This is a genomic window from Leptospira adleri (assembly GCF_002811985.1).
In the GTDB taxonomy this organism is placed as follows: Bacteria; Spirochaetota; Leptospiria; order Leptospirales; family Leptospiraceae; genus Leptospira; species Leptospira adleri.
This window is the reverse complement of record NZ_NPDU01000009.1, coordinates 1-45,061: the sequence shown is the minus strand read 5'-3', so window position 1 is coordinate 45,061 and position 45,061 is coordinate 1. Positions and strand designations below refer to the sequence as shown.

Sequence of the window (45,061 nt, the reverse complement as noted above, 5' to 3'; positions counted from 1 at the left end):
CAACGCTCTCTATGGATCGCGTGAACTCAACGCAACGCTCTCTATGGATCGCGTGAACTCAACGCAACGCTCTCTATGGATCGCGTGAACTCAACGCAACGCTCTCTATGGATCGCGTGAACTCAACGCAACGCTCTCTATGGATCGCGTGAACTCAACGCAACGCTCTCTATGGATCGCGTGAACTCAACGCAACGCTCTCTATGGATCGCGTGAACTCAACGCAACGCTCTCTATGGATCGCGTGAACTCAACGCAACGCTCTCTATGGATCGCGTTGCGGGGGAAAGCCTTCCCCTCGCTTCAGCCGCAAATCGCGGCTTTCGCTACCCCTTCTCCGGGGATTCAAATCCGGGGAAGGCCCGGACCCGATTCTTTTGGAATCTCGATACTTAGAGTCGGTTCTATTAAAGGGAATTTAGGTTTCAGGAATATTCAATAAATTGAATGTATATAAATGAATTTTTTAAATTTTAAAATCGAGATACGACTGGAGTATTCGAAATACAAACTCCTTAAGAAAAGACAACTTTTTTAAAGAACGCTTATTCGAGTTCCGAAAAGACTTCGCAAAAAAGGAAGTTTGAAAGAAGGAAAATCCTCGATATGGAAAGTTTGTTAATCTCTCATTAGTTTCTCCATGCGCAAGCGACTCAGTGAAGCCGTCGCTTCGCTTTCACAGGTTAGGTTCGAACGGAAAAGGAATACGGATTGCGGTAATTCAAACCGCTTCGTTTTGAAATTTCGGCGGATTCTCGGTCATTTTTCCCTCATCTTCCGAAGCCAAGGAAAGACAAATCAGGGAGGGTAAGAAGAAGTGGAAATGAATTCGATCGTATGCGGTTTCAAGGTGCCATTGCAAGTCTGCGTTCGTAATCACGAAAAACAGATCATAAAGTAACGAAAGCAGAAGGAGAAGAATTACACCGAACCGTACTTCTTTTTTTCCAAAAATAAAAGAATATGCGAAAATGAGAATATAAAATCCATGCGCCAACCGGAGCTGGAAACGAATTTTTTCCGCCATGACGATATTCCACCTATCGATCGAAGTAAGCCGGGTTCCTAATTTTAAAATCGAACTCAACACGTCTTCGTTTTGAATGAAGTCGTTCGGAAGAGCGGATGGCGAATTTAATTTTTGAAAAAGAACAAAGCAGACCGCGCTCAGAAATCCAAGAGCAAAGAACGAAAGTTTTCTATAACAATTTTTTCCTTCGATCTCGTATAACTGAATTGAAAACGCAGCAAACAAAACGAGCGCCAGAACGAAACCCTCGTTTTTCCAGAAGGAAAGCGCACCGAAAAAAAATCCGAAGGCAACTCTCTGAGTTCTGAATTTCAAACGATCGATTCCTATCCTTTCGATCAGGAAATAAAAACAAAATGAGAAGTAAACGGATAACGGAAGATCCGCACAGAGATCGGTGGAAAGCATGATCCATTTGAAAAACGTGCAATAGATCAAAAGAACGAGTGCGGAAATCCAAAGCGAACGTCTCATTCTTATGAAAAAATAAAATCCGAGGAAATAAAAATAGAAAGAAGCATACACTTGTATGATCGGGCTCCATTTGCCTGAAAGAATTCCAAAAAAAGATGCGAACAAAGGATATCCCAACGGGTAGTCCGGATGCGGCCATTCCCTCAGATCAAGATCAATTTTTTCTCCCGCAAAGAATTGTGAGACAAGGTATTTCGTTTTAGGAGACCACATTGCCCACGCATCCCACATACCCAGGGGTTCGATCGAAGTGCGAAGTTGGAAAAAATAAATGGAAAAACCCAAAAGGAATAATATACATACGGAATAAATTTTCGACGGAGAGGAGCGTTTCGAGACCGGAAATTCTAACTCGAATATCTTGAAAAATTTGAGAAAGAAAACTATGAGGGCGCTGACCAAAGGGACGATGGCCGAATGGTGGAGCGACTGAGAAACGGGTAGTGTAAGGACTAAAATTGGATAACAAACAACGGGAAAAAAAAGTAAGATGAGAAAAAGTATATTCATTAAATTGAAAGTTTCTTCTGAGCGGATTGTTCAACCCGAGTCGGTTACAGGCGGATGACTTGGGAGCTCGGGGGCGGGTTAAAATTTTTCTCTTTGCTGGAATATGCTAAACAATCGCAAGGGAATAATGCAAATTTAGAAAGGGAGGGGATGTTTACCGACGTCTCCGGATACTCGGCCGGATCGAAAAGGATGAGTGTCTTTTTGGAACAGTCAAACTTTTCGGAAAGGAATTTTCCCTGGATTTTGTTGTAAATTTTTTGCGGAAGATTGATTTCTAAGCCGCGCACCGTTTCCGCAAAATTCAATGCGGATCTCAGGTCCTTGTAGTTCTGAATCAATACGAAGCCGACAATCAGGACCAGAAAGAAATGTTTTATCGAAATGGAACGTCTCAAGCTTAAGTTTGAAAACAATGACATCGATTTCCTTCTTGACTCAGAATAACAAGGTAACTGCGAATCGGTCAAGCGGTTATTTTTAATACGACAAAGAGTCTTTCGCCGCGCCAAAAAAGATTCAATTTCTCTTTTTGCGTTTTATTGGATCTGGATCATGGAACGAACTTAGGAAGAGTTTAGGTTCTTCTCACGCTCAAAGCTTTGATGAATCATGAAATGGGAGTTTGATTTGCGGGAGAAAGATTCGGTTCGAGCGACGTCTCCCGAGCTTTCTTGACAATGTTTTCTTTCACAAAGGAAACCGGCTTTCTAAATTTAGTCTAACGTTGGTAGGATAGGCAACGATAGCGAATGGAATGGTGATGAAGAAACGTTTCTACTCAACTTTCCAAAACGGATTCATTTTCTTTTCAGGAAATCTTTGGATTTGATGGGGTCGGGACGTTTCTGCAAGGAATCGTTTCGAGAAATCTAAGGACAAGTCAGAGAAACTTGAACTTCCGAGCGAGGAGCGTTTTCAGGAACGGAAAACGTAGTTTCTCTCACAACGGTTTCCGGATAACCGTCCACACGCGCGATATCCCCCAGGCAACGAATTCTATAATCCCCGGAATGGATATATTTCATCCGGGTCTGAGCGCCTTGCACCGGTGACGATATCAAAGGTAATTTTGTCTCGATATTCGTTTCACTCAGACGGTAGATTCCGTAGTAGTGGGTAGTGGAAGCAGTACCACCTAACACGACTAAGTTGGAGGCGATCTCGGGACGGATGATTCTGGAACGAAGAAGAAGACCTCCTCCCATATTCGATTGTCCGTTGTGATCCGCGTCTCCTTTCCAGTCGCTTACCGCGACGATCGTTCTCACGCCTCCCAAGCCGGAAACATAAGAATGAACCATCAGATTTTCTTTCAGATTCATTCTTACTTCCAGAATATAAGGATCAAAGCCCGGATAAACGAGCATGTCCCGATCTCCGTCTTCGACCGTATAAAGAAGGGGAAACACAAGAGGCGGAAACAAAGTCTGAGTCGTCGCGTCCGCCGTAGGCTGATAACTCAAACGGGGAACGATATTGACTCCGGGAACTCTGTAGTTGTCGAAAAGCGTAAGATTGGAAAAAGTAAGACCCGGTTCCGTCGCCCAGGCGGTGACTAGGGAACGAAGATACATTCCAGTATAATAATATTGTACCGGACCGTTTCCAAAGGCGCCCCAATCCGTGGCGGACGTCGGATCGTTCGAAGGATAAGCGACTCCTTCACCGTTGAAAAATTGAATCGCTTTGAGTTCCCCGTCGTTCAAACGGCAGGAATTGGAATTGGTCGTATACGGGATCGTGCAAAATACCTGGCGATTCGGTGCGATCTCGTCCCAGAATTTTTTAGTATCTTTTACGTTCTTGATCAAACTCAGATTGAAAAGGCCTTCTTGGTATTTCGAAGACATTCGGATTTCGCCGATATCGATAAAGATAGGAAGACCGGACGCCGTGGGAATTCCTGTCGTATCAAAAACGGGATCGAGTCCGTCTCCGGTCGCGTCCCGATAGATCTGCCCCGTTCCGTTCGAATAGGATTCGAAACCGAGGGGGTTATCCGTTGCATAGGTTCCTTTGGCTAAAACAAGCATTCTTTGATTGAAGAGGGTGCTGATTACGGGATCGCTCGAACCTTTCCCGCTCCAATTTCCGACGCGGCAAAAAACAAGAAGACTGCTGCAGAGAACGAGAACGAATAAAAAAGAAGATCGGTTCATAGGAAGATACTCACCATCAATCCAAATTGGAAGAATTCAGCGTCTACGACCCTGTAATAGTTCGGGTTCGTCAGTCTTGAATCGCTGTAGGGACTCGCGTAATAGTATTTAGATTCCGCAGGAGCGTCCAATTGAGACTCGTAGATCTTATTGTAATCGATTCGAATTCCAATCCGAATTTTTTTACCCGCGACAAAACTAGTTTCCAGACCAATGAGCATCATCGGATCCCAACGGGAAGTGTTCGAAGGTCTTGCAACTACAAACGCTTCTCCGCCTCCCGCTCTCAAAATAAAAGAGATCGGAAGATCCAGAGGAATCTTATAACCTAACGCGAGATAAACGGGAATCGTAGTCAGAGCCCTTTCCGTAGCCGAAAGGTAGTTGGCGTAAAATGCGCCCATCTCCAGATAAAAAATCCAAGGCCAAGGAATTCTAAAAAAGAAACCTCCGCCGAGGGTCGTATCCAAATATTTCTGAGTTTCGGTGCCGGGCCAAGGATTGGAAGCTCCCATCCAAACTCCGATTTCCGGTTTTCGATTGTCGTAAAAAGTCCCCGCGTTTTTTTCCGCTTCTTCCTCCTCAGTTTCCGCTTCCTCGTCTTCTTTGGTGACGATTCCACTAGAAGGAAGGCTTCCTGATTGAGCGATCGGTTTCGGAATAAAATCTGTAAAGAATTTATTTTTAACGAAGTCGGGTTGATAACCGCCTAACAATTCGAATACGCCCGGCTTTTTCGGAGACGCGGAAAGAATTCCAGGAACGAGGGTCAAAAAAAGAAGAAGGGAGCGATTGGTTGAAATTCGGGAACGAAATGACATGATTATTTAAGCAAGTCCCGAACGGAATACATAGAATCGATCTCAGGATGAGAATCGTAATACGCCCTGATAAAATAAAGACCGTGCGGCGGAAGTGTGATGCCCGCGATCGTCCTATCTTTGGAAGAAAGAATCTGGAGAATGTTCGTGTCTTTTCGTTTGCCGTTTGCGATTTCCAGAAGGGTACCCGTAAGAATCCGAATCATATTGTGAAGAAAACCGTTCGCCCGGATCCTTACTTTGAAGAGACCGTCAAATTCCGTGCTTCGTTCCAGTCTCGCCTCTAAAATCGTCCGAACCGTGGACCGATTTTTCATGGAGACGGCCTTCGCTAAACTTCGAAAGTCGTGTTCTCCCTTTAATAGTTCCAGTTCAGCCTCCAAGCGTGGAACGTCAATCTTATGTTGATACCAGAAGGCCCGATTTTTCCAGGTCGGTCTCGGGAACTTCGTGTTGAGGAGAAGATATTCGTATTCCCTGGAATGACAGGAAAATCTGGAATCAAAATTCTCATGCACTTCATTCATGGAGAGAATGGAGAGACCCGGATCCGTTAGAGCGTTCATGCTCAGAAGAAATTTACCGAAATTCGGAACCACTTTTTTCGTTTTAAAATTGACCATCATTCCGCGGGCGTGAACACCCGTGTCCGTTCTTCCGGCTCCGGAGATATCGATTGGTTCTTTGAGAAGAATAGAGGCCGCTTTTTCCAGGTTCTCTTGAACGCTGGGCTGATCTTTTTGAGTTTGAAAGCCGTTAAAACAAAGTCCGTCGTATTCGACGAGGAGGGCGTAGTTTATTTTTCTCCTCCCATTTCTTCGATGATCTTGTTGTATTCGTCGTAGAGTTCTTTCGCCATGTCGATGATCACGGAAGGTTTGGACTTCGATCCCTTTCCGGAACCGTAGAGTCTGGAAAGAGTTCTTTTCGCTCTCACCAAAAGATTGAGTTTGGCCGCAGGGTCTTGCGCGAGCTCGTCCTTAAATTTCATCGTAAGATAAGCGGAGAGATAGATAACGCCGTCAAAAGCCCAATTCTTATCCGTATCCGGTCCCAAAAGATAAGAAGCCTGATCCACGGGTTCGGAACCGCTCTGCATGATGTCCATCGTATCCGTGTACCAGCTCGCGGACTTTTGGTAGAGAAGGTCTCGGACCTTATCAAACCCCATGTTCGGAAAATCGTTGTTCAAGTCGTCGAAATACCACGCGCCTCGAACCGCGCAGACCGCCTTTTTCGGAGTCGGGGCGACCGTGACCTTGCGATTTTGATAACATTCGATTGCGAGAAGATAGGAGGCGGCTCCCAGAACCAAATTTCGTTCCTGATAAAAATCCAAAGGGCCGAGAATCTTTTCGAGATTGGAACGGCGCGTATCGGACTGGGAACGAATCTTTTCGTTCTCTTCGGCGTCTAACGTGGACCAGTCCTTGGAAAATGCGGAATAAAGACAACGGGGACAGACGCTGATGACATAATCATTCGGGCTGACGCGTCCGAACTTTCGATTTTTTTCGTAGAGTCTTCTGAGTTCGATCGTGAGTTTTCCGGCAATCAAACGACCGCCGCCCTGGAACATGTTTTCCTTTTGGTGCACTTCGTGGCAGATCGGACATACCGTATCTTCCTTTGCGCGGAATGAGATCTTTTTTCCTTGTGCGATTGCAGTGGCTGTCATATTCTTATCTTTGAAAAACCCGAAAAAAACAAGCGTAGGCTGTCAATTCGGACACCATTCTAACCGATAGAGTAGGAAGAAAAGCACTAATTTCTGTGTTGCCCCGGCCTTGAAATCCGGAGAAACTTTGGAAAAGGTTAACCGATGAAACGACTGATTCTCATACTAATAGCAATCTCCATTCTTCCAGTTTCCGTATTTGGAGAGGCGGTCTCGAGCAAGGCCTACAAAAAAAGGGTGGAATTGCTGACTTATCTCCGTGCGATCGAACCGATCGTACGTAACTACAAAGGCGAAGTCGCCGGCGGGCAGAATCAGCAGAACGCGGGAACCCAACCCGCCGCAGGAAGCCAAGCGGGAACTACCGCTCCGGAGCCGGACGGCGACCGAGTTAAGAAATACAAGGAATTGAAGAGACTCTACCAAGAAGGTCTTCAGTATTTCTTTGAAAACAATCACGTTAACGCGTATCGTAGATTTTTGGAAGCGCAGCTTGGAACGGAAATGCTTCTGGAAGAACTTTCCCAGTATTACGTGGAAAGAAGCGACGAAATCTTAAAAGCCGCTATCGAGAAGAAGAATCAAAACAATCCGGAAGACAGAAACCTCGTCGACATCGCGATCGAGTTGAGTAAAAATTCTTATATCGTAAAAGATATGACCGCGGATCGGGAATCTCCTCTTACGAGAAGAATGTACAACCCGAGAGAATTCCATTACGTAACCAATAAATACGCGATCGAGAAGAATATGGAAACCGGTTACAAGTTTTTAGGTCTCGCGAAAGAAACCCGGAACAACGCCCTCAAGATCGAAAAACATCTCGAGAAACACCAGAAGTTACAACCGAGTCACAGAAAGCATAGAATCGAACACTACCTCGCTGCGATTCAACTCTGCAGAGATGCGAGAGCCAATGCGATCAATATCTTCAAACTGAAATATCCTTACGACAATTACTTCCTCTTCAAGAGCGATGCGAAGACCGAAGCGATTAAAGACGACGAAGGAAAAGCGGGTCCTTCCGATGTGGTGACCTTACAAGGCGCTACGTATGACTTTTCTCAGAACCCGACTCTGGAATACGATCACAGAATGAGTCCCGTTTTTGACAGAAGAATTCCGGAAGAATACCGGAGAGACGCGGTGGACGTTTTGGAAAAAATCTTCGACGATGAGGTTAAGAATAGAATCTTCCTCAAATGGGATCCCGAGAAGAGAAAGCAGTTGATGGGTGAGAAAAAATAAACCCAAAAACCAACGTGCATTTTAGAATTTCGATTCTAAAAAGTCGAATCCCGTTCGTGAAACGAAAGCCCGCCAACAAAAGCGGGCTTTTTCTTTTTGAAAACTAGCTTTTCTAAAAATGGAATCCTTCAAAAAATTGCTCTCGATGAACCCATTGAAATTTATGGAAAGCCGCTTAGGTCGCTTTCCGAAATCCTATCGAAGGATTGTCTTAAAAACGTATTTGATCACGCTTCCTCTTGTCTTCAGTTTGGCCTTTCCCAGTCTGATTGCGGGCCTATTCTTTGCGATCGTTCGCAACCAAGAAAAAAAGAATCTAGCCTTTCTCCGAGGTTCCGCCACCTGGGGAGGAGCGGTCCAGTGGATGACCGGGACGAAATTTTTAAAACTCGGAGAATTCAATATTCCCGAAAAAGGATACATGGTTTTTATCAACCACGTAAACGAACTCGATTTTCCTTACGATTGTCTCGTCGTCAACAAACCGTTTTTGGCAAACCAAGTGATCAAAAAAACTTTGATCGCTTATTGGTGGATGAAGGCGATGGGATCTCAGGTTTTCGAGTCTTCGAAAGCGACTACGATTGCTGTCTCGGTTCGAAATCTCATCAAAGGATTGCACAAGACTTCGTTTATCGTTTATCCGGAAGGCCATAATTCTTATACCGAAGAGATTCAGCCGATGCAAAAGGGAATGATCAAACTCGCATTCGAGAATAAAATTCCGGTAGTAGTCGTTTTGAAATCCGGAATTACGGGATATCAAATCAAAGAAAGAGGATTTGTGGTAGCTTACAAACAAATCGGAAATTACGATCCGACCAAATTCGGAACCTGGGAAGAATTCAGAGATTTTCTTTTCGAAACGATGAGCCGGGAAAAGAAGAATCTGGATGCTTCTTTGTCGTCGGAAGCTCGGATAGAATCGGTGTTAACCTCTTGATCTCGAAACTTCTGATCGCCAATCGCGGAGAGATTGCGGTTCGCGTGATACGTACTTGTAAAAAACTCGGGATCAAAACGGTAGCCGTTTATTCGGACGCCGACAAGGATTCTCCGCACGTAAAACTCGCCGACGAATCGGTGTACGTGGGCGAACCGAGTCCCGCTTCTTCTTATTTAAACATTTCGAATATACTGGAAGCGATCCGAAAGACGAAAGCCGAAGCCGTTCATCCGGGATACGGATTCTTATCCGAAAAACAGGAATTCGCAAAGGCCTTGGAAAAGGAAGGGATTCTTTTTTTAGGACCGACTCCTGAATCCATGGAACTCATGGGAGATAAGATCAATTCCAGGATTAAGATGGAATCGGCAGGGGTTCCGGTCGTTCCGGGATACAACGGACAAAATCAGGATCCGAAAAATTTGGAAAAAGAAGCCCAAAGAATCGGTTATCCTCTGATGATCAAGGCGACCGCGGGAGGCGGAGGAAAGGGAATGAAACGGGTTTACAAACCGGAAGAATTTCTTTCCTCGCTCGAGTCCGCGCAGAGAGAAGCGCAAAAAGCTTTCGGGGACGGAACCGTCTTTATCGAAAAATACATAGAAACCCCGAGACATATCGAAGTTCAGGTATTCGGCGACAAACACGGAAACGTTATGCACCTTTTCGAAAGGGAATGTTCGATCCAGAGAAGACACCAAAAGGTGATCGAAGAATCTCCGGCACCGAATCTTTCGGCTTCGCTGAGAGACGAGATCTGTCAAGTCGCCGTAAAAGCCGCTCAGTCGATCAACTACGTCGGAGCGGGAACCGTGGAATTCATTCTCGGAAAAGACGGAAAGTTTTACTTTTTGGAGATGAATACCCGATTGCAAGTGGAACATCCGGTCACAGAATACATCACCGGACAGGACCTCGTGGAATGGCAGATCCGGGTCGCGGAAGGCAAAAAACTGAACGAACTCACGCAAGGAAAGACGATCACTCAGAACGGACACGCGATCGAAGCGAGAATCTACGCCGAAGATCCGGAGAACAACTTTCTTCCGTCCACGGGTATATTAGAATATATTGAATTTCCGGATCGTGAATTCTTAAGAGTCGACACCGGAGTGGAGACCGGATCCGAGATCACCGTGTTCTACGATCCGATGATTGCAAAGATGATCTCTTGGGGGAAAACAAGAGAAGAGGCCGGGGCTCGATTGAAAGAATCCATCGACTCCACCGTGATCTTCGGGCCGGTGACGAACACCTTTTATCTTTCCGGAATACTATCCCACGAAGAATTCAAAAAAGGACTGACCCACACTCATTTTCTGGAGGAGCAGACGATCTCTTTTACTCCGGACCGTGAAGTTCAGGCCGACGCGTTTTCGTTTGCGGCGGCGGCCCTTTCGGAAAAGAAAAAGTCTTCCGGCATCTGGGAAGCGGTTGGATCGGGAGGTCTTTGGTGATCGAGGAAAATTTTCGTTTTAGACACAAGGAAGAAGAAATTCCGGTAAGAGTTCGTACGATTTCTCCGGGCGTCACCTCCGTATCGATTCTGCTAGACGGAGTTCTTCACGACTTTCAGATTTCCCGAAATTTTCAGAGCGAAGGAAACGGCCTTTTTTCCGGACCCGGAAATCATTGGAGAATTCTCCGAAGGGGAAATCAGATCTTCATCCACTACAAAGGATGGAATACTAAAATTCTTCTTTCCAATCGGGAAATCCATCTCGAAGAGGGAAGCGGCGGTCTGATCAAAAGTCCGATGCCCGGAAAAGTGATCAGGGTTTTGGTTTCTTCCGGATCTGCGGTCAAAAAGGGAAGCATACTCGCGATCGTAGAAGCGATGAAAATGGAAAACAACATCCTCGCACCCGGAGACGGAATCGTGGAAGAGGTCGCCGTATCGGAAGGAAGTATGGTATCCCAAGACGATCTGATTCTTAAATTGAACATGGATTCCCAAAAATCATAATTGAAAGCTTTTTTAAGGGGAGAATGTTTTAGGACATTCTTCCTTCTCTTACGAGGAGCATTCACCTCATTCATAAGGACTTTGTTTCTCTATGTGCAAGAGATACTCAAAAAGAACAGGCCCTCAATGATCCTTGAAGCCCTTTTTCAATCTTACTTTTTTCTAAGAATTTAGAATTCCTTCGGTAGAGAAGAGAACTGAATTGGAAAAGTGGAAAGTATTCCGGACTTATTTTTCGCAAAACATCAATTTTGCGGACGAATATAGTTCTATCAGGGGAATACTATTTACGCGGATAAAAACTCAAAGACCGCAAATCCAAATCAAGACACGGAATCCGTGTTCACTTCTTCTCCATTTTTCTTTTTTCACCTAATCTATATTAGGTGAACTTTGGAGCAATATAAGAACCTTTCCCAAAACTGGGACAGAACCTTGCAGCTTGATCTTTTGGACAAAATAAAACAAGGTTTTGGGACGCGCTGTAAAACTTTCCTTCTTTCCGGCGGTAACGGTCAGCCGTATACTTTCTTTCATCGGATTCCTTTTGATTCCCGAAAACATGTCGTTTGTTTCTTATTGGCTTGGGTTTTGTCCTCTTTTATATTTTTGATTGAATCGATTTCTAATTTCAAATGAATCTACAACAAGGAGAGGATAAAAGTCCGTTATTCTCTCGAATCGGTGCTTTGAATATGAGACACAATACTCTGTTCTTTTCGAATCTATTTTTTGTCGTATTCTGTTGTTTCGGATTGAATCCGGATGGCCCCGGCGCCGATTCCTCTAACCTCGTAGGACTCCTTTCTTCCACGCTTTCAGGAGAGAATGAGGAATCGATTCGAGCAAATCCCCCTCCGACAGGAGACGCTCCCTCAGCATCGGACGCGGGCTTCGGAGACAAGGTGGAGATAAAGTGGGAAGCCGTTAACAATGCTCAACAATACAAAGCAATGCGAAAGGCTTTGATCGAAACGGCCTTTGAACAATTAGCAATCGTCTCCGATATTTTTTTTCCGAACACGAATTTAGGTGCAGAAAGGACGTATCAGTACGTCGTACAGGCTCTAACGGATAAGAACAAAAATACTCCCCTGAGCTCGTTCGGCACGATTGGAAATATTTATTTCAGTGAGGTGAATCCTAATACTCTAAGCGATCGTATTTTTAAATTTGATTCGAACGGTAATATTTATATATTAAATTATTCTTATGTATCAAAGCTTAACTCAAAGGGCGCTCATCTCGGGGTGTTTTCGCTTCCGAATTTTGCAGGTTTACCAATTGTAGGATTGAATCTTGAATGGGGTCGGGGATTCTTATACGTATCCGCAAAGAATTTCAAATTTCAAAGAACCGTAATTCTGAAGATCAAAACCGATTTTTCAGCGAGTAGTTTTCGGGAACTTGATCATTCAAATGCGTTTCCTTCTCCTCAGATCGCCGTCTCCGAATCGAAAATTTATAGCGATTTTGTTTTCGGCGATCGATCGAGCGCTTCCATCAACTATCCACCTGTGGACGGAGGGGCGGTTTGATCCTACGAGAACGGGTTCGACAGTTTTTTTATCAGCGATATTTTTTCCTTGGAAACGAACAATGCCGGTCATTTTTACTATCGCCTAACGGACGTCGACGAGGAGTTCAATCGGTTGGGACGAATACTGCGATTCGATTTGGAGACACCGGGATGGAAGACGTTGGATTCCAATCCTTATTTTACCGATGTTCATTACCGAATCGGAACGGATTACTCGGGAAGTTTATATACTTTGGATTTTCTAACGGGCGGATTTAAAATCGTTAGAAGGGATTCGGAATTTATGGATCAAAAACGGATAACGCTTCCTCGGACCATGAATCCGACGACTATGTTTTTTTCGGATTCTGGCGAGACCGCGCTGGTCATCGATTTGAATACGATTCATCGTTATATTTTTACAAAGAAAGAATCCGTTACAAACTTTTACGAAGAAAAAATAGGATAAGAATTTTCATTTCGGTTTTTTTAAAACGATCTTCGAACGGAAAAATAAGATCGAGATGCGAATGAAAAAACCGAATCTACAAAAGGAAGAAGACCATGTCGAATTCATTCGGAAACACTTTAAAAACGCTTAGAAACGCCAAGAAAAAAAGCCAGTTGGATTTAGCGCTGGATGCAGAGATTTCTAGCAAACATCTCAGCTTTTTAGAATCGGGTCGTGCCTCGCCGGGAAGGGAAATCGTTAGGAAGTTGACGGAAGCTTTGGAAATATCCTATCCGTTTCAAAGTATCTTATTTCTTGCAGCCGGATTTTCTCCCGATTTCGACACGGTCGAAGACGAAGAAACGAATAGGATCGATCCGCTTTTGATTAAATATATCAACGGCTTGAATACGTCGCCTACGATGGTCGTGAGCTGGGAGAACAAAGTGGTGAAAATCAATCCCGTTTTGGAAAAGTTAATCGTGTCCTTGAAAGGCGATAATTTCAAAACGGAAGGTCTTTCCGTTTATGAGTTTATGCTAAGCGACGCCGGCCTCGGACCTTATCTTTTGGAAAATCAGGAACTCAGAGATAGAATCGTAACGTGCAGTTATTTGGAGAATTTCGTAAGTCCAGTAGATCGGTCTACGAATACGCCGGATCCGGAATCTGAACAGTTTAATAAGACCGGTTTTGTTCCGATGAAAGTTGGTATAAAACATAACGGAATTCTTATGTTTGACGTCCTTCCCACCGCAGGCGGACATCCTTACGAAGTTAATACTCGCTCGATCCGAATTTACACTTGGGTTCCCTCGGATCGTTTTACGGAAGACAGAATGAAAGATTTTCTTTTTGCCGAGACCAATATGTCGGAATTAGTCGCTTATTAAAGCCAATTAGAAGATAAAAAACGAATCTGCTTTTGTTCGGATGTTCTTTGCGATAGGAACGTGCATTCGATTCGAATTCGAGGATAAATTGTACAATGGGACCGATTCATTCCCGACGATCGATGACAAATCAAGTTAATCAATGATAAAACCGATTCTTTAAAAAACTTAAATCCGGCTGAATTACCTCTTGGTAATTGAAATCAAAATAAACAAGGGATATTATATTTCAAATCAGAATCGATCGAGATGAGATCGAAAATTTGGAGTAATAATTTGAAGAAGTTTTTTAAAGTGATCTCAATCGGGATGATCGTGCTCGTCGGGTATGTGCTCGTGGGAAATATTCTGCACCTTTATCTTTTCCCGGAACAGCAGGTTGTAAAAGAGGCATATCCGATTGTGGGCGATACGATGGTGAATCGATTCGCAAAGGAACGTTACATCGTCCTGAAAACGGATCGTGAAACGAACGGACGTTATGCGGAAGTGGAGTTGCATCTTGAACCGGGAGGAGCAATTCCCGAGGCCCACATTCATTCGAATTACGACGAGACCTTTATTGTACTGCAAGGGGAGTTGAATCTCGTAATCGACGGAACGGAATTGCATTTAGGTCCGGGAGAGGCTCATACTGTACCGAAAGGGACTCCACATCAACCGTTCAATCGAGGGAGTCGGGAATTCGTAGGAATCGTTCGAGTCAATCCACCGGCTCAGTGGGCTTTATTCATTACTCAGTTTCACGGATTCTTAACCGAGAAACAAGAACCTAGGAACGACTTTGAATTCTTCTTACAAGCGATGTTGGTTTCGGGTTTTTACGGAGACACCTATCTTGCTTCGCCTCCGATTTCCGTACAAAAGGCGTTAGCTTTTATAGTCGCGCCGACAGCCCGACTTTTAGGATATAAAAGTTGGAAGCTGGAAAATTCTCTCAAATGGAGGCGGTGATAACGATCGGTTCCGTTGAAGTCCTATTGAAACGAATTCCGGAAGGCTTTGGGAAATAAATTCATATCAAAATCGAATTCGAAACAAAATGCAAATAAGAAGAAGAATCTTGATTTCTAAAGATAGAATCCAATTTGTGTTCTTCGATGACGTTCTATTTTCAAAAATTTCCGAAAGTCCGTCTTGGAATCGTCGGCCGGGGAATTCTGTCGATTCTTCTTATTTCGATTCCTATTTTTGAAAATAAAAAAGAATCGCTTTTTGCGTCTCCATCGGAAGAAGAACTTTCCTTTCAATCCGTCGAAGAATTTTTTTCAAACCATTCCGATTTTATTTCCGACGGATTTGATTTTCCTGTCGGTGCCCCGAACGCGAAGGGTTACGTGGACAAACAACCTTTCGGAAAAAATTTCCATCTTGGAGAAGATTGGAACGCGATCGGTCGAAACGACTACGGGGATCCGGTGTATTCGGTTTCCAACGGGGTTGTCAAGTTCGCAAGAGAAGAGGGGCCCGGTTGGGGAAACGTGATCGTCGTTTCGCATCGACTTCCCGACGGAAGGTGGATCAATTCTTTGTATGCGCATCTTTCGAAAATGTCCGTACAAAAAGGGGATCGGGTTCGAAAAGGAGATCGTATCGGAAAGATCGGAGACGCAAATCGGCGTTACGGACCTCATCTTCATTTTGAACTTCGAGAAGATTTCTTTCTTCCCACCGGAGGCGGATACGGAAAGGAACTCGAAGGTTATCTCAATCCGAAAGAATTCATCCGAGCCAATCGAAGATTTCCAAAACGCGCAAAGCGCAAGCCCGTCTAACTTTTGTTAAACGTTTTTCTCCCGAGCCTTGCGGAATCCATCCACGGAGAATTTTCCGGGACCGGCTAGAAATAGAAAGATACAACTCAGAAGTTGGGAGAATTCGGACCTGATTTCATGAAGCACCGCCCAGATTCCGATTACGGGAGGCGAAGGCGGCGGCGCGAGAGGCGATGTTCCTAAATACAATGGAATTTTTGTGAGTATCATCGCGACGATCATTTCTACGATAAAAACGATCGACCATTGTTTTGTGGCTAATCCTAAAATCAAAGAAATGCCTCCTACGATTTCTATGGCTCCGATTCCTCCCGCGACGAGTTCCGAATTTGCAAATCCTAGTTTTGCAAATCTTCCGGCGCCTTGATTTACAAAGAGAAATTTGATGATTCCTTCCCAAAGAAAAACTCCGCCCGCTAGGATTCTTATCAAGATGTTCAAACGGTTATCCGTATCTTCGATTTTTAAAAAGGTTCTTATGAGATTCATTTTTGCTCCGCGGCTTTGCTTCTTTAGCGTGAAAGAAGAAATCGAATTCTTATCGCTTAGACCGTTGAAAAGAAAAGCGAGGTAAGAATGAACGCTCCGTCGGAATGAACGACAAAGAATCGACCGAATTCATTTCTTACGATTTTTTCTTTCGGATGGAACGTACTTTTTGTCTTTAAGAAAATGACCGGAAAGGTCGCGACCTCAAGTTCGCCGATCTTTTCTTTATTTTCTTTTTTTAAGAAGAATTCAGAATTGAGCGTTGTAGATTTGAGAAAGAGTTTTTTAAGAATTCGGTTTCGTCTCGGATCGGCTTGTATTTTTCATCCGAACGATCTAAGAAATCATTTGTTTTCTTGTTCTTCATTTGTAACCATCGATAAAGAAGCGCGTAAGAACATCGATTCTACAAAAAAATCTCTTACGGAATCAACGAATCTCTTATAAAAAATTCTTTGATCTTGGGAAGGCTCGATTCTTCCCGATTAAAATCGAGATACGATTGAAATCGAAACGTCATACGATCGCTTCCTATTCTATCAAAATATTATACCGAATGTTATAAAAAAGGGAGTTAAGACCTAAGATTTCCTAACGTATTTCCAAATTCTTGGAAAAATCCTATTGACAGTATGCGTGCAAACAGTTTCCGTTTTGATCTGAAATATAGAAACAGGAACTCCATGAAGAATTTTCTGAAAATCGTAAGCATTGCAGTATGTCTATTCATTCTGCCCGTAACCACGGGGACTGTGTTTGGACAAGACAAAGAGGATTGTTCCAAGCTGGCCTTTGTCGACTATAGTTCGAGGAAACCGAGAACGGATTTACCCTTTGAAATCTCGGAAATGAGACGTCTTAGACCCGAAGATATCTGTAAAAAAAAGGAAGGCTGGTTTCCAACGGGTCTTCCTCTTTTGAACTCCGATCCGAACGTCGGGGTCGGTTACGGGATTCGTGTCTTTTTGATCAACAACGGTAAGAAATCGGATCCGTTTTTCGAATATACCCCGTATCGTTTTAGAATGTTTGCGCAATATTTTAATACGACTAAGAACAGGCAGTATCAAGACGTCAGCTTTGACGCCCCTTACGTTTTCGATTCTCAGTGGAGATTGCGCGGGGATTTGATCTACGATACGAATCCGAACACACTTTATTACGGAATCGGAGAAAAATCCCTCCAGCCTCTTTCTTATCAGGAAAGAAATCAACCCGGCGGTGAAATCGTAAGAAACTCTACTTACCATTCTCGCGAACAGAACATTTATTTTACGAGACCGGGCGGCCCCGGAGATCCGGTGGAATTTCAAGGAAATAGTTATTCTGGATTGCCGGCGAACGACGCGTTTCGCGTAACGGATAGAATGTACAATCGTTACGATATCCGTTCTCCTCAGGCAAACATGAGCGGGGAACGAAACTTCTTCGGAGGTTTGGTCCGTATGGTGGCCGGTGTGAGAGTATCTCAAAACATCATCAAAACCTTCGACGGCCAATTCGTAAAGAGCACGGATCCTCTCACGGAAGGCACACCTTTCAGTAATTCGGGCATGGCTCCTACTGGAAAAACAAAAGTTACCGAAGACGCGGAAGCCGGAAAAATCATCGGAGCGAACGGAGGAAATGTAAACTCTGTACGTTTCGGTCTCGTTTTGGATACGAGAGACTTAGAACCCGATCCGAACAGAGGGATCTTTGTGGAAGCGACGTATGAAAAAGTGGCCAAGGCTCTCGGGTCCGATTTCCAATATTCCAAATACTTTACGCAGATGAAATTTTTCTACAGTCCTTTCCCGAAAGTTTTTGATAAACTTGTCATCGCCGGCCGAGGCGCTTTCGGAATGACGGACGGCGACGCTCCCTTTTTCGAATATAGAAACCTTTGGTCCACGGAGGGCGGTATCACCGGTCTCGGCGGACTTAGAACCCTGCGCGGTTACAAACAGGATCGTTTTTCCGGCAAGGCTATGGGTTGGGGAAACTTGGAATTACGTTGGAAGTTTTTCGATTTTAACGTAGCCGGTCAGCACTTTGCTTTGAACTTGGTTCCATTTGTGGACTTTGGTCGGGTTTGGGACGACGAACACAACGTCGGTTTAAAGGATTACAAATATTCCCGAGGTTTGGGATTTAGAATCGCTTGGAATCAGAGTACGATCCTGATGTTGGACTACGCGGTTTCCAAAGAAGACAAACAAATATTTATGAACTTTAACCACATATTCTGAGGAAATCATGAAAAAATATAAGAATATTCTAATACTCAGTATTGCACTTTCTTTCTTCGCCAATTGTGAAGAAAAACCGGACGATACGACTCTGGGCTTTATCAACGAAGACGCGAAAGTTTTGCTCGCGGGGATGTTATTTTTCAATCCGTATATCGCGGACCCTGCGTCGGGGACCGTAAGCAACTCGACGACCGGTCTCATGTGGAAGATCTGTTCTCAGGGGCAGGTCTTAAGAGTCGGCGCAAACGGCACCTATGACTGCGAAGGAATCAACAATACTTCTACGGTGATCGGAAGATTCGGAGCTACCTTGCTTCAATATTGTTCCCTCAACTTGAACGATTGTAACACGATCTCGCTTCCGTCCGTGCTCGTCGGGCAAACTCCCGGATTTACGGGAACCAGCGAGGCTTTCACCTCCTGCAATCAAGATCGCACGGGAGGACATTCCGATTGGAGAGTTCCTTCTTTTCCCGAGTTAAAGGCGCTAACCGCTTCCGGAAGTTTGAATTCTCTTCTGATTAAATTTCCGAATACGGTGGAAGATAACTACTGGAGTTCTTGGGCGAAAGAGAGCACGGTGGACACCGCTCGGGCCGTGAATTTTGCTGCTACCCATTTCGGCGACGAGACCGGTTTTACTAAGACGAGCAGATACTTTGTTCGTTGCGTAAGGAATCTTCCTTAATTTCCGCATTCTCCTTTCTCCCGAGAACAGACAAAAACTCGGGAGAAATTTCTCTTTCTTCTTATTTTTAAATGTGAGTATTATCTCATATTCAGTTTGACAGCCAAAAAGGGTTGGTTAGAAATTCGTAATCTTCTTGGTGTTATATGATGAAAATGAAAACCCTTCTATCGATTCCGATTCTTTTCACTCTGTTCTTTTTGGTTTCCGAGGTTTCTGCTCAGGAGAATTTCACGGGTTGTGATAAGCCGGAAGAACGAAAGGACCTTCCTTTCCGAATCGATCGGGTCAAGCAGATGTGCAAGAAGGACTTGGAAAATAAAAAAGAAGGTTGGTATCCGACCGGTCTTCCTCTCATCAACTCGGATCCGAACGAAGGGATCGGTTACGGGGTTCGTGTTTACGGTTATAACAACGGTAAGAAGACCGATCCTTTTTTCGAATATACTCCTTACAGGCTTCGGTTTTTTGCTCAATATTTTAATACGACAAAGAACGCTCAGTATCATCAGCTCAGTTTGGATATGCCTTATATCGCAAACACGCAGTGGAGATTGCGTGCGGACGCGCTCCTCACCATCACTCCGACGACGCTCTATTTCGGAGTGGGTGAATCCACTCTCAAACCACTTTCGTATCAGGAAAGAAATCAACCGGGGGCTCCTCAGACGAACAACGCTCAATACGGCGCGCAGGAATCCACTTTTATGTACCAAAGACCGGGCGGACCGGGGGATCCTATCGAACTCGGAGGAAGAATGTATTCGGGAGTTCCGGCGGGGCCCGCTTTTAACGTAACGGATCGTATGTACAACCGTTATACGATCCAAACTCCTCAATTGAATTTCAGTTCGGAGCGTTCTTACTTTCACGGGACGGTTCGTCTTGTCGCCGGTTTTCGTTTTTCGAATAATATCGTTCATTCGAACGACGGAAAATTCGTAAAAGCGGTCGATCCATTCTTCGACGGAACTCCTCTCAGTACTTCTGGAGAGGTTCCCAACGCTAAGACTCGTTTGACCGAAGACGCGGAAGCCGGGAAGATATTGGGATATAACGGCGGTTTTGTGAATACCGCGAAAGTCGGTCTTGTCTACGATACGAGGGATTTCGAACCGGATCCAAACTCGGGAGTATTCTTAGAAGCTACGTATGAAAAAGCGACGAAGACGATCGGCTCGAATTTTAATTTTCAGAAATATTTCGGTCACGCTAAATTCTTCTATAGCCCTTTTCCGAAGACGTTTGAAAAGTTAGTCTTAGCTTCCAGATTCGGTTTCGGAGTTTCGGACGGAGACGTTCCGTTTTTTGAATATAGAAATCTCTGGGGAACCGAAAACACCGTTTCCGGCTTAGGCGGTCTTCGAACGTTGCGCGGTTACAAACAGGATCGTTTCGTAGGACGTGCGATGGGATTTGGAACCGTCGAGGTTCGTTGGAAATTCTACGATTTTTCCGTGGGCGGCGAATACTTTGCTTTGAACTTGGTTCCTTTCTGGGATTTCGGTCGAGTCTGGAACGACGAACACAAAGCCGGTCTGCAAGATTATAAATATTCGCAAGGAATGGGATTGCGGATTGCCTGGAATCAAGCAACCATCATCATGATCGACTATGCCGTCTCGAGAGAAGATAAACAATTGTTCGTAAACTTCAGTCACGTATTCTGAGGACTTGAATTTTAGAATATTCTATTTTTAGAATATTTCTTTGATACGATTGCGGTCTCGCTTCGTGTTTGTTTGCGCTTTTTGCGAAATTAAGCCCTGAAAGTTTCTTATCTTCGTTTATTTTTTTGTCCAAAACGACCGGGAGCCGTTTTGTTTACAAAAAAAAATCATCTTTTTTTAAGATAAAGTTCGAAGTTCCGAATTTTTTTTCTTAAAATAAAAGTTGAATCTTCCTTATTCCGACAAACGAGTCGTTGGTGAAAATTGCCTGCAAACGGATTTGAATTTAGATTCTGACAAAAGGAAGGTTTGTAACAAGTCGAAAAGACTACTTGCAACACTGTGTCAATTGATAAGAAATGCTGCAGTTCCCACATTCCGCATTCGACGTTTCTGAATCGACTGATTGTCGCTCCGTTCGTATGGGAGTTCCTACATTTGGGAAATACTCAAAAGGGAAAGTTTCATTTTGGACCGGAGAAATCGACTTCACAAAATTCGATCCAGTGACAACTACAGAGGAACTTTATCGTTTCTGATTTCCGTATCGACTCGGGATGGATTTCTGTTTTCGGGATAATCCGTGGAAAAATGCAAACCTCGACTTTCTTTTCGGGAAAGAGCGGAACGAATGATGAGCTCCGCGACGATCACTAAATTTCTGAGTTCGATCAGAGGATTCGTGATTACGGTCCTATTGTAGTAATCCTTCACTTCTTCGTAGATCAGATCCATTCTTCTTTTTGCTCTTTCGAGCCGAAGATTGGAGCGAACGATTCCCACGTAATTGCTCATCGTACTTTTGATTTCGTTCAGATCGTGAGAGATCAAAACCCATTCTTCCGTATTGACCATTCCTTCCTTGTTCCAGGATGGGATCTGATCGTGAGCCGCGGTAAAGTCGGGCTTTGCCTTTCGAATTCTCTCCGCGATTCGATTTGAAAAAACGAGACATTCCAAAAGACTGTTGGACGCTAGACGGTTTCCTCCGTGAACACCGGTGCAGGCGGTTTCTCCAGCGGTCGAAAGATTCGCGATGGTGGTTCTTCCCTCCAAATCGGAAGCGACTCCTCCGCAAAGAAAGTGAGCCACGGGAACGACAGGGATGAGATCGGTTGTGATGTCGATTCCCAGTTCCTTACATTTTTCGTAGATCGAAGGAAAGGATTCTCGAATCTCAGTCGAAGGAAGATGTGTGATGTCCAGCCAAACGTGTTCTTCTCCGCGTTTTTTCATCTCCGAATCGATCGCTCGGGCGACGACGTCTCTCGGCGCCAAATCCGCCATAGGATGATAACGTTTCATAAACGGTTCCCGATCGAGTGAAAGAAGAATTCCGCCTTTTCCGCGGACCGCTTCCGAAATCAAAAAAGAATCCCCATCTTCGTGATAGAGGGCGGTCGGATGGAATTGATAGAATTCCATATTCTTAATCAAAGCCCCGGCTCTGTAAGCGGACGCGACTCCGTCTCCCGTTGCGATTTTCGGATTGGTCGTGTGAGAATAGACCTGTCCGGCTCCTCCGGTCGCGAGAATGGTTTCCTTTGCAAGAATAGGAAACACTTCTCCGCTTTGATTGGAAAGGACGTAGGCTCCGTAACAAACGAGCCCTTTTCGTTTCAGGTGATGAGGGGTGATGAGATCCACGAGGGTATGATATTCTAAAATTCGAATATTCGGATTTGATTTTACGACTTTGAGAAGGGTCTTTTCGATTTCTCTTCCGGTTCTGTCGTGCGCGTGTACGATCCGATTCTTACCGTGACCTCCTTCTCTGGAAAGATCGAACTTTCCGGAAGGTTCGAGATTGAACGGAACCCCGTAGTTTAAGAGTTCTCTTACGAGAGGAGGGCCTTCCTCTACGAGGACTTGGACCGCAGCGGGATCGCAGAGCCAGGCTCCCGCTTCCAAAGTGTCCGCAACGTGGTCTGAAAGTTTATCGCCTTCCGCAAAGACGGAAGCGATTCCGCCTTGCGCATAGTTTGTGTTGGATTCGTAATCCGATTTTTTGGTTACGATGAGGACGGAGCCGAAGGGAGCCAGTTTCAGCGCGGCGAAAAGGCCGGTGATTCCGCTCCCTAAGACTAAGAAGTCCGTTTTGATACGGGGCATACTATTTCTTTTTTTGTGTGTTGATCAGAGCTTCGATATAATCCAAAGATCGAATGAGTTGATAATCCGGTTTGATCGGGTCGTTCTTGTGCTCCGCGATAAACTTGGCGGCGGTCCCGTTCTTTTGGACCCAGGAATCCAATTTTTTCACGTCGAACGCGCTTCTTTCCTCGGTAGAGGCCGGCAGTTCGGAAAGGTGATTCCACATGTTTTCTTCTCTGAATCGGAACGGAAACGATCCGTCCTCTTCCGAGGAGATATCGATATCCGGTTTTACTCCGACGACTTGGATCGTGTTTCCGGATGGGGAATAGTAACGAGCCTGCGTGAGTTTGATCAGATAGTCGTTTCCGAGAGGCATCAGTTTTTGAACGGTCGCCTTTCCGAAAGTTCTTTCCCCGAGAATCAATCCCCTTCCGTGATGTTTGATCGCACTCGCGACGATTTCGGAAGCGGAAGCGGATTTGGCGTTGATCAGAACGGCTAACGGTAGATTGGTGATGTCCTTATTCTTCGCATATGCGTCTTCCGGACTTCTGTTCGGACTTTTTGTGGAAACGATCAGACCTTTTTCGATAAACATATCGGCGATGTCGATCGCAAGATCCAGATAACCTCCGGCGTTGCTTCGAAGATCGAGGATGACGGCTTTAAGTTTGGTTCCCTTGGCTTGAGCTTCTTTTTCGAGTTCCTTGTATTTATCCATCAACTCACGATCCACCGATGGACCGTCTTCCGATTTCACAAAACCGGTGAGTTTGATATAACCGATATGCTCGTGACCTTCGATCAACTTACTGCTTAGGTTTTTGATTTCGATCGTGTCTCTTACGACTTCGATGTTCAGAGTTCCCGGAACTCCTTTTCTCTGGATCGTAAGAGCGACCTTGGAACCTTTTTTCCCTTTGATCTTTTCCACGACCTTATCCAGAAGAATTCCCTTGATGGACTTTCCGTCGACCGCGAGGATCACGTCTCCGGAACGGATTCCGGCGTTGACCGCGGGTCTTCCTTCCAGAGGATTCTCCACTACAACTTCTCTGTTGCCGCCTCCGGAAAGAATGGCTCCGATTCCTTCAAAACTTCCGTCTTGAATTTTCGCCATCGATTCTTCCCAAGCGGAACGGAGGAAAACGTTACTATGAGGATCGAGGGATGAAAGATAACCGTTCGCAGCGGCGAGCAGGACGTCGTTCATCGTAAACGGTTCTTTGGATTTTTCTTCGGATTCTCCGAAAGGATCTTTGAGAGGAGAATCCTTGTATTTGTCAATGTTGGTTTCGATATAGGAGAGAATTCGATCAAAGTCTTTTTTGCTAAAACCGGTCTGTTCCCATTTTGCGGAAAGAACGTTCTTGCGAACCTTTTCTCTTTCGACGAGCTTTTTGACTTCGTCGTCGCTGACCTTGGTTTTGTTTGCGTCTTCTTTGAGTTTGCGGTCCCTGATTTTTTCAACTTCCGCGTAATCGGGATCGAAGAGAACAAAGGAATCGTCCGTGGAAATTTTGAACGTTTTTCCGGGAAAGGTTTCGTCTTTTTCTTCATACTTTTCTCTTTCCTTGAAATAACTTTCCGGGTAGAGATAAATGGAATGAGGAAGAGACAAGAGGGCGTAAATAGCGGCCTCTCGATAGGCACGGTTTTTATCGATATTCTTATCGATATAATACCGAGATACGGTGTTTACCACGTTATCAAAGTCTTTGAGGGTAAAGTCTGCCTTGACCGGGGACTTGCCGGATGTAGGCTCGCAGTACAGGATAAAAATGGTCAAAAGAGTGGAAAGTAATAACGAAAGCGCGGCAGATCCTTTTTTCAAACTCGTGTCCCTCGGATTTCAGGAAATTTTCGGTTCATTCTCTATTCAAATCTCAAAGTGTCAATCTCTTTGGGGCGCAAGATCGGTCTTCCTTCTCTTGATTTTACAAATCGTCGTCTCTTGTTCGACTGTTTCTTATCCCGGTTCGGGAAGATTCGCGCTCGAAATGATACAAGAACAGGCGATTTTAGAATTTTACGGAAACCCGGAAGAAAGAGAATCCGCGATCAAACTTTTAAAATCGAGTTGCCGTTCTCTGAGACCGGATCGAGCTCTTTCTTGTTACAATCTTTCCGTACTTTTTGCATCGACTAAAAAATATCCGGACGCTCTGGAATACGCTCTTCGAGCGAGAAAAGCGGACAAGGAAGATACGCTCTATCGGGATCAGGTATTTCAAGCGGCGTATTACTTAGAGTTGGAACAAGGCGAAGCGCTCGCGATCGACGAAGTCGAAAAAAGATATTTCCGAGCGATCAAGAACTGCAAGGAAGGAAAGAAGAATGAAACTCTCGCCGATTTGATGGTACTCGCCGAGATGAAAGAGATCGGAAAAGAATCCCTCAAAAAAGGAATCTTTTCCGAATGTGTGGGGGAATCGGAATCCCTTCTCAATCTAAAACCGAACGAAGTGAGTTATACGAAAGAATATTATAAATTTCTGGAGAACTCCCATCCTTACAGGGAAGTCTGGGATGTAAGCGGGGTTGTGCGGAAACAGACTCTGGAAAAAACGCAGAATCCGAACCAGGAAGTCACGAAGGTCTGGAAAGAATTTCGGCAATCGGTGAAGTCGAAAAACAAACCCAAGGCCGTCGAACACTTAAAAAAATTCAAGACGACTCTGGAAACCATCTCTCAGAAAAATACGAATTCAAAAAATCTAGCGGTTCATCTCAGAAAAGCCGCGTTCTATCTGATCCAAGGAGATCCGAATTTTGAGGGATTTCGAGAACTCACGAAAGAGCTTGAAGATACTCCTTAACGCTTTTGTCGATTCCGACTTCCAGCGCATAGGAGATCAGGCGGTGCCCGATCGAAACTTCCAGAAGACCCGGAAGTTTGGAAAAAGTCCGGAGATTGTGTCGATCCAAATCGTGGCCTGCGTTGATTCCTATCTTCTGGGAGAGAATTTCCTTTGCGGCGGGAACATACAACGTTTCAAAAGAAATTTTTCCGGCCTCGGGCGAAAGATCGAATTCTTCGGCAAACGGTCCTGTGTAGAATTCCACACGATCCGCGCCGGCAAGAGAGGCGAGTTTTAGATTTTCCAAATCCGTGTCCACAAAGAGAGCGGTTCTGATTCTTTCCTTCTTAAGAATTTTAGAATATTCTTGAATGGTTTCCAAATCTTTTTTGAAATCGAATCCGTGATCCGAGGTGATTTCACCCGGCGTGACCGGAACCAAGGTCGCCTGATCCGGTTTGGCGGCGAGCGCGAGATCGATAAAACGGGAAGAAGGTTCTCCTTCGATATTGTATTCGATCGAGGCATTATTTTTTCGATTGTAGTTCGTGATAAATTCTTTTAGAGCAAAGACGTCGTCCTTGCGGATATGTCTTTCGTCTTCTCTCGGATGCACCGTGATTCCCTCGGCCCCGGCTTTGAGAACCAATTCCGCAAAGTGGACGAGATTGGGAATATCGCCGCCTCTGGAATTTCGTAGAGTTGCGACTTTATTGATATTTACGCTGAGTTTTGTTTTCAACGGATTCTCCTAAGGCGAAAAGAATGGGGTTCTTTTGCTAAAAAGAGGATTTGGTTCATTCTGGGAATTGAAAAAAAACCGTATTTAAGAGGATTCTTTCCTTGCAATTATTCTGAAAATCGGTTAGGGTTGCGCCCCGTCCGAGTTGGCATCTTTACTCGCGAGTTGAAAGTGACTCGAACGAGAATCGTCCAAGATTGGGGTTTTGTAGGAGTTCCCACAGAAAGGCTTTTTGTTTGCAAAATTAGAATTTTGTGATAGAGAAAAGTCCTCCGAAACTTCCACCACCCGCCCCTCCACCCAAAACAGGGCGGGGCGCGAAGATTTTACGAAGGGTCGTAGTTCCGACAGATTCATCTTGAGATCTAAGATTTATGCGAGCAAAGGATCCGATTCTCAGGGGACGGAGAATAATAATATTTCTGCTTGAACGTGAATACCTCTCGCAGAGCATGGTCAATTCCGATGGCAACCAGTAAGAAGACTACTTCCAAAAAAACTGTCTCGGCCGCGGCTAAAAAAAAGGCTTCGGCAAAAAAAGCCGCGCCCAAAAAAGCTCCTGCTTCGACCAAGAAGAAAGAAGAAATAATCAAAAAGGCTCTTTCGAGTCCGGCTTCCAAGTCGACCGGTGCAAAAAAAACTCCGGGATCCAAGGGTGTTGCTCTCAATCCTCTCGGAAAAAAATGGACCTGTCATACCTGTTCCACGAAATTTTACGACCTCAATAAAGAAGAAAAAATCTGTCCTAAATGCGGGGCGGATCAAAACAAACGTCCGGTAACCCGTACTCGAACCGTTCGTCCTAGAGTGGTCGAAGAGGAAGAAATCATCGACGACGATGCAATCGCCGAAGACGAGGATTTGGAATTCGTCGAAGAACCTCTCGAAGAGGCTTTGGAAGAAGAGGAAGAGGCGGAAGAAACCGAAGAGTAATCTTTCTTCCTTGTCTCATCCGATTCTCATACTGACCGCTCCTACGGGAGCGGGCAAAACCTCTCTCATTACGGAACTCGATCCGACACGGTTCGAAATTCTTTCCTTTGATTCCAGACAAATCTACCGAGAAATGCCGATCGGAACCGCCGCTCCTACAAAGGAGCAACAATCTATAATTCGCCATCACCTCGTGGAAGTCCTTTCTCCCGCCGAAAGCGTAGACGCCGGCCTCTACAATCGTCTCGCGGACGAAGCATTGCGATCTGTCCTAAATCAAAACAAAATTCCGGTCTTTACCGCAGGGACAGGATTCTACTTAAAAGCGTTTTTGTTTGGAATGTTTTCGGTTCCGGAAATTTCACAAGAAGTGCGAAACAAAGTTCTCGCGATGAGCCCGGAGCAAAAAAGAAACCGTCTGCAAGAATTGGATCCGGATTGTCTGGAAAAGATTTTTCCGGGAGACGACTATCGTTTGGGTCGCGCTCTTGAAGTCAATCTGATGGGAGAGCGTTGGTCCGCGTTGAAAATCGATATCCAAACTTCGGCGATTCAAAAATACGATTTGAACATTCGTCTGGGCGTCTTCCTCGATCTGGATCGAAAAGAACTTTACGATCGGATCAACCTTCGAGCCAAAGAAATGATCGATCAAGGAATGGCCGAGGAGGCTTGGAAGATTCAAGAACTCTACGGTGTAAATTGCCCCGGACTCAAATCCCTTGGCTATAATTTTGCACTTGAAAATAAAAAAGGAAACTCCAATCTAGAGACATTCTTTGCAGATTTGAGCCAATCGCATAGGAATTACGCCAAACGACAGATCACCTGGTTTCGAAAGGAAACTTATCTCAAACCAATGGGTCGGACTGAGGCGCTGGAAACGATAAAACATATAAAGTAACGGAAACAAAAAAAGATGTCTGCTAAAAACAACATACAGGACCAACTCTTAAACACTGCCCGGAAGGATAAATTGGATCTTACGATTTATCTATTAAACGGGGTTCCCTTGAAAGGTAAGGTAGTCAGCTTTGATAATTTTACGATCGTTTTAGAACAGGAAAACAAACAGAGCCTTGTTTATAAACACGCAATCTCTACGATCATCCCCGCAAAGATCATCAAGCTTTATACCGAGGAAACCAAAGACGCAGCCCAAGGATAATGCGATTTTGGATGAAACTGTTCTGGATTCTCATTCCGGGACTATTTGCAACTCTTCTCTATTTTTGTCTGATCCCCCTCAAAGAGGGGGACGCGCTTCTCGTCGTGGACGGTTCAGAGGAAATCTTAGAATATACCGGCGGACCCGGCTATGTCTTTGAATGGAAGACGCTTCTCCCCTGGAAGTTTCAGGTTCTTCGTTTTTCCCGGGCAAACCGAGTTTCAAACGTAAATCTCAGCGTTGACCTTTCTTCCGGGCTTTTTCCGGAAACTTCTCCCGAAGGAAAGATCAAGGTCAAACTCGAAGCGAGATATTCCCTCGACGGGCAGGGGGTTCCCGAATTTTTAGAGACCGCAGGGATTCGAGAAGAAAAGATAAGCAACTATATTAGTAAATTATTGTATTCTATTCTTCGTAAAAAAATCGAAGAATATCTCAACAACCCGGCAATTCTCAAAAACAATCTGGAAAACTATATCAAAGTCAATCTCGGCGCTGATCTTCTTTCGGAAGAAAAGTCGATCAAAACCATGAGTTTAAGAATTTTGGATCTCCAGGTCCCGGAAGCGAATCTCATCAACGGAATCTATCGAAATCAAAATCTCATTTTGCAAAGAAAACTCGAGCTCGTAGCGGCTCTCTCAAAAGCGGAAGCCCTCAAGATCGAAGAGGACGCAAAAACATCGGCGCTCCTAAAACGTCTGGAAAAAACGAAAGACTTCGTAACTAAAAATCCGGACATGAAAGAATTCGCACTGTATGAAAGTTTATCCGAAAACGTGGAAGTGATTCTTCTTCCTTCGGAAATGATCTTGGGAGAAATTCCGAGTTCTAAAAAGAAAAAGAACGGCGCAGTAAAAAGACCCAAAGAGGTAGAATGAAACAGGACAAACCCGTAGTATTGATTATGGCCGGAGGCAAGGGAGAACGTTTCTGGCCGCGTTCCAGAGTTTCCACGCCGAAACAATTACAGAAAGTTTATTCCAACAAAACTCTTCTCAAAGAAACCTTGGAAAGAGCTCTCACGATCACTTCGATCGACCGCATTTATATAGGAACCAACGCGAGTCTGAAAAAATCCATTCTTGCCCAAGAGAAAAATTTTCCCGAAAAGAATTTCATCATCGAACCCGAAGGAAAAAACACTGCACCGATCATCGCACTCGCTTCTCTCTATTTCAAAGAACAATACGGAGATCCGATTCAGGTCGTGTTGTCCGCGGACGCTTGGATCAATCCGGTCAAAGAGTTTACAAAGACGATCTCCAAAGCGATCGAACAGGCCCAGGATCATCTCGTTCTTCTCGGAATCAAACCGAACCGTCCCGAAGTGGGTTACGGTTATATCGAAGCCGGAAAATCGACTGACGGTTGTTTTGCGGTGAAATCCTTTTACGAAAAACCGGACGTCAAAACCGCGCTCAAGTATATCAAAAAGAAGAATTTTTACTGGAACCCGGGGATCTTTCTCTGGAAGACTTCCACAATATTAGAAGAATTTAAAGCGTATTCTCCGAAGATTCTCGGACCTCTCGAAGAAAGATTTCCGTTTAAAAAGGCGGGCGAACTCGGCGCTGCGTTTAAAATTCTTCCTTCCGATCCGGTCGACATCGCGATCATGGAAAAAAGTTCCCGTATCAGAATGGTGGAAGCGAGTTTCGGTTGGGACGACGTGGGCTCTTGGACTTCTCTGGAAAGGGTGATGCCCGGTGATTCTTCCGGAAACAGACATATAGGGAACGCGATTCTCTTTCATAAATCTTCCGGGAACATCACTCAGACAAAAAAAGAATTCACGGCGCTCCTCGGAGTTCAGGATCTGATCGTTGTCGAAGAGGAAGACGTTCTCTTTATCAGCACGAAAACGGGAGTAGGCGACATCAAAAACCTAGTCGCGGAACTCCGTAAAAATAAAACTTTACAAAAGTACACAGAATAGTTTTCTGACATGAAGGAAATCTAAGGAGTTCTGAATGCCTTCAGGTAAGAAAAGAAAGCGCAGAAAGATCGCGACTCACAAAAGAAAGAAAAAGAGAAGAGCGAACAGACATAAGAAGAAAAAGTAATCCGTAGATCCTCCTTCCTTCTCCGGGATTCCCGGAATCAAGCTAGAGACATCATAGGACTGTTAAGCCCATTTCCGAATCGACCGATACAATCGGTATGGGCTCATTTCAGGATTATTCAATTTTTCGCAGGTGGTGGAAGAAAGAGTCTCCCCCTGCGAGAGGTTACACAAAATCTTATTCCGCCACAACCCCATCGGGTGACATTCTTCAGGCGGATCTCAATTTTCACGAAAAAAAAGTTCGTATCACCTTAGAAATCGCGGGTGAGAGCGGACGTATCTACATCGCAACGATCAAAGACGGGACCGTGCTCCAAGAGAAAGATCTTTCGAGCGGAAGAATGGTTCCTATCTATCAGAAGCTGGCTCCGTTTCAGGAAGTATTCTCCTGTCTTCCGGACCCCGATCTCCTTTCCACTCTCGGCGGACAATACGGAATTTCAAAATCTCCTCTCGGTCAAACCGAAACCAATCTTCCAAGACCTTGGGAAACTTCGACTCGATACGATCATATCTTCGGGATCCATCGTGAGAAAACGTTTTGGCAAAGAATCTTTTCGAGAAACTATGAGTACAAAGAACCTTGGATCGTTCGTGTTAAAAGAAGATTTTGGAGCGAATTTCAAGACCTTCTTCTCGGAGCTTGTTCGGCGCTTGGAATTTATTACGCTTACACCGATTTCTATCTCTTGGGATTTTCCCTCGCCGTTTTCGGTTTGCTTTTTGGCGGTTTAGACTGGATGCTGAGAAAAAGAAATCCGCTCTTCGTAAAAGTCCTTTTGTTCATGAGTCTGGGATCTTACTTTTACTACGTCGGATATACCCGGTATTGAGGTAAATCATGTCATCCGAAATCGACCACCAGTACATCCTTTTCAGTTTGGGGGACGAGGAATACGCGATTCCCATTTCCTTGGTTGACGAGATCATCAAGATCGATAATTTAATCCGAATTCCCAAAGCGAAAGCGTACTTCGCTGGGATCATGGACATTCGGGGAAAGGTCGTAAAGATGGTGGATCTCGCGGTAAAACTTACCGTACCGAGAGAAGGGGAGCTTTCTTATGATCGCGCGATCGTGGTCAAGGTCGGAGGTCATTCGGTGGGGATTATCGTAGACAAGGTGTCTAACGTGGTTCTCTTTCCGCCCGAGTCCATCAATCCTCCGCCTCCTTCCGTAAAAGGAATTTCAGGACGTTATATCACCGGGATCGGCAAAAAAGACGATCGATTCATCATCATCATCGACGTGGAAAAAATCTTGGGAGCGGAAGAATTGGCCGAGTTAGGAAGCAATGTCGGATGAACAGACTCGGTCTCGAATCGGGAGACGTTTTCCTTTAGAGCACCCCGCCTTTCTTTTCGGAAGAATCTTTCTGATCGGTTGCCTCGTTTTCTTCGGGGCAGATTCCATTTTCTCCGACGAACAGGATCGAAGATACGATTCTAAAAATCTCTACGATCCTCCTTCCGTAAAAATTTCGGAACAGGATTTAAAGAACGTAAGAGACGCGGCCTCCGATCCGACCAAAGACGTAATCTCCGAAATCCAAAAAGTCCTCAACAACTACTATAGCCAGTTCATCGATTCGAGAAGGATCGAAGAGGAAAAACGTCTCGGAAAAATTTTCGACGAGAATACGAACCGGAACACGATTCGGCTTTTGATTCTAAACATGTTTTCCAAACTTTCTCCCTCCGGAATGATGAGGGATTCTCCCATATTATACGAATTGCATCTGCTTCTCTCCAAAGCATACAACGAAAAAAAACAGAACGCGAAGGCGATCGAGGCCGCGTTGACAGCGATTCGTTACAGGGATTTTAGTCATAGCGAAGAGGAATTTCTCGACGAACGAAGGTTAGTCGAAATTTTCGACCCAATTGAAAAACAAGCGGCCGCTTCCCACAAACAGGCTTTGGAGAATTTGGAAAATTCCAAAAAACAAAATAAAGCGGCAAAGGACTTCTTTCATCTCGTGGAATCGAACGTGATTCGAGGAAGGGAAACCAAGGCGACCGAAAAAAGCGCGGACGGATCGAGTTTAGAACGGACTTATTTTGCAAAAGATCTTCCGGTTCTGAAAGAAAGAATCGCTTCTTCGGAGAACGATCTCAAAACAAAACAAAAAGAATATTCCGATTCCAAGACGTCCTCTTACGAAAACTTCCGAAAGAAAAAATCCAAAGAAGACGCGGCCACCGTCTACTACCTCGCGAATCTGGTCAAACAAGCCGAGAACGAAAACAAGGAACGTTTGAAAGTGGTGAACAATCTTTCGGTGAGCGGAACCGGAATTTTTGTCCTCTTCGATTACAAACGAAACACCGATTTTTTCGCAACCGCTGCGCTCTGGGAACTCGTGACCAAACTGGATCCGGAAGCGAAGGACGCATTCTTAGATCTGGCTAAGGAGCTAAAAGCCTCGGGTAAAAAAGCGAAGGCGATCGATTTTTATCAGAAGTATCTGGAACTCGCTAGAAAGGAAAAAATAGAAGAATCCAAACTCGCCGAAGTCTATATCTCCATCGCGTCGCTCTATACGGAACTCAAGCAGAACGTCCTCGCGTCTTCTTACTACGAACTCTACTACAAGGCGGAGGCCGATTCCAAAAAAAGAATCGCGTTCGCATACGAACTCGGATCCTTTTTTGAAAATCGAACCGGAGATTTGGAAAGGGCGGCCCTCTACTACGGAATCTGGTTGAAAGAGCATCCGAACCCCGAAAGCTCCAATCTTCCCTTTGCGGATTTCTGCGAATCCTATCGTCAGGAATTTCTCGCTCAATTCGGAACCTCCAAATTCTACGCGTATCGTAGAAAGCCAAAGGAAGAGAAGTCCTTTCTCACGGATTCCGTGAAGTCTTACGAAAAACTCAAAGAGATCTATCAAAAGGAAGAATCAAAGAATGCGTCCTTGAAAAAGGAAACGCTCGCGATCAAAAAAAGTCTCCTGGAAAAAACTGACGATTCCACGATGGCGCAGTATCGTCTGAAAGATTTGGACTTTCAGGAATCCACGAGCCGGCTCGGCGTTGCGAAAACCAAACTGAATTCTACGCCTGTGACCTTGGCAATGAAGAAGTTATCGGTTCTTTTGGAAGAGGAAAAGGATTTTCTTTCTGCGAGAAAACTTTATGAGGATATCGTAAAGATCGGAAATTCGGTCGAGATCAATCTATCTCTTAAAAACATCGATCGGATCAATAAAATTCTGGAAGACGGAATCAAAAGAGAACCTCTTTAGATCACTTCATCGCCTTTTCGATATCGTCGTCCGCTTGCGAGGAAGCCTCTTCGCTGAAAGAACCCTGCGGGGTTCTTACCAAAAATTCCACCTCGTCGATCACGTCCCCTTCGTAGGCGACTTTCAGAAGATATTTGCCGGGAGTCAATCCTTGAAACGATCCTTCTATGGTCTTTGAGATCGGGTTCGGTCTTTTGCGAAGAACGTCGAGTTCGTTGTATCCAAGTTGAAAGCGGCTCAAGCTGACGTAGGTTTCGGCGGTTTCGGGAACCGCTCTTGAAAATCGATAGATGTAGTGGATGGTTTTGTCGTCCGGAAAAATCAGATTCTCCCGCGTGATCGTATATTCGCCCACGGTCATGATTTTCTTTTCGAGGATGTTGAACTTTTCTTCGTCCATCACCGCCCAACCGAATTCTCCGGTAGGTTTGAAACAATACGTCGAAAAGATAAAAATCAGGGAAAAGAATGCGGTCCTAAAAGATAAAACGAAGAATTTCATTTTTCGTTGAGGGAAGCGGAGTCGATCACTCTTGCTTTTTCGGAAATGTCTTTTTCACGCGGCGGTTGGGAAGAGGGAGGAACGTTTGTATAAAACGTTTTCCATTGTGTGGCGGAAGGATTCTCTTTCGGGTTTGTAAAAAAACGGGAAAGAAAACGATACACCAGATAGGTCATCAGAATGAAAAGAATCAGTTTCATATTTCTACTTCTAATATGACCCGGCGTTTGTTTCCTGCAATCTGAAAAAAGGGAAAAAAAGTAAGAATCGGATCAGATAAATCCGTTTTCGTTGTACATATATTGTTTTAGATTCTTATTTTCTTCTTCGGTTTTTTCAATCTTGGCTTTCACCGCGTCTCCGATCGAAATAATTCCGATCAAAAGTCCGTCTTCTAAGATGGGCATGTGACGGATTCTTTTTTTGAGCATAATGGAAAGAAGTTCGTCTACGTCGTCTTCCGGAGACATGGTTGTGAGAGAAGTCGACATTACCTCGGAAACGGACTTTTTAAAAAAATCCAATCCGAGTTCGGCGGAAAGATGAAGCACGTCTCGTTCGGTAAAAATTCCCTTGAGTTTGCCTTCTCCTAAAATCATAACAGATCCGATATCGTATTTGGTCATAAATTTGACGGCTTCCATCACCGAAGTATCCGGTTCTACGGAAAGGAGTTTTCTATCTTTTTTTGCAAGGATCTGTTTTACGTACATATCATCTCCGTCTGTTTCGCCTCGTTCCCTCGAAATTCCAAAAAGAAAACGTCTATTACTTCAGGGATTCTAGGAGGGGATTCTCCCGAGCAGCCGAAAAACTTTCGGGAGATAACCGTATGCTAGACGTTTTTGGTCTCAGGTTCAAGGATTTTTCAAATGAAAACGGAATATCTTTTCACGGAATTCGTTCTACCCGGTAGAATTCTTGCCTTCGAAATGAAAAAAGGTTTTCAATTCACGTATACTCTTAGATTTTTTTCGCCAAAGGTCGCCCCGTTTTAGAATGAATCCAGATGACTCCATTTCCGCCCCTTCGATCCTGATCGTGGATGACGAATGGCTCATTGCGTTCAATCTTCAGGTCTCTCTCCAGAAGTTGGGTTATTCGATCGCGGGAACCGCGAGGACCGCGGACGAGGCACTGGAACTCGCGGAACGTACAAAACCGAATTTGATTCTGATGGATATCCGAATCGAAGGAGAATTGGACGGAATCCAAGCCGCGGAAAGAATCCAGAAAAAAATGGACGTCCCGGTCATCTTTATGACGGCGTTTGCGGACGAAGAAACCTTCAATCGCGCCGTTGACAAAGCGTCCATGTTCGGTTATATTTCCAAGCCCTTCCAGCCGACCGCGCTCAAAAATTCAATCGAGATCGCCCTCAAACAACAACAAAGATTTGGAAAGGCCAGAGAAGAAGGAAAAGAAGCCCGAGACGTGATTCAAAATATCGGAGAAGGCGCGATCTCCCTAGATCGGGACGGTAAAATTCTTTTTATGAATCGCACCGCCGAGTCTCTCACGGGATGGCTTCTTTCGGACGTTCAAGGAGAATCCGGAGAAAAAGTCCTGAGCCTTTCGACCGACGAAGGCGAGAATATCCGGACCGGAATCGGTTTCGCCAAACCAAGTCATCTCAAATACATTCCTTCTCTTCTCACACGTAAGAATGGAACTCGGATTCAAGTCGCGTTTCGTGTTTCGCCGGTTCGGGATGAGGAAGGAAGAATCGCGGGTTCCATCATCACACTTTCCGAACTTTCCACACTTTCCGTTTCTGAAAAAGAAATCTCGGAAATGGAGAAGGTGATTCAATCCGAAAGAAGACTCGATTCCATCCAAAAACTCGCGGCCGGTCTCGCGCACGAGATCAACAATCCTCTGATGGGAATCATCAATTACGGTCATATCATTCGAAATCACAAGGGCGGGGACGCGGATACGAAAAACTACGCAAGGCTCGTGATCGAACAAGGGGAAAGAATCGCGTCCATCATCCGCAATCTCGTTTTGTTTTCCAGACAAGACGCGGAACAGCCGATCAGCACGAACGTGAGACAACTCGTGGGTTCGGTGGAAGGAATGATTTCGGAAATGCTGAAATCTCACGAGATCCAATTGGAGATCGACATTCCCGAAAACCTGGAAGTGAAACTCCGGCCCAATCAAATCCGGGAAGTGCTCTACAACATTCTTTATTATTATACCGAGAATCAGAAAAAAGCGAAAATTCAGATGAAGGCGACGTTAGACGGAACAGAGTCGGCTTTTCTCAAAATTCTTATCTCCGGAAAACTCAACATCAACGTCGACGAAGAAAGCCGCTTCGAACCGTTTGAGAATTTTCGTTCCAACGACGCTCGGATCGGAATGGGCCTTTCGGTTTGTTACGGAATTCTTCAGGCAAACAGAGGACAACTTCTTCTCAAAAAGACGGGTTCCGGCTGGGATTTTATCATCCAAATCCCTGTCTGATCCCCTCTCTTGAGAGTGTTAGACTTCAAATTGAGACAGAAAATCGATGGAAAATCCAAGTGGAGTGAAAAAACCTGTATCCAACATTCAAAATGAGCAAGGAACTTAGGAATGATTGATAAAATCAAAGCCGCCCTGGGCGGAGAAGCGGATTCTCTTTTAAACCATACCTGTAAGACGATTCCAAAAGAATCTTTGAGCCTCCCCGGAGCCAATTACGTAGACGATATTCTGTCCAAGAGCGATAGAAACAATACCGTCCTTAGAAACTATCAGGCGATCTTAAATACGGGAAGATTGTCCGGAACCGGTTATACTTCCATTCTTCCAGTCGATCAAGGAATTGAACACAGCGCGGGAGCTTCCTTTGCTAAAAATCCGGCGTACTTTGATCCGGAGAATATCGTAAAACTCGCGATCGAAGGCGGCTGCAACGCGGTAGCTTCGACTTTGGGAGTGTTGGGTCTGGTTTCCAGAAAATACGCTCACAAGATTCCTTTTATCGTAAAGATCAACCACAACGAACTTCTTTCTTATCCGAATAAGTTCGATCAGATTCTTTTTGCAAACGTAGAACAAGCCTTCGATATGGGAGCGGTCGCGGTCGGAGCTACGATTTACTTCGGTTCCGACGAATCTTCCCGTCAAATCCAGGAAATCACCGAAGCCTTTCACAGAGCGCACGAACTCGGAATGGTTACGATTCTTTGGGCTTATTTGAGAAACGACGCGTTCAAACCCGACAAGATCGACTATCACCTGGCGACCGACCTTACGGGACAAGCGAATCATCTGGCGGCTACGATCCAAGCGGACATCGTAAAACAAAAACTTCCGGAAGTTTACGCGGGCGGTTTTAAGGATCTGAAGTTCGGTAAAAAAGACGACAGAATGTACACAACTCTTACCGCCGATAACCCGATCGATATGGCGCGTTACCAAGTTGCGAACTGTTACATGGGAAAAATCGGTTTGATCAACTCGGGCGGCGCGTCCGGCGAGAACGATCTGGGCGACGCTGTAAAAGCGGCGGTCGTCAACAAAAGAGCGGGCGGAATGGGAATGATTTCCGGAAGAAAGGCGTTCCAAAAACCTATGAAGGACGGAGTCGCTCTTCTGAACGCGATCCAAGACGTATATCTTGCAAAAGAAGTAACGATCGCTTAACAAAAACAAAAAAAGAATTTCTCTTTTGGAGAATATTCCAAAAGAAGAATATGGAAAATACTCCGCGATTTCGGCGGAGTATTTTCGTTTCAGGGTCATCGGAGAAGATTAGAGCATTCTAATATACAAACGGAAGGCGCTATGAACGTTAAAAAAGATTTTTCGAGTGCGGTCGGAAATACGCCGCTGATTTTGCTCCGCAGTTTCAGCGAAGAAACAGGATGTAATATCTACGGAAAGGCGGAATTCTTAAATCCCGGAGGTTCCGTAAAGGACAGGGCCGCCCTTTTTATCGTGGAAGACGCCGAAAAAAAAGGGCTTCTCAAACCCGGCGGAACCGTAGTGGAAGGAACCGCCGGAAATACGGGAATCGGTCTGACTCATATCTGCAACTCAAAGGGTTATAAAACTCTCATCGTCATTCCGGATACCCAGTCCCAGGAAAAAATCGATCTCTTGAGAACTCTCGGCGCGGAAGTTAGAACCGTGCCTGCGGTTCCTTACAAGGATCCGAACAATTACGTAAAGGTTTCCGGAAGAATCGCAGAAGAGATCGGAAACGCCGTCTGGGCAAATCAATTTGACAACGTCGCAAACCGAAACGCTCATTATGCGACGACCGGACCGGAAATTTGGGAACAGACCGACGGAAAAATCGACGTTTGGGTTACTTCGCTCGGAACCGGCGGAACGTTTGCCGGCGTTTCCCTTTTTTTAAAGGAAAAAAATTCTAAGATCAAGACGATCGTCGCGGATCCTTACGGCTCAGGGATTTATAATTTTGTTAAGAAAGGAGAAGTCCTCGCCGAAGGAAGCTCCTTCACGGAAGGAATCGGAAACGGAAGAATCACCGAGAACATGAAAGGCGCGCCGATGGACGACGCGATCCGAGTCACTGACGAAGAATGTTTGAAAGTTGTTTATCAACTCCTTCATAAGGACGGTTTGTTTTTGGGAGGCTCCACCGGGATCAACGTAGGCGCGGCGGTCAAACTCGCGAAAGAACTCGGACCAGGTCACAATATCGTGACGATCCTCTGCGATTCCGGCGCCCGGTATCAATCTCGTATCTTCAACGAAGAATGGCTTTTGTCCAAAGGGCATTTTATTCCGAAATGATCTTGGATTAACTATCATTGGTCTGAAAAAAATTAGAATATTATTATATACTATTGAATTGATTTTGGCCGGTCTATCGGTTAAAGAGGGGACTTTTAGCTGGGATTGGCCTCGGAAGGGACGGTTGTCGGAGTTCCGACACGAGAGGAAGAATCGGATTTTTCTTTACTCGATTGAATTTCTGTGATAGAGAAAAATCCGCCGAGTTTTCCGCCGCCGAAACTCAATGATTCGTTCTCTATGCGTCGCTATGCAGCGTAGGGCGCGGGACTTTTACGGAGGACTTGTCGGAACTACGACGCTCTTCCCGTGAAAAGGCGGCCCCCAACCTCATAGGATGGAGGTGGTGGGCTCGCGGGAAAATATCCGAAGGATCTTTCTTATCATAAAAGTCGTGTCTTTTCAAGTAAAAAGTCAGCTTCTTTCCTTCGTAGGAACTCCTACAGAAATTTCCATTGGAATCTTTACAATGGAAAATCCTTTTTCGGCTCTTGGGGGAAGCTCTCTCAGATACGAAAGTTTTATCCTTAAAAGTCAGGATCTCATTCCGATTTCGGATCGATTCTTTTTGAGATTATAATTTGCTGCGAGGAGGCGGTGATTTTATTACAATCGAATTTTTAAGACCGGTAGTAAGTTATTTTTACTTCAAATCGGCGGATCAAGATGAAATTTTATTCAAGAGAATTTGCATTTCCTGTCGTTCGAGAAAGTATCTTTGATGTATCTCTGGAACGCAGGAGTTCCCACGATATTCCTGCGTTCCGCAAGGAAACGGATAGATCGTTCTTATTACATCCGAATTTCGTGAGAGTTCCCACGCACTTTGATGTACAAAAATTCCTAGTAAAAAACCGAATAGAGAATTTGTCCGCCGACGTCGATGCTTCGAGAAGCGCTCGAAAGATCCCTTGCCACCATAGGATTTCCGCGAATTCCGAAACCTTCTGAAACGGTTTCTCCCGTCGGGGTTTGTATGACGTTGTTTTGAGACCACGTTTTTCCGGAAAAATACGAGTGCGTCAATTGAATCAAATAAACCCCCACCGCAACAATCGCAGCGGAATGTTTTGCGTGTTTGTAGGCGGATTCGTCCGAACGAATCGAACTGAGAGAATTCAAATTTTTGAATGTATTGATCTGATTGTATTGGTCCAAAATTCCGGCGGGAAGACTCGAGGTCGGAATGAGAGTGTTTGTAAACTGTTGTTCGAAAATCTTCTCGATCTTCTTATCGTAAGCCTTGGCCCTGTCTTTTTCCGCGGCGTCTAACCCGAAATAGGCGACTAAGGAAACGAAAAAAAGAGTGGAGTAGGTAGAGCTCCAAGCGCCCTGTCTCATAAAACTATGACCCCAACCGGGCAGGATCGCCGATTTCCAAACCGGTTCCCAAGGATTTCTTTTGGCGGAGATATAACCTTCCCAGTCTCCGTCCCTTTCTTCCAAATATTTTTCCATTAGAGCCAGACGTTTTTGAACGATCTTGTAGCTGTTCTCTTTGATCATCTGCTCGAGATAGATCGTATCGAGCTGCTCTTCCTTCTCGCTTTTTTTGCCATCTTTATTGAGTTTTTTCTTTTCTGCTTCGATGATCTTTGCGATTTCCTGTTCGTCCTTGATTTCTTTAAAGATGATTTTGAGAATTTTGGATTTTCCCAGTTTCTCCCGTTTTCCGTCCCGAATGATCGCTACCCCGTCGGAATCCTGATCGATAACCGTCGCGTAGATTCTCTCTCCGGATTTAAGAAGAATCGTTTCTCCGAAAAGGAAGGAAGGTAATAAAAGAAGGAGCGCGCAAAGAAAGAAGTTTAACTTCTGAAACGGACGAATTGATATTGAAAAATTCATGCCTTTGAAATCCTATACAAACAAGATGAGGTAAGCCTGATTTACAAATTCAAAAAAGCAATTGAATTTATAAGTCGCCCCGAATTTATAAATCGACCCGCAAAGTGAAAGAAAGACCGAGAGTCTCCGTTTGGAAAGAAATTATTTATTATTTTTAAAAAAGAAATCCGAGTGAAAATTCAATCTTAAAAAAATCCGCGAGAAGGATATCGATTCTAAATTCTTTCCGATCGAAAAAGGAAAAGAATCCGAAGGAAAATATAATGAAATTTTGGAAATCCGTTTTGATACTTTTGTTTGTGACCGGTCTTTTGTTCTCGAAAGAAGCGGAGAAGAAGAATTCGGAGAAAGGCGCCGATCAGACCAATAAAGCTCCGGTTTCGGGTTGTTGCAGAATTCGGACAATCGGCGGCGGTTACGACTATTTCGTCGCGACGGAAGAGGAATGCGCTTCTCACAAGCAGTTTCATTCCTTCCTGAAAGAAAGAACTCTTTGTTTCGAATCCTTTCCGGAATGATTCGCCGATTCAGAACGTTCGAGTTTTGTTCGGGATATTTTTTAGGGAAAAAAACGGACTCGGACGAGAAAGCCGTTGTTCTTCTCGATTTCCAATTCTCCCCTGAGCTGCTGACAGAGAGCTTCGATGAGGCTCATCCCGAGCGAAGTATTTTCAGCCGAGATCTTTTCTTCCGAATGGTTCCCGATTCCGTTGTCCGCAACTTCCAAAGTTAGATAACCTGAATTCGATTTTTGGAATATTACGGAAACCTTACCTTTTCCGTTTTCGGGAAACGCGTGTTTGAAGGAATTGGAAAGAAGTTCGTTGATGATTAGGCCGCAGGGAATCGCCTTTTCCATCGGAAGATAAATTTCCTCGATATCACAATTGGATTGAATTCTTCCGTCGCTCGGACCGTAAGAAAGGAAAAGATGACGGACCAAGGAATTGAGATAATCTTTTGCGTGAATTACCTTGTATGAATCCTTAAAAAAAAGATAGTCCTGAACCATCGCCATCGAATGGATTCGATTCATCGCGGACGAGATCGCTTTTTTTGCCGGTTCCGATTTTGTTTTCTCCTGCTCCAAGGCCATCATGGAAAGAATCAATTGAGTGTTGTTTTTCACTCTGTGTTGAATTTCACGAAAGAGAGTTTCTTTGTCGTTCAAGGATTCGGTCAGCTTCGCTTCCGTTTCGGTTCGGATCGCGATCTCATTCTGCAGTTTTGTGTTCGTCTTTCTATGAAGAAGGATGAGTTGTTTTTGTTTTCGAATACTTTGCGCAAGTCCCCGTAGGATTGCGATAACGGAAAAGGTTAGAATTCCGCAAAGAAACGAAAAATTGGCGCCGACGACCAAAATCTGAAACGGAGTTTCGTTTCCGATCCAGATTCTATAGTGAGCAAGAAGCGCTCCTCCGAAAACGGCGATCGTAGAAATCACCCAACCCCAAAAAGCAAGCGTAGGATTTAAAAAAATTCCGCAAAAAACGGGAATCAAAAAAAACCAAAGAATTCCCGCACCTGCGAGTCCGATCTTCGTGTAAAGCAAGGCGGCCATGATGGAAACGAGGGCAAGAAGGAAGTAGGACTTCGATTTGTAGTATCGATTCGGAAGTAAAAGAAGAAACCAGATCAGAAGAAGGGCGAGTGTGTCTACGATTACGACTTCTCCTAGGCCCTGTTTTGCAGCAAGATAGACGCTAGGAATATAGATGATCAATCCGAATACCGAAGAGACCACGAGAAGGATATGGATGATGTTTCTCTTCCAAGCGTTCGGATGAGTTGAGTTGGGGGAGTTTACCCGAAACAATTCCTGAATATTAGAAGATAGGCTCACTGTCCATTCAATCCCCAAACGACTCACTTCTTCTTTTATAAAGATAACGAGTGTTCGAATTTAATTCTGGAAAAATCTCTCTCATCAAATTTTTGTCTTGAGTTTTAGATAAATATGTGAGCAAATGCTCATTATTCTGAAGGTAGGTTACGGAGCCAATTATAGATTGCGAACGGTCTATTTTTTTCTTTGCAACCACTGAGCTTAGGGTTACGAATGAGCATTCCAATTCCTATCAAACTTCAGTATAAGTATACAATAAAATTCCGGAAAACCCGGGGGTTCAATCAAAAATGAAAAAACCAGGTTTCGAAATCAAAAAAGTTCTCTCTCTCTTCATTCTCCTTTGTGTAGGAGTTTTGTTTGGGATTCTCGTTTCGGCGTGTTCCGGCGAGAAAAAGGACGAGATCGAGGGTTTCGCTCATGTTCTGATGATCGATAATTCCTTTTCTCCTCCGATGCAGAGAATACCTGTCGGCGGGATCGTCGAGTTTGTAAACTCGGGGAACAACCCGCACAACGCAATCGCGGTGGATAAAAATTGGTCCACGGAAAAAACATTCGGCAACGTTGCAATGCCGCGCGGCTCAAAAACGAAAGTCACGTTTCCGAAAGAGGGAGTTTTTCCTTATTTCTGTTCCTTTCACGCAACCCCGGACGGTAAAAGCGGAATGGTTGGAGACGTCGTCGTCGGCGATGTCCCTTATAACCCGGCCGCAAAAGCGGGAAAATCCTGGAAGAACGCGGATCGATTTTCAGGAACTACGCGTAAGGTTCCTTCCCAGTATCCCACGATTCAAAACGCGGTGGACGCAGCGGCTCCCGGAGATCTCGTCTTGATCAGCGAAGGCGTTTATTATGAAGAAGTCACAGTTACTACTCCTTCGATCACGATCCGAGGAACCGATCGAAACAAGGTCGTCATCGACGGTCAATTTCAGAGAGGGAACGGGATTATGGTCGTTGCCGCCGACGGAGTCGTGATCGAAAACATGACCGCAAGGAATGCGACCCTCAACGGTTTTTATTGGACCGGTGTCAAAGGGTTTCGAGGTTCTTATCTGACCGCACACAACAACGGAGACTACGGGGTTTACGCCTTCGATTCCATGAATGGAGTGATCGAACATACGTACGCTTCCGGTTCTCCCGATTCCGGAATTTATATCGGTCAGTGTTATCCTTGTAAGGCGATTCTCTACGACGTGGTTTCGGAATTCAACGCACTCGGTTATTCGGGAACCAACTCGGGCGGAGAACTTTATCTTATCAGTTCGGTCTGGAAGAATAATATCGTCGGACTCGCGCCGAACACCCTCGACCGGGAACTTCTTCCTCCGGAAAGAGAAACCACGATCATCGGAAATCTCGTCTATAACAACAACAACCCGAAGGCTCCGATCGCCGCTCTCGAATATCCATCTTTCGGAAACGGGATCCTGATCGCCGGCGGTCTTTCCAATATCATTCGTAAGAACGTGGTGGTAGATCACGTGAATAACGGGATCGTGATTCTTCCGAACCTCGACGAGAAATTTTGGATTTCGCATAACAACGTTGTGACGGACAATATCGTCTACAATTCAGGAAGAGCGGATTTGGCGCTTGTCGGACCGATGAGCACGGGAAACTGTTTTTCCGGAAACGAATACAGGACCGAGCTTCCCGCGTTTTTGGAAAAATGGAACGGTTGCAATTCGTTTATCCGTCTTCCTATGGGCGGAGATCTTTCTATGATGCTCGGCGCCCTCGGTTTGATGGTGCAGGCTTCGGGCGGAAGATTTCCATCGGGGAATTACAAGGAACAACCGATTCCTGGTCCGCAACTCAATATGCCCGGAGGAAGCGGCGCTCCCGTAAAACCAGCGTTGACTGCGTTCGAAGACTTTCATCTGGACGTGAACAAGATTCAACTCCCGAAAGAAGCGGAAGAAATTTTGAAATCGGTTCCGAGAAAACCCGCTCCGACTACGGGTGCGATCACACTCGTCAAACCGGCAAGTCTTTTCCCATTCTTCTACCACTGGCTGGGTTTTTTACTTCCGTTCGCGATTTATATCTGCTGGACTTCCATGTCGTTGTTCGATCTGAAGGATCGTTCCGATCTGGACGATAACAAAAAACTTTCGTGGATCGTAGCCATCACGTTGGTTCCGATTTTAAGTCCCGCGATTTATCTCCTCGGCGGAGGAAGCAAATACCCGACTTGGTTTAAAAGAACCTTGGTTTGGGGAGGACTCGTCGCGTTTTTCCTTTTGCTTCTTTACACCGGAATCTCCCTGATGAACGGCGTGGGAACAAAGACAATCAGTTAAGTAGTTTAGAATATTCAGAAATTATCATAGGAGAAAAAACATGGAACAAACTGTCATCGGCGGCCCCGGATTCTTCGCTTTACTTTTCAACTTTTACGGATATTATTTTCCGTTCATTCTCTATACTCTGCTTGCGCCGATCGCGCTCGCGGATCTGGTAAAAAGAGGGGACGTGGATTCCAAA

Annotated in this window: 40 protein-coding genes and 1 pseudogene; 27 read left to right on the top strand and 14 right to left on the bottom strand. The window is 44.9% G+C overall.

Features of this window, described 5'->3' with window-relative positions; translation table 11 throughout:
* Nucleotides 1–721 precede the first annotated feature (721 nt).
* From CH376_RS05035 to CH376_RS05010, 5 genes are all read right to left on the bottom strand, one after another.
* Nucleotides 722–1,717: a hypothetical protein gene (locus CH376_RS05035; RefSeq protein ID WP_125231933.1), complete on the bottom strand. Its 996-nt coding sequence runs from the start codon at nucleotides 1,715–1,717 to the stop codon at nucleotides 722–724.
* Between the two features lie 1,169 nt (nucleotides 1,718–2,886).
* Nucleotides 2,887–4,176 carry an LIC11270 family surface protein gene (locus CH376_RS05025; protein WP_100785538.1) on the bottom strand — a complete coding sequence of 430 codons (1,290 nt, stop codon included), beginning with the start codon at nucleotides 4,174–4,176 and terminating at the stop codon, nucleotides 2,887–2,889.
* Nucleotides 4,173–4,997 (bottom strand): hypothetical protein, encoded by an 825-nt coding sequence (locus CH376_RS05020; RefSeq protein WP_100785537.1) that lies wholly within the window; start codon nucleotides 4,995–4,997, stop codon nucleotides 4,173–4,175. Before CH376_RS05020 ends, CH376_RS05025 begins: the two co-directional genes overlap by 4 nt.
* 2 nt (nucleotides 4,998–4,999) lie before the next feature.
* Complete coding sequence (gene truA / locus CH376_RS05015; RefSeq protein WP_100785536.1) at nucleotides 5,000–5,797, bottom strand: tRNA pseudouridine(38-40) synthase TruA; 798 nt, start codon at nucleotides 5,795–5,797, stop codon at nucleotides 5,000–5,002.
* Nucleotides 5,794–6,675, bottom strand: a complete 882-nt coding sequence (locus CH376_RS05010) for a DUF2225 domain-containing protein (RefSeq protein ID WP_100785535.1) — start codon at nucleotides 6,673–6,675, stop codon at nucleotides 5,794–5,796. The genes truA and CH376_RS05010 overlap by 4 nt, the downstream gene beginning before the upstream one ends.
* Before the next feature lie 144 nt (nucleotides 6,676–6,819).
* Between CH376_RS05010 and CH376_RS05005 the strand changes: the two genes are divergently transcribed.
* The 9 genes from CH376_RS05005 to CH376_RS04960 all read left to right on the top strand — a co-directional run bounded on the left by CH376_RS05005 (nucleotide 6,820) and on the right by CH376_RS04960 (nucleotide 15,473).
* Nucleotides 6,820–7,923 carry an LIC11274 family protein gene (locus CH376_RS05005; protein ID WP_100785534.1) on the top strand — a complete coding sequence of 368 codons (1,104 nt, stop codon included), beginning with the start codon at nucleotides 6,820–6,822 and terminating at the stop codon, nucleotides 7,921–7,923.
* A gap of 145 nt (nucleotides 7,924–8,068) precedes the next feature.
* A complete protein-coding gene (locus CH376_RS05000) occupies nucleotides 8,069–8,866 on the top strand; it encodes a lysophospholipid acyltransferase family protein (RefSeq protein ID WP_100785646.1) in 798 nt (265 codons plus the stop codon).
* Nucleotides 8,863–10,326, top strand: a complete 1,464-nt coding sequence (locus tag CH376_RS04995) for an acetyl-CoA carboxylase biotin carboxylase subunit (RefSeq protein WP_100785533.1) — start codon at nucleotides 8,863–8,865, stop codon at nucleotides 10,324–10,326. Before CH376_RS05000 ends, CH376_RS04995 begins: the two co-directional genes overlap by 4 nt.
* Nucleotides 10,323–10,835: an acyl-CoA carboxylase biotin carboxyl carrier protein subunit gene (locus tag CH376_RS04990; protein WP_100785645.1), complete on the top strand. Its 513-nt coding sequence runs from the start codon at nucleotides 10,323–10,325 to the stop codon at nucleotides 10,833–10,835. The genes CH376_RS04995 and CH376_RS04990 overlap by 4 nt, the downstream gene beginning before the upstream one ends.
* Before the next feature lie 635 nt (nucleotides 10,836–11,470).
* On the top strand, nucleotides 11,471–12,373 hold the full coding sequence (locus tag CH376_RS04980; RefSeq protein WP_100785531.1) for a hypothetical protein: 903 nt from the start codon (nucleotides 11,471–11,473) through the stop codon (nucleotides 12,371–12,373).
* Between the two features lie 48 nt (nucleotides 12,374–12,421).
* Nucleotides 12,422–12,823, top strand: a complete 402-nt coding sequence (locus CH376_RS04975) for a hypothetical protein (RefSeq protein ID WP_100785530.1) — start codon at nucleotides 12,422–12,424, stop codon at nucleotides 12,821–12,823.
* Between the two features lie 95 nt (nucleotides 12,824–12,918).
* On the top strand, nucleotides 12,919–13,698 hold the full coding sequence (locus CH376_RS04970) for a helix-turn-helix domain-containing protein (protein WP_100785529.1): 780 nt from the start codon (nucleotides 12,919–12,921) through the stop codon (nucleotides 13,696–13,698).
* A 276-nt stretch (nucleotides 13,699–13,974) separates the two neighbouring features.
* The gene (locus CH376_RS04965) at nucleotides 13,975–14,652 is read left to right on the top strand and encodes a cupin domain-containing protein (RefSeq protein WP_243394719.1); all 678 of its coding nucleotides are present in this window, start codon (nucleotides 13,975–13,977) and stop codon (nucleotides 14,650–14,652) included.
* Nucleotides 14,653–14,798: 146 nt separating this feature from the next.
* Nucleotides 14,799–15,473, top strand: coding sequence for a M23 family metallopeptidase (locus CH376_RS04960; protein WP_100785643.1), 675 nt, complete (start codon nucleotides 14,799–14,801; stop codon nucleotides 15,471–15,473).
* A 6-nt stretch (nucleotides 15,474–15,479) separates the two neighbouring features.
* Here the strand turns inward: CH376_RS04960 and CH376_RS04955 are convergent, their stop codons facing one another.
* Nucleotides 15,480–15,962, bottom strand: coding sequence for a DoxX family protein (locus CH376_RS04955; RefSeq protein WP_100785528.1), 483 nt, complete (start codon nucleotides 15,960–15,962; stop codon nucleotides 15,480–15,482).
* A gap of 683 nt (nucleotides 15,963–16,645) precedes the next feature.
* Between CH376_RS04955 and omp85 (CH376_RS04945) the strand changes: the two genes are divergently transcribed.
* From omp85 (CH376_RS04945) to omp85 (CH376_RS04935), 3 genes are all read left to right on the top strand, one after another.
* Nucleotides 16,646–18,193 carry an Omp85 family outer membrane protein gene (omp85, locus tag CH376_RS04945; RefSeq protein ID WP_100785526.1) on the top strand — a complete coding sequence of 516 codons (1,548 nt, stop codon included), beginning with the start codon at nucleotides 16,646–16,648 and terminating at the stop codon, nucleotides 18,191–18,193.
* A 7-nt stretch (nucleotides 18,194–18,200) separates the two neighbouring features.
* Nucleotides 18,201–18,884 carry a surface adhesin Lsa25 gene (lsa25, locus tag CH376_RS04940; RefSeq protein WP_100785525.1) on the top strand — a complete coding sequence of 228 codons (684 nt, stop codon included), beginning with the start codon at nucleotides 18,201–18,203 and terminating at the stop codon, nucleotides 18,882–18,884.
* A 155-nt stretch (nucleotides 18,885–19,039) separates the two neighbouring features.
* Entirely contained in the window at nucleotides 19,040–20,554 is a 1,515-nt protein-coding gene (gene omp85 / locus CH376_RS04935) for an Omp85 family outer membrane protein (protein WP_338063552.1), read from the top strand.
* Nucleotides 20,555–21,067: 513 nt separating this feature from the next.
* On the opposite strand, the gene nadB is transcribed toward omp85 (CH376_RS04935), so the two are convergent.
* Both nadB and CH376_RS04925 read right to left on the bottom strand, forming a co-directional pair.
* Nucleotides 21,068–22,666 (bottom strand): L-aspartate oxidase, encoded by a 1,599-nt coding sequence (nadB, locus tag CH376_RS04930; RefSeq protein WP_100785523.1) that lies wholly within the window; start codon nucleotides 22,664–22,666, stop codon nucleotides 21,068–21,070.
* Nucleotide 22,667: 1 nt separating this feature from the next.
* Entirely contained in the window at nucleotides 22,668–24,485 is a 1,818-nt protein-coding gene (locus tag CH376_RS04925; protein WP_100785522.1) for a S41 family peptidase, read from the bottom strand.
* Here CH376_RS04925 and CH376_RS04920 point away from each other — a divergent pair.
* Complete coding sequence (locus CH376_RS04920) at nucleotides 24,433–25,470, top strand: hypothetical protein (protein WP_100785521.1); 1,038 nt, start codon at nucleotides 24,433–24,435, stop codon at nucleotides 25,468–25,470. The two genes, CH376_RS04925 and CH376_RS04920, sit on opposite strands and share 53 nt — an antisense overlap.
* On the opposite strand, the gene CH376_RS04915 is transcribed toward CH376_RS04920, so the two are convergent.
* The gene (locus CH376_RS04915) at nucleotides 25,442–26,194 is read right to left on the bottom strand and encodes a pyridoxine 5'-phosphate synthase (RefSeq protein WP_100785520.1); all 753 of its coding nucleotides are present in this window, start codon (nucleotides 26,192–26,194) and stop codon (nucleotides 25,442–25,444) included. The genes CH376_RS04920 and CH376_RS04915 overlap by 29 nt on opposite strands.
* A gap of 465 nt (nucleotides 26,195–26,659) precedes the next feature.
* Here CH376_RS04915 and CH376_RS04905 point away from each other — a divergent pair, with 465 nt between their 5' ends.
* From CH376_RS04905 to CH376_RS04870, 8 genes are all read left to right on the top strand, one after another.
* Entirely contained in the window at nucleotides 26,660–27,127 is a 468-nt protein-coding gene (locus CH376_RS04905; protein ID WP_100785642.1) for a TIGR02300 family protein, read from the top strand.
* A gap of 10 nt (nucleotides 27,128–27,137) precedes the next feature.
* A complete protein-coding gene (miaA, locus tag CH376_RS04900) occupies nucleotides 27,138–28,031 on the top strand; it encodes a tRNA (adenosine(37)-N6)-dimethylallyltransferase MiaA (RefSeq protein WP_100785518.1) in 894 nt (297 codons plus the stop codon).
* A 15-nt stretch (nucleotides 28,032–28,046) separates the two neighbouring features.
* Nucleotides 28,047–28,295: an RNA chaperone Hfq gene (gene hfq / locus CH376_RS04895; protein WP_003009702.1), complete on the top strand. Its 249-nt coding sequence runs from the start codon at nucleotides 28,047–28,049 to the stop codon at nucleotides 28,293–28,295.
* A complete protein-coding gene (locus CH376_RS04890) occupies nucleotides 28,295–29,176 on the top strand; it encodes a hypothetical protein (RefSeq protein ID WP_100785517.1) in 882 nt (293 codons plus the stop codon). Before hfq ends, CH376_RS04890 begins: the two co-directional genes overlap by 1 nt.
* Nucleotides 29,173–30,234: a mannose-1-phosphate guanylyltransferase gene (locus CH376_RS04885; RefSeq protein ID WP_100785516.1), complete on the top strand. Its 1,062-nt coding sequence runs from the start codon at nucleotides 29,173–29,175 to the stop codon at nucleotides 30,232–30,234. Before CH376_RS04890 ends, CH376_RS04885 begins: the two co-directional genes overlap by 4 nt.
* A 224-nt stretch (nucleotides 30,235–30,458) precedes the next feature.
* Entirely contained in the window at nucleotides 30,459–31,196 is a 738-nt protein-coding gene (locus CH376_RS04880; protein WP_100785515.1) for a hypothetical protein, read from the top strand.
* Between the two features lie 8 nt (nucleotides 31,197–31,204).
* A complete protein-coding gene (locus CH376_RS04875) occupies nucleotides 31,205–31,669 on the top strand; it encodes a chemotaxis protein CheW (RefSeq protein ID WP_100785514.1) in 465 nt (154 codons plus the stop codon).
* The gene (locus CH376_RS04870) at nucleotides 31,659–33,611 is read left to right on the top strand and encodes a tetratricopeptide repeat protein (protein ID WP_100785513.1); all 1,953 of its coding nucleotides are present in this window, start codon (nucleotides 31,659–31,661) and stop codon (nucleotides 33,609–33,611) included. The genes CH376_RS04875 and CH376_RS04870 overlap by 11 nt, the downstream gene beginning before the upstream one ends.
* A gap of 1 nt (nucleotide 33,612) precedes the next feature.
* Here the strand turns inward: CH376_RS04870 and CH376_RS04865 are convergent, their stop codons facing one another.
* From CH376_RS04865 to CH376_RS04855, 3 genes are all read right to left on the bottom strand, one after another.
* Complete coding sequence (locus CH376_RS04865; RefSeq protein WP_100785512.1) at nucleotides 33,613–34,113, bottom strand: LIC_12238 family plasminogen-binding lipoprotein; 501 nt, start codon at nucleotides 34,111–34,113, stop codon at nucleotides 33,613–33,615.
* The gene (locus tag CH376_RS04860; RefSeq protein ID WP_100785511.1) at nucleotides 34,110–34,313 is read right to left on the bottom strand and encodes a hypothetical protein; all 204 of its coding nucleotides are present in this window, start codon (nucleotides 34,311–34,313) and stop codon (nucleotides 34,110–34,112) included. The genes CH376_RS04865 and CH376_RS04860 overlap by 4 nt, the downstream gene beginning before the upstream one ends.
* Before the next feature lie 72 nt (nucleotides 34,314–34,385).
* On the bottom strand, nucleotides 34,386–34,826 hold the full coding sequence (locus CH376_RS04855; RefSeq protein ID WP_100785510.1) for a CBS domain-containing protein: 441 nt from the start codon (nucleotides 34,824–34,826) through the stop codon (nucleotides 34,386–34,388).
* A gap of 286 nt (nucleotides 34,827–35,112) precedes the next feature.
* On the opposite strand from CH376_RS04855, the gene CH376_RS04850 reads away from it, so the two are divergent.
* The 3 genes from CH376_RS04850 to CH376_RS04840 all read left to right on the top strand — a co-directional run bounded on the left by CH376_RS04850 (nucleotide 35,113) and on the right by CH376_RS04840 (nucleotide 38,871).
* On the top strand, nucleotides 35,113–36,585 hold the full coding sequence (locus tag CH376_RS04850; protein ID WP_100785509.1) for an ATP-binding response regulator: 1,473 nt from the start codon (nucleotides 35,113–35,115) through the stop codon (nucleotides 36,583–36,585).
* A 111-nt stretch (nucleotides 36,586–36,696) separates the two neighbouring features.
* Entirely contained in the window at nucleotides 36,697–37,752 is a 1,056-nt protein-coding gene (locus CH376_RS04845; protein ID WP_100785508.1) for a class I fructose-bisphosphate aldolase, read from the top strand.
* Between the two features lie 141 nt (nucleotides 37,753–37,893).
* Nucleotides 37,894–38,871, top strand: a complete 978-nt coding sequence (locus tag CH376_RS04840) for a cysteine synthase A (RefSeq protein ID WP_100785507.1) — start codon at nucleotides 37,894–37,896, stop codon at nucleotides 38,869–38,871.
* A gap of 843 nt (nucleotides 38,872–39,714) precedes the next feature.
* Here CH376_RS04840 and CH376_RS04830 read toward each other — a convergent pair.
* Nucleotides 39,715–40,719, bottom strand: a complete 1,005-nt coding sequence (locus CH376_RS04830; protein WP_100785505.1) for an LA_0442/LA_0875 N-terminal domain-containing protein — start codon at nucleotides 40,717–40,719, stop codon at nucleotides 39,715–39,717.
* Between the two features lie 263 nt (nucleotides 40,720–40,982).
* On the opposite strand from CH376_RS04830, the gene CH376_RS04825 reads away from it, so the two are divergent.
* Complete coding sequence (locus CH376_RS04825) at nucleotides 40,983–41,237, top strand: LIC_11321 family protein (RefSeq protein WP_100785504.1); 255 nt, start codon at nucleotides 40,983–40,985, stop codon at nucleotides 41,235–41,237.
* 41 nt (nucleotides 41,238–41,278) lie between these two features.
* On the opposite strand, the gene CH376_RS04820 is transcribed toward CH376_RS04825, so the two are convergent.
* Entirely contained in the window at nucleotides 41,279–42,562 is a 1,284-nt protein-coding gene (locus tag CH376_RS04820; protein ID WP_420843524.1) for a sensor histidine kinase, read from the bottom strand.
* Between the two features lie 293 nt (nucleotides 42,563–42,855).
* On the opposite strand from CH376_RS04820, the gene CH376_RS04815 reads away from it, so the two are divergent.
* Both CH376_RS04815 and CH376_RS04810 read left to right on the top strand, forming a co-directional pair.
* Nucleotides 42,856–44,877, top strand: a complete 2,022-nt coding sequence (locus CH376_RS04815; RefSeq protein ID WP_100785503.1) for a right-handed parallel beta-helix repeat-containing protein — start codon at nucleotides 42,856–42,858, stop codon at nucleotides 44,875–44,877.
* Nucleotides 44,878–44,917: 40 nt separating this feature from the next.
* Nucleotides 44,918–45,061 (top strand): annotated as a pseudogene (locus CH376_RS04810) (phospholipase); the annotation flags it as partial.

Coding starts and splice junctions, on each gene's coding strand:
- CH376_RS04905 (WP_100785642.1), top strand. CDS start 26,660: ATGGCAACCAGTAAGAAGACTACTTCCAAAAAAACTGTCTCGGCCGCG.
- CH376_RS04980 (WP_100785531.1), top strand. CDS start 11,471: ATGAATCTACAACAAGGAGAGGATAAAAGTCCGTTATTCTCTCGAATC.
- CH376_RS04970 (WP_100785529.1), top strand. CDS start 12,919: ATGTCGAATTCATTCGGAAACACTTTAAAAACGCTTAGAAACGCCAAG.
- CH376_RS04920 (WP_100785521.1), top strand. CDS start 24,433: ATGGTCAAAAGAGTGGAAAGTAATAACGAAAGCGCGGCAGATCCTTTT.
- CH376_RS04865 (WP_100785512.1), bottom strand. CDS start 34,113: ATGAAATTCTTCGTTTTATCTTTTAGGACCGCATTCTTTTCCCTGATT.
- CH376_RS05010 (WP_100785535.1), bottom strand. CDS start 6,675: ATGACAGCCACTGCAATCGCACAAGGAAAAAAGATCTCATTCCGCGCA.
- CH376_RS04890 (WP_100785517.1), top strand. CDS start 28,295: ATGCGATTTTGGATGAAACTGTTCTGGATTCTCATTCCGGGACTATTT.
- CH376_RS05020 (WP_100785537.1), bottom strand. CDS start 4,997: ATGTCATTTCGTTCCCGAATTTCAACCAATCGCTCCCTTCTTCTTTTT.
- nadB (WP_100785523.1), bottom strand. CDS start 22,666: ATGCCCCGTATCAAAACGGACTTCTTAGTCTTAGGGAGCGGAATCACC.
- CH376_RS04960 (WP_100785643.1), top strand. CDS start 14,799: ATGACGTTCTATTTTCAAAAATTTCCGAAAGTCCGTCTTGGAATCGTC.
- CH376_RS04850 (WP_100785509.1), top strand. CDS start 35,113: ATGAATCCAGATGACTCCATTTCCGCCCCTTCGATCCTGATCGTGGAT.
- CH376_RS05000 (WP_100785646.1), top strand. CDS start 8,069: ATGAACCCATTGAAATTTATGGAAAGCCGCTTAGGTCGCTTTCCGAAA.
- hfq (WP_003009702.1), top strand. CDS start 28,047: ATGTCTGCTAAAAACAACATACAGGACCAACTCTTAAACACTGCCCGG.
- CH376_RS04860 (WP_100785511.1), bottom strand. CDS start 34,313: ATGAAACTGATTCTTTTCATTCTGATGACCTATCTGGTGTATCGTTTT.
- CH376_RS04955 (WP_100785528.1), bottom strand. CDS start 15,962: ATGAATCTCATAAGAACCTTTTTAAAAATCGAAGATACGGATAACCGT.
- CH376_RS04880 (WP_100785515.1), top strand. CDS start 30,459: ATGGGCTCATTTCAGGATTATTCAATTTTTCGCAGGTGGTGGAAGAAA.
- omp85 (WP_100785526.1), top strand. CDS start 16,646: ATGAAGAATTTTCTGAAAATCGTAAGCATTGCAGTATGTCTATTCATT.
- omp85 (WP_338063552.1), top strand. CDS start 19,040: ATGAAAACCCTTCTATCGATTCCGATTCTTTTCACTCTGTTCTTTTTG.
- CH376_RS05025 (WP_100785538.1), bottom strand. CDS start 4,176: ATGAACCGATCTTCTTTTTTATTCGTTCTCGTTCTCTGCAGCAGTCTT.
- CH376_RS05005 (WP_100785534.1), top strand. CDS start 6,820: ATGAAACGACTGATTCTCATACTAATAGCAATCTCCATTCTTCCAGTT.
- CH376_RS04875 (WP_100785514.1), top strand. CDS start 31,205: ATGTCATCCGAAATCGACCACCAGTACATCCTTTTCAGTTTGGGGGAC.
- CH376_RS04855 (WP_100785510.1), bottom strand. CDS start 34,826: ATGTACGTAAAACAGATCCTTGCAAAAAAAGATAGAAAACTCCTTTCC.
- CH376_RS04845 (WP_100785508.1), top strand. CDS start 36,697: ATGATTGATAAAATCAAAGCCGCCCTGGGCGGAGAAGCGGATTCTCTT.
- CH376_RS04870 (WP_100785513.1), top strand. CDS start 31,659: ATGTCGGATGAACAGACTCGGTCTCGAATCGGGAGACGTTTTCCTTTA.
- CH376_RS04830 (WP_100785505.1), bottom strand. CDS start 40,719: ATGAATTTTTCAATATCAATTCGTCCGTTTCAGAAGTTAAACTTCTTT.
- CH376_RS04825 (WP_100785504.1), top strand. CDS start 40,983: ATGAAATTTTGGAAATCCGTTTTGATACTTTTGTTTGTGACCGGTCTT.
- CH376_RS05035 (WP_125231933.1), bottom strand. CDS start 1,717: ATGTGGTCTCCTAAAACGAAATACCTTGTCTCACAATTCTTTGCGGGA.
- lsa25 (WP_100785525.1), top strand. CDS start 18,201: ATGAAAAAATATAAGAATATTCTAATACTCAGTATTGCACTTTCTTTC.
- CH376_RS04815 (WP_100785503.1), top strand. CDS start 42,856: ATGAAAAAACCAGGTTTCGAAATCAAAAAAGTTCTCTCTCTCTTCATT.
- CH376_RS04885 (WP_100785516.1), top strand. CDS start 29,173: ATGAAACAGGACAAACCCGTAGTATTGATTATGGCCGGAGGCAAGGGA.
- CH376_RS04840 (WP_100785507.1), top strand. CDS start 37,894: ATGAACGTTAAAAAAGATTTTTCGAGTGCGGTCGGAAATACGCCGCTG.